A 57671-nucleotide genomic window follows, 5' to 3' on the forward strand; every position below is an offset into this window, starting at 1 on the left:
AAAGTAAGCAACACAGAGACCACCATTCGGCGCATCTGTTTCAATCCCGATAGAGTTAATCAAGCCATCAATCGAAAGATAGGTCAGACTATCTGCGCCAATGATTTGGCAGGTTTCTTCGACCGTATGATTGGCCGCAATCAGCTCCTGACGGGTCTGGATATCAATCCCATAGAAGCATGGATAAGCTAGCGCAGGACTACCAATAGCAACGTGAACCTCCGTCGCCCCTGCTTCTTTCAAAAGCTGAACGATACGGCGAGAGGTCGTCCCGCGGACAATGGAATCATCAATCATGACCACACGTTTGCCTTTGACAACACCCGAAACAGCAGACAGTTTCATCCGTACCCCTTGCTCCCGCAATTCTTGAGTCGGTTGGATAAAGGTGCGTTGCGTGTATTGGTTTTTGATCAGACCCATTTCATTTGGCAGACCAGATTCTTCTGCAAATCCCATGGCTGCGCTGAGCGAGGAATTCGGCACACCGACCACGATATCCGCCGCATGCTTAAATTCACGTGCCAATTGAGCTCCCATACGTTTCCGTGCCGTATGGACATTGACACCATGTATATTAGAGTCAGGACGGGCAAAGTAGATATACTCCATAGAGCAAATCGCGAGCTGAGTATCATTCGTATAACTATCATACTGGATACCCTTATCATCAATAATGACAATCTCTCCTGGTTTCACATCACGAATCCACTCGGCACCAATGACTTCAAAAGCGCAAGTTTCAGAGGAAACGACCACCGCTCCGTTTGCCATTTTTCCGATAGAAAGCGGCCGGAAGCCATTAGGGTCAAGCGCCGCAATCAACTTATCCTCAAACAGCAAGATATAAGCAAAGCCACCTTTGACGAGACTGAGTGCCTCCTTGATTTTGCCCATCAAACTTGGATTGTGACTACGACGAATGAGGTGAGCTAAGATTTCCGAGTCCGAAGTTGAACTGAAGATAGCACCTCTTTGTTCCAATTCTTTCTTGAGCGACGATGCGTTTGTCAGGTTCCCATTATGAGCCAGCCCGAACTGCATATCATGAAAGCGAAAAATGAAAGGCTGGATGTTGTCTACAGAAGCTTCTCCTGCGGTCGCATAGCGCACATGTCCAATCGCGCTAGTCCCCGTCAGTTTGTCCAATTTGGTAGGATTTTTGAAAACTTCTGATAGAAGCCCCATATCACGATGGCGCTTCAATTGCCCCTGATCATTGGAGAGGATTCCAGCCCCCTCCTGACCACGGTGCTGAAGACTGTGGAGCCCAAAATAGGTCATTTTAGCAGCATCTGGATGTCCCCAAATACCGAAAACACCACATTCTTCATTAAGAGATTTTACTTCGTATGTCATTTTATATACCTATATTATATTTATATTATAGCCCACTCTTCTAAAAGAAAATTAGGAATTTCGTCTGGCTCGACTCTCTTATAACTATCAACTCCTACATACTGGCCCAAAGTAGGTTTACCGAAAAGTTCTTGACTAAGTAACACCAGCTTCTCATTTGTTCTAATTTTTTCTTTAATTTTTGGGCTAAAGTAATAGTTTTCAGCATAAGCAAATATTAAATAATTAAGAAATTCCAGTTTCTTCAATCGAGGGGTACTATTAAATTGACTTTTTAGAGATTTATATTTCCTATCCCTTTTATGATAAAAAGCTAGCACCATTGTCTTTTCTTTTAATGGTAAAATAGCCAGATGCAACTTCTGAATACGATTATTTTTTGAATGGTTACTCGTATCATTCACTGGATATCCACACATATCTCTAATCAAAGTTAATGAACCTTGAAACGCTATCGGTGTCTTATATGGGAGTACCTCATGAAAAATAATTTGATACGCTCCCGTTCCTTTATGATTATCTTCAATAGCAGTTTTATGGAGTAAAATTTCATTTTGAAAATCTTCAATATCATAATCAAAAGAATTATGAAGATCCTTTATTTTTTGAGATGTATTTTCTAATGTTTTACTAGAAATCTCAGGTATTCTTAAGTATAAAGCTTTATTGCTCGTATTATCAGACATTAACTTTTCAAAATGATATTTTTCCTCCCTCCTTCTAACTAGTTCTAAAAGGAAATTTTTCAATGCAATTTGTGACAACATTTTATCGCTAGGATAAGACGTGAGATTCATTTCATTTTCATATTCCTGAAAATAGAATGAGTCGCATTTACGACAGATAATTTGTATCGTTCCCGAATTACTCACTCCCCTATCATTATCTGACAGATCGCTCCCTATTAAATAACCAGCTTGAGTCAACATGCCAGAATCAGAAATATTTTTTAACGATAACTGTGGAATGGTGTGAGAGTTGCAGAAACTTGTGGTATCTTTATCACAAAGCAAACACTTTCCTGGCTTTAAGTCCTCCTTCATTACTTTCATCTTTCTAGATAATGATTTTTTCAATTGAATCTTTTTTTCAACATCAGGAATATCAATTAATTTATTCAAATACTTCACTAACTTTCATTTTACTTCTCAAAGCATACCAATCGCCTCAGTCATCTCTAGTCTTACTTCCCAGTAAAGTATTGTACCGCTGACGCAAATAGGTGCTGGTCTTTATTTCCTGGGATGTTTTGGAAGAGACCGTCTTCATAACGTTCTGAGTGCCCCATTTTACCGATAATCTGGCCATTCTTGCTGGTAATTCCTTCGATGGCATGGACAGAACCGTTCGGATTGTATTTAGAATCCATGCTTGGTTTGCCGTCAAAGTCAACATATTGGCTAAAGATTTGACCATTGTCACGAAGCTGCGCAAATTCCTCAGCCGTCACAACAAACTTCCCTTCACCATGTGATACTGGAATGGCATGGATATCGCCCACTTGCACCCCAGCCAACCATGGCGAGTTGGTATTGGCAATCCGAGTTTCCACCATCTTGGCCACGTGCTGGTTGGCATCATTGTAGAAGAGGGTTGGGCTAGTACTGCTGGCATCCTCAAAGTTACCGTATGGAAGAAGACCTGATTTGACCAAGGCCTGGAATCCATTACAGATACCGATAATCAAGCCACCACGAGCGATAAAGCTATCAATGGCTGCACGCACTTTTTCATTAAGCAGGATGTTGACGATAAACTTAGCTGAACCATCTGGCTCGTCCGCAGCTGAGAATCCACCTGCGAAGAAAAGGATGTTAGCCTTACCAATGTTGTCAACCATGGTTTCAACTGACTTAACAATGGCTTCTTCATTCAAGGTCACAAATGGCACCAAGTTGACCTCTGCACCTTCTTTTTCGAAGGCCTTAGCTGAGTCATATTCTGAGTTGGTTCCTGGGAAGACCGGGATGTAAACCACAGGTTTTTCAATAGTTTCCTTCGCTTTGATGACTGCGTCAGAAGCGACAGCTGGCACTTCTGCCAGTTCTTTCGCTTGGGCAAATTCAGTTGGATAGACTTCTTCCAGTTTTCCTTGGAAAGCACTGTCAAGCTTGTGTCCATCTAGCTTCACGCCGTTGACAAGGAGAGCAAAGTCTGCGCTTGTTTGTCCAATCTTCTCCACTCCAACGATTTCTTCAGGAGATGTGAAGACAAATCCACCCAATTGTGCTGTCAAAGAACTTTCAAGTTCAGGCAAGGTCACCTCTACACCGATATGATTTCCAAAGGTAGCAAGAGCCAAGCTTTCAACCACACCACCGTATTTGACAGCTGAAGCCGCCGTCACCTTATGAGCTTTTTGAATGGCTTCAAACTGAGCAAAATTAGACTTAATAAGTTCAAAATTAATTTCTGCAGAGAGGGCTTGACCTGGAATGTAGTAGATGTTTTCACCAGCAGTCTTAAACTCAGGAGAGAGCACCTTACGGCTATCTGCCGTCGTCACCCCAAAGGCAACCAAGGTTGGTGGTACGGTTAATTCCTCAAAGGTACCAGACATAGAGTCTTTCCCACCGATCGATGGCAAGCCAAGTTGGATTTGTGCTTCGATAGAGCCTAGAAGAGCGGCTACTGGCCGACCGAAACGCTCAGCTTGTTTGTCCATACGCTCGAAATATTCTTGGTAAGAGAAGCGAGACTTGGACCAGTTGGCACCAGTAGCAACCAAACGAGCAGTTGCTTCGATAACCGCATAAGCAGCACCGTGGTATGGAGACCATTCTGCCACGTAAGGATTGAATCCTTGGGCCATGACTGACGCAGTGTGAGTCACACCGTGTTGAACTGGTAATTTCTGCACAGAAGCCTCAGTTAGTGTGAGTTGGTAGCGACCACCAAGTGGGTGATTGACCGTTGAACGACCAACAGAGCAATCAAAGATGGTTTGCAAGCCTTTTTGACTCGCATGGTTGAGGTCAGACAAGACCGCAAGGGTATCTGCTTCAAGTGTGTTAGCAGATGTTTGACGTTCTTCTGGAAGTTCGACATCCTTGTCTACAACCTTGGCATCAACGACCACACGCACACCGTTAGTATCAAGGAAACGGCGTTCCAAGTCGACAATCGTTTCACCATTCCAGTGCATGACTAGATTTGGTTTTTCAGTCACTGTTGCCACAACAACAGCATCAATATTTTCCTTGTTACATTCAGCAACGAAGACATCTACGTCCTCAGGACGAACCACGACTGCCATCCGTTCTTGCGATTCAGAGATGGCAATTTCTGTACCGTTCAATCCTCGGTATTTAAGAGGCACTTTGTTAAGGTCGATTTCAAGACCATCTGCCAATTCACCGATAGCCACACAAACACCACCAGCTCCAAAGTCATTGGACTTCTTGATGAGACGAGTGACAGCGCCATTACGGAAAAGACGTTGGATCTTACGCTCTTCGATGGCATTCCCTTTTTGAACCTCAGCACCAGCAGTCTCCACAGACTCAACCGTTTGAACCTTAGAAGACCCTGTCGCACCACCGACACCATCACGGCCTGTCTTACCACCAAGAAGAATGATCACATCGCCTGCTTCCGGTTTTTCACGGACAACGTTGCCCTTGGGAGCCGCACCAACAACGGCACCTAACTCCATGCGTTTAGCTACAAAGCCTGGGTGGAAATACTCACGAACGTAGGTCGTCGCAAGCCCAATCTGGTTTCCGTAGGAAGAATAACCATGAGCCGCTGTCTTAGAAATGACTTGTTGTGGCAATTTACCAGCGCGAGTTTCTGAAATCGGTGCTGTAATGTCACCAGCACCTGAGATACGCATAGCTTGGTAAACGTATGAACGGCCTGACAATGGGTCACGAATGGCACCACCAATACAAGTAGCCGCTCCACCAAATGGTTCGATTTCCGTTGGATGGTTGTGGGTTTCGTTCTTGAACATGAGGAGCCAAGGTTCCTTGACACCATCAACGTCTACTTCAATTTCGACCGAGCAGGCATTGATCTCGTCTGACACCTCCATATCATCCAAACGCCCATTGGCACGCTCATAACGACCAAAAATAGTTGCCATATCCATCAAGGTTTGCGGTTTCTCCGAACGCCCCAACTCTTCACGCATGGCAATATACTTGTCATAAGTCGCCTGCAATTGCTTTTGGAATTTAGAAGCTGAGAAATCAATCTGTTTCAACTCTGTCTCAAAAGTCGTGTGACGGCAGTGGTCAGACCAGTAAGTGTCCAAAACCTTGAGCTCAGTTTCCGTCGGCACGCGCCCAATTGACTTGAAATAGTCTTGGATAAAGAGCAAATCGTCCACTTCCATGGCCGTCCCTTGTTCGGCCTTGTAACGTGCAAAGTCTTCTGCCGTATAGCTTTCAAAGAAAGTCAATTTAGGAATGGTCTTGTCTGACTCTGAAAATTCCTGCTTGGCAATTCCAGTCGTGATATCCTTGAAACGAGAGTCCACTGGATTGAGCAAATAGTTTTTGACCGCTTCCAACTCAGTCGCATCAATATCTTTATTAACCAAGTAAAGTTGGGCTGTATTGACCATCACGTCACTAGAACTTCCTAGCAAAAGTAAGGCTTCCTGTGAAGAAGCTGCGCGCTGGTCAAACTGTCCTGGCAAACTTTCAATGGCAAAGAAAGCATAGTTGGCAAGATCCGCCTGCACAGCCGCTTCATCCAAGACATGGTCTGTCACCTGCTCAGAGAAGATGTGTTTCTCTGCAGGCGCAAACAAATCCTCTGCCAAATCAAAGACATCATACACTTGCACAATGCGAATACTTTTCAAAGTTGACAGTCCCAAGTTATGTTGGAGTTCTCTCACCAAACTCTCTGATTTGACCTGAAAATCAGCCTTTTTTTCAACAAAAATACGTTTATCCATTAATTCTTATCCCTTTATTTCAGCTCTTGCAATATTCCCAAACGAACTCATGGTTATTGCAAACAGATTATTTCAATCCTTGCAACTTTTCCCAGACAATCTCATAAACGTCTGTCAATTCACCCAAGCCACGGCGGAAAACATCCTTGTCCATGTGGTTGCCATCCGCATCCCACAAACGGCAGTTATCTGGTGAAAATTCGTCTGCCAAGATAATCTTGCCTTCCTTATCAAAACCGAATTCTAGCTTAAAATCAATCAACTTAAGACCAATCTCAGCAAACCAAGCTTTCAAGAACTCATTGATACGACGGGTTTCTTCCTTCAAGTAAGCAATCTGCTGGTCATCCGCAATCTGTAGGAATTTCACATGCTCGTCATTGATAAAGGGATCATCCAAATCATCGTTTTTATAGTAAAATTCGACGATCGGCGTTTCCAAGGCGATCCCTTCTTCCACACCAAAGCGTTTAGAGAAAGAGCCCGCCGTATAGTTGCGCAATACCACTTCCAAGGGAATAATATCAACTTTCTTATTAAGCTGATCTGTATCTGAGATTTTCTCGATAAAATGCGTTGCTACACCGGCAGCGTTCAACTTTTCAAAGATAAAGGCTGAAATCTGATTGTTTAAGACTCCCTTACCCGCAATCTGCTCCTTTTTGACACCATTAAAAGCAGTTGCTTGATCCTTGTAGCGGGACAAAATCACCTGCTCATCTTCTGTCGCAAAAATATCCTTTGCTTTTCCCGAATATAACAACTTGTTTGACATTTTATTATTCGCCTTTCGTGTTTTTATGCTTTAAGTGTATCACTTTTAAATATATTTTACAAGCTTTTCCCGTACATTATAGATGTAAAAACAGGAAAGGTATTGGAAAAATTAACAGTAAAAAGCTGAAAATATATTTTCCTCATACAAAAACAGGACTTTTTCAAGCCCTGTTCTAGAATTTATTAATATAAGTCCAAATAATTATCAATTTCCCATTGGGAAACGAAGGTCGCATAGCTAGCCCATTCAATCCGCTTGGCTTCAACAAAGCTAGTGTAGATATGATTCCCCAAGGCTGCTTTAACCACCTCGTCTTCGGTCAAGGCCTTAACAGCATTGTGGAGAGTAGACGGCAGGTCAGTGATACCCGCTTCCTTGCGCTCTTCAGCTGTCATCACATAGATATTTTCCTCGATTGGAGCTGGCGCTTCGATTTTATTTTCCACTCCATGCAGTCCCACTTCTAGGAGCACTGCCATAGCAATATAAGGATTAGCCATAGGGTCTACTGAACGCAATTCCAATCGCGTTCCCATACCGCGCGATGCTGGCACCCGAACCAAAGGCGAGCGATTTTGCCCAGCCCAAGCGATGTAAACTGGTGCTTCAAAGCCAGGCACCAAACGTTTATAAGAGTTGACAGTCGGATTCATGATAGCTGTATAGTTATAGGCATGCTTAATCAGACCGCCCAAGAAATAGTAGGCCGTTTCAGACAACTGCATTCCTTTTGGATCCTCTGGATCATAAAATGCATTATTTCCATCTTGGTCAAAGAGGGACATATTGCAGTGCATACCAGAACCAGCAATACCAAACTTCGGCTTAGCCATAAAGGTCGCATAGAGGCCGTGCTTACGAGCAATGGTTTTCACCACCAACTTGAAAATCTGAATCTTATCACAAGCGCGAAGCACTTCATCATACTTAAAGTCAATCTCGTGCTGACCGACTGCCACCTCATGGTGACTCGCTTCTACTTCAAATCCCATCTTAGTCAAAACATTGACAATTTCTCGACGGGTATTATCCGCCAAGTCTGTCGGCGCCAAGTCAAAGTATCCACCTTTGTCATTCACTTCCAGTGTCGGATCGCCATTCTCATCCAGTTTGAAAAGGAAAAATTCTGGCTCAGGACCAAGATTAAAAGACTTGAAGCCCAGTGCTTCCATATGTTTGAGAGCTCGCTTAAGGTTACTACGAGGATCTCCTGCAAAGGGAACATGTTCTGTCGTATAAACATCACAGATCAAGCCTGCTACACTGCCATTTTCATCTCCCCAAGGAAAAACTGTCCAAGTATCCAAATCAGGATAAAGATACATGTCAGATTCGTTGATCCGAACAAATCCCTCGATAGACGAACCGTCAAACATAGCCTTATTTGATAAGACCTTTTCAAGCTGCTCATCCGTTGCTGGAATTTCAACGTTTTTCATGGTTCCCAAAATATCAGAGAACATCAGACGGATGAAAGTGACGTTTTTTTCTTTTACTTCGCGACGAATATCAGCTGCTGTAATGGGCATGGGTAACTCCTTATAGTTTTAAAAAATAGTTTATGGCCGACGCATGTGACCAAAGGTTGGCAGAGAAGAGCCAAAACGACCTTGCTGTAAAATATCATTGTGGAGAGCCCGGCGGACTTCCTTTTCACTAATCGTTTTGTGGGATTTAGCTTCACGTTCAGCATATTTCTTTTTAATAGCAGCGATATTATATCCTTCAGAAATATAATCCTTAATTTCCAAAAGTCGGTCCATATCATTCAGAGAATACATTCGACGGTTGCCCTCATTCCGAACAGGAGTAATGAGGTTTTGCTCCTCATAATATCGAATCTGACGGGCAGATAAGTCCGTCAACTTCATAACGCTACCTATGGGAAAGACTGCCATATTTCGGCGAAACTCTTTTTCCTTCATTTTTTTCCTCTCTATGCACTATTATAACTAATTTTTTTTGTATGTCAACAATCAATGTGAGATTTTCTTACACATTTTAATTTATAGACTTAAAGAAATTCTTAATTCTATCTACATCGGAATTTACCACTATTGCAACAAAGACACCCATAAAGGTTTCAAAAACTCTAGCAAAAACGTATAAAATAGTATCTTCCGGACTAATCGAGAGAGTGATAATCAGCATAGCTGAAACACCACCAATCACTCCAGCCTTATTATTCATAGCGACATTGGTCATGATCGTCAGCATCGTACAGATTGGCACAAATACCAAAGTCACCCAAAACTGATCGTCCAATAAATTTCCTAACAAATAAAATAACAGGGCGTAGAAACCACCGACGCTATTTCCTAAAATACGAGAAGTCCCAAAATGAACACTTTTATCAAAATCTTCCCGCAGGCTAAACACCGCCGTCAAAGCCCCAATCTGGAGCCCCTTCCAGCCAAACATGCCAAAAATGAGTAGGACAATAAAGACTGCTATCCCCGTTTTCATCGTCCTCATACCCAAGCGGAATTTCGATTTATCAAATTTGTACTTACTAAAATAGCTCATGCCTTTTCCCTTTTAAAAGTAAACTATCTTTATTCTAACATATTTTCTAATAAAAATGCTCTGTCCATCCAGCTTATTGTTAACCGCCTAGCAAAAAGACATAGCTGCTCCCTCTCTTTTCTAGATACATTTCCCGTTGTCGATCAGTTAGTAAGAAAATATGACTAGATCTTACAAAGACAAGAGAAAAGAGGCTGGGACAAAAGTCCTAGCCTCTCAATTGTCTTTGGATTGTCGAGCAAGACGCAGTGGTTGAGTGGGCTCTACTACGCTGATTTCATCAGCTTTTACAGCCCTACTCAACTGTGCGGAGGTGGGACGACGAAATCGAATTCTAACGAATTACCGATTTCTGTCCTACTCTCTTCCATTACAAATATTATTTTTCAGTCAAAGCTGCAAGTCCTGGAAGAACTTTACCTTCAAGGAGTTCCATTGATGCTCCACCACCGCGTCACAAATACCTCCACTAACACAAAAAGGTGACATAGCCACCTTTTTGTTAACGTTTCAGTTTTGTTCCTTTTTCTACAAAATCAGGATTTTGTAGAGACTAACGGGCTGAAATTATTTTTCTGTAAGTGCAGCCAAACCTGGCAATACTTTACCTTCAAGAAGCTCCATAGAAGCGCCTCCGCCCGTACTAATCCATGAGAACTTGTCTGCGCGACCAAGGTTGATAGCTGCGGCAGCTGAGTCACCACCACCGATGATTGATTTCACGCCAGGTTGTTTCACGATAGCGTCCATGACACCGATTGTACCAGCTTGGAAGTCAGGGTTTTCAAATACACCCATTGGTCCGTTCCATACAACTGTTTTCGCACCAGTCAAGGCTTCGTCGAATTTAGCGATAGATTTTGGACCGATATCCAAACCAAGGAAACCTGGATCAACTGCTTCACCTTCAGTATCTTTTACTTCAGTGTAGTCCGCAAAAGCATTTGCTTCTTTTGAGTCAATTGGCAAGATCAATTTGCCGTTTGCCTTTTCAAGAAGAGCTTTCGCAACATCTAATTTGTCTTCTTCTACAAGTGAGTTACCGATTTCGATACCTTGTGCTTTGTAGAATGTGTAAGTCATCCCACCACCGATAAGAACTTTATCAGCTTTTTCAAGCAAGTTTTCGATAACACCGATCTTGTCTGAAACTTTTGAACCACCAAGGATAGCCACGAATGGACGTTCTGGGGCTTCAACTGCTTCTTGGATGTAGGCAATTTCGTTTTCAAGAAGGAATCCAGCAACTGCTTTTTCAACGTTTGCTGAGATACCAACGTTAGATGCGTGCGCACGGTGAGCTGTACCGAATGCATCGTTTACGAAGATACCATCTCCAAGTGATGCCCAGTATTTACCAAGTTCAGGATCGTTTTTAGATTCTTTCTTGCCGTCAACATCTTCAAAACGAGTGTTTTCAACCAAGAGAACTTGTCCATCTTCAAGAGCGTTAACAGCGGCTTCCAATTCAGCACCACGTGTAACACCTGGGATAAATTTAACTTCTTGTCCCAATTTAGCAGCCAAGTCAGCAGCTACAGGAGCAAGTGATTTACCTTCTTTATCTGCTTCTTCTTTTACACGTCCAAGGTGAGAGAAAAGGATAGCACGTCCACCTTGTTCAAGGATGTACTTGATAGTTGGAAGTGCTGCAGTGATACGGTTGTCATTTGTAATCACGCCATCTTTTACAGGAACGTTGAAGTCAACACGAACGAGAACTTTTTTCCCTTTCAAGTCAACGTCTTTAACAGTCAATTTTGCCATTAGATATGACTCCTTCTTTTTTTATACGTGTTAATTATATCACAAAATCTACAAAAGTGATAGCAAAAATTCATGGCTTTTCCTTTTCTCCAATCAAAGATAGATGAAAGACTACACGATTCACATTTTTCTGATAAATGCTAATACTGCTAGATGATCGAGTTGATTTCCAATAGCCATTCCTTTAAACCATTCTGCAAAACAAAAAAAGAGATCCATTCGGATCTCTTCTTCATACAATTGAATTATTTAGCGATTTTTGCGAAGTATTCAAGAGTACGTACAAGTTGTGCAGTGTAAGACATTTCGTTGTCGTACCATGATACAACTTTAACCAATTGTTTGCCGTCAACGTCAAGAACTTTAGTTTGAGTTGCGTCGAACAATGAACCGTAAGACATACCTACGATATCTGAAGATACGATTGGATCTTCTGTGTAACCGTATGATTCATTAGCTGCTGCTTTCATAGCTGCGTTTACTTCATCAACAGTAACGTTCTTTTCAAGAACTGCTACCAACTCAGTAACTGATCCAGTTGGAGTTGGAACGCGTTGTGCAGAACCATCAAGTTTACCGTTCAATTCTGGGATTACAAGACCGATAGCCTTAGCAGCACCAGTTGAGTTAGGAACGATGTTAGCAGCACCAGCGCGAGCACGACGAAGGTCACCACCACGGTGTGGTCCGTCAAGGATCATTTGGTCACCAGTGTAAGCGTGGATAGTAGTCATCAATCCTTCTACAACACCAAAGTTGTCTTGAAGTGCTTTAGCCATTGGAGCCAAACAGTTTGTAGTACATGAAGCACCTGAGATAACTGTTTCAGTACCATCAAGAACGTCGTGGTTAGTGTTAAATACGACTGTTTTAACATCGTTTCCACCAGGAGCAGTGATAACAACTTTCTTAGCTCCACCTTTAAGGTGTTTTTCAGCAGCGTCTTTCTTAGCAAAGAAACCAGTTGCTTCAAGAACGATTTCTACACCATCAGTAGCCCAATCAATTTGTTCTGGGTCACGTTCAGCAGAAACTTTAACGAATTTACCGTTAACTTCGAATCCACCTTCTTTAACTTCAACGGTACCATCGAAACGACCTTGAGTTGTGTCGTATTTCAACAAGTGTGCAAGCATAACTGGATCTGTAAGGTCGTTGATGCGAGTAACTTCAACACCTTCTACGTTTTGGATACGACGGAAAGCAAGACGACCGATACGACCGAAACCGTTAATACCAACTTTAACTACCATTAGTGATTTCCTCCTTATGAAAATCAAAAAAAATTTTATGTGAAAAGAGTAACTTGAATCACTACAAATCACCTTTCAACATATCTATTATATACCTTATTGAGCAAAATTGCAACTGATTTCATTATTATTAACAAGTAACAAATTTTCTTTCATGTATTTTCGATATTTTTCATAAATTCCATATTTCGATTCAAAAAGAAAAAACGCCCGCTAGAAGCGGGCGTCATGTAGTGAATTATTCACCACGGTGTTTCTTAATGATTTCTTCTTGTACTGACTTAGGTACATCTTCGTAGTGGTCAAATACCATCATGAAGGTACCACGTCCTTGAGATGCTGAACGAAGAACAGTTGCGTAACCGAACATTTCAGCAAGTGGAACGTAAGCACGAACGATTTGGCTGTTACCGTGTGCTTCCATACCATCTACACGTCCACGACGAGCAGTTACGTGACCCATAACATCACCAAGGTTTTCTTCTGGAACAGTGATTGTTACAAGCATCATTGGCTCAAGGATAGCTGGTTGTGCAGTCTTAGCAGCTTCTTTAAGGGCAAGTGAAGCCGCAACCTTGAAGGCTGTTTCAGATGAGTCGACATCGTGATATGAACCATCGTAAAGTTTAGCTTTCACGTCAACGATTGGGTATCCAGCAAGGACACCATTCGCCATTGACTCGATCAAACCTTTTTCAACCGCTGGGATGAATTCACGAGGAACCACACCACCGACGATTGCGTTTTCGAATTCGAATCCTTTACCTTCTTCGTTTGGACTAAACTCAATCCATACATCACCAAATTGACCTTTACCACCAGACTGACGTTTGAAGAATCCACGTGCTTGAGTAGAAGCGCGGAATGTTTCACGGTAAGATACTTGAGGAGCACCTACGTTCGCTTCAACTTTGAACTCACGACGCATGCGGTCAACAAGGACGTCAAGGTGAAGTTCACCCATACCAGAGATAACTGTTTCACCAGTTTCAACGTTTGTTTCAACGCGGAATGTTGGATCTTCTTCAGCCAATTTTTGAAGGGCAATACCCATCTTGTCTTGGTCTGCTTTAGATTTTGGCTCAACCATCAACTGGATAACTGGTTCTGGAACGTGGATTGACTCAAGGATGATTTTAGCTTTTTCATCTGTCAATGAATCACCAGTAGTTGTATCCTTCAAACCAATAGCAGCTGCAATATCACCAGCATAAACGGTTTCGATTTCTTGACGACTATTGGCATGCAATTGCACAAGACGTCCGATACGTTCACGTTTACCTTTAGAAGTGTTCATTACGTAAGAACCAGATTGAAGAACACCTGAGTATACACGGAAGAATGTCAAACGACCTACAAATGGGTCTGTTGCAATCTTGAAGGCAAGAGCTGCGAATGGCTCTTCGTCAGACGCTGGACGAGTTTCTTCTTCGTCTGTATCTGGGTTAATACCTTTGATCGCTGGGATGTCAAGTGGGCTTGGAAGGTAGTCGATAACCGCATCAAGCATCAATTGAACACCTTTGTTCTTGAAGGCAGAACCACACAATACTGGGAAGAATTCAACGTTGATAGTTGCTTTACGGATACCAGCTTTCAATTCTTCGTTAGTGATTTCTTCACCCTCAAGGTATTTCATCATCAAGTCTTCATCAGTTTCAGCAACAGCTTCCACCAATTTTTCACGGTATTCTTGTGCTTGTTCAAGGTATTCAGCTGGAATATCTTCTTCAAGGATATCTGTACCAAGGTCGTTGGTATAGATTTCAGCTTTCATCTTGATCAAGTCAATGATACCACGGAAATCATCTTCAGAACCGATTGGCAATTGAATTGGATGAGCATTTGCTTGAAGACGGTCGTGAAGTGTGCTTACTGAGTAAAGGAAGTCAGCACCGATTTTGTCCATTTTGTTGGCAAATACGATACGTGGAACTCCGTACTCAGTTGCTTGACGCCAAACTGTTTCAGTTTGAGGCTCAACACCTGATTGTGAGTCAAGAACGGTAACCGCACCATCCAATACACGAAGAGAGCGTTGTACTTCGATTGTGAAGTCCACGTGTCCTGGTGTGTCGATAATGTTTACGCGGTGGTTGTTCCATTGAGCTGTTGTCGCAGCAGATGTGATAGTGATACCACGTTCTTGCTCTTGCTCCATCCAGTCCATTTGTGACGCACCTTCGTGAGTTTCACCGATTTTGTGAATTTTACCAGTATAGTAAAGGATACGCTCAGTTGTAGTTGTCTTACCAGCATCGACGTGAGCCATGATACCGATATTACGAGTTTTTTCAAGTGAAAATTCGCGTGCCATGAGGTTAGTTTCTCCTATTTTTTTATTTTACAATCTATTATAACATTATTTAGAAAAAACGGATAGGCAGGACCTACCCGTTCTCAATCTTTTCATGTTAGAGTTGGTTCCAACTTACGAAATGGTAAGCTGAGTTGAACTCAAGCTAAAAGTCTGGAGAAAAAGATGAATCTCATTGGTTGCAATCGCAACCTGCTTCGATTCCCTATTTTCTCTGAGACTTTCTTAACGCTTTCGCTTCCTATATTACCAACGGAAGTGTGCGAAGGCACGGTTAGCTTCAGCCATACGGTGAGTATCTTCGCGTTTCTTAACTGCTGCACCAGTATTGTTAGCAGCATCCATGATTTCTTTTGCAAGACGATCTTGCATAGTGTGTTCACCACGACCACGTGAAATTGTTACCAACCAACGAAGTCCAAGTGTAGTACGACGTTCTGGACGAACTTCAACCGGTACTTGGTAGTTTGAACCACCGACACGGCGTGCACGTACTTCAAGAACAGGCATGATGTTTTCCATCGCTGTTTCAAATACTTCAAGTGCATCATTTCCAGTAGCTTCTTTGATTTGCTCAAAAGCTCCGTAAACGATAGAAGCTGCTGTACCACGCTTACCATCAAGCATAACGCGGTTGATAAGACGAGTAACTAATTGTGAATTGTAAAGCGGATCTGGCAATACTTCGCGCTTAGGCGCACGGTTTTTACGACTCATTTATCTTTATCCCCTTTCCTTATGCTTTTGGACGCTTAGTACCGTATTTAGAACGGCCTTGCTTACGGTCAGTAACACCTGCAGTATCAAGTGCACCACGGACGATATGGTAACGTACCCCTGGAAGGTCTTTTACACGTCCACCACGAAGAAGCACCACACTGTGCTCTTGCAGGTTGTGTCCGATACCTGGGATGTAAGCTGTAACTTCGATCAAGTTGCTCAAACGTACACGGGCAAATTTACGAAGGGCTGAGTTAGGCTTCTTAGGTGTCATAGTTCCGACACGAGTTGCAACACCACGTTTTTGTGGTGAAGATACGTTTGTTTGAACTTTTTTGTGGCTGTTGTAACCAACGTTCAAAGCTGGTGATTTAGATTTTTCTACTTTTGATTTACGCGGTTTGCGAACCAATTGATTAATTGTAGGCATCTACATTCTCCTGTATTTTTTTAATTTTGGTGATGATACACTTGGTGACAGCTACCATCTGTGTGTACTTTTGCAACATTTGTCAGCACGTCTCTGTACACTTTTGAGAGACCAAAAGTAAAAAGTACCGTTTATCATTGTAACACAGAAGCATATCCTCGTCAATAGGTTTTCTTAATTTTTTACTTATTCTGATAATCTTTAATAAGCGTTTAAAATAAAAATATTTTACTATTAACAAACTAAAAAAACTCTCAATCATGCTTCATATTGCATGATTGAGAGTTCTTATTATTTTTAGCATGATTCTTCTACTCGTAATCACTGTGTCGCTTAAGCTCCTGCGGGAGTTGAAGACGAGCTGGGAGTAGGCTCCGAGCTTGTAGAAGGGGCTGGATTCTGATTTTCCTTTGGTCGAGCTGGTACTTCATTTACAACAGCGGGAGCTACATAGGCTGGTGCAGGAGACGGAGCAGGCTGCTGGTCTGAATCAGGTTCAGAGGATTCCCCAGGTGTTTTCATTGCATCTTTCACTGCTTGAACCCTAGCTTGGAACTTAGCTTTAGCTTCCTCATCTTTTACCTTATCAACCGCTGCTTGTGCTTGAGCTAAACTTTCATCGGTACGCTCTTCTTCTAACTTTTTAACAGCAGCTTCCGCATCCTGAATCGTATTATCCTCTGAAGAAGCTTGATTTGTAGAACTAGCGTCGCTAGAGCTTGAACGTCTACTGTAACTAACGTTTTTAGTGGAGCCCGTATTATTCTGAGCTGGTTTTAAAAATAATAGACCAGAAATCAAGATAGCCGCTAAGACCAATATAATTCCAGAACGAACAAAAATAGAAATTCCCTCTAATTTATCAAAAATATTTCTCATAATTCTTTCCTAAAGTTAATCAAATATATTCCCAATCTCAACATCAATCGTATTTGATTTAACATCGATATTAGTCACCTTTAACAGTGATTTATATTCCAGATGATCGCGATTAGCTTGCGCATTGTCTGCAAAGACCGCTACTCCTGCTAATTCCGAATCAAACTCAGACAGAAGGCTAATCATCCCATTAACTGTTCCACCTCCCTTTAGAAAATCATCGACAATCAGCACCCGACTTCCAGCCTTTAGGCTACGTTTTGAGAGGAACATTTTCTCAATCCGATCTCCGCTAGAGCCCGAGACATAGTTAACACTGACCGTAGAGCCCTCGGTGATTTTCAAATCGCGGCGGACAATGACAAAGGGAACATTCAAAACATTAGCGACAGCATTGGCCAAGGGAACCCCCTTTGTCGCCACTGTCATAACGGCATCAATCTTTTGATCTTTAAAAGCTTTGGCAATGATGCGGCCAATATTATTGAGGATAGATGGCGTACTGAGCAAGTCTGATAAGTAGATATAGCCGCCAGGGAGGATTCGATTGCTCTCAGATAGTTGATCGCGGAGGTCTTGAACGATAGCCTTGGCCTCCTTTTCTGAAATGGAAGGGGTGAAGACGACACCTCCTCCAGCACCCGTAATTGTCTCAATCGTACCAATTTCGATTTCTTCAAAGGCACGTTTGATAATCACGATATCTTCTGAAATCGAAGACTTGGCAGATTCATATTTCTCTGCAAATGTGTTTAAACTTGTTAATTGGTAAGGATGGTTAATCAAGTAATTGGAAATAACCACCATGCGCTCACTTCTTCTTAATTTCATTTTTTCACCAATTCAACTCCATCAAAATCAGCCACAAACTAATCTATGAACTAGGATCTTCTCACACAGAACAACAAATCGGCTCTTCCGATTTCAAAGTTTGGAGTGATTTCTTTGAATATTTATTTTATTTTTTTCATTATATCATACTATATCAAAAAAACGAACATTATACTAAATATAATGTCCATTTTTCGTATTTTACTTGTCAATTTTTGGTTTATAGAAGGAACGATTTTCCAGCGCAAATATTTTATTGGTCATTTCTCCTGGAGCAACGAGAGACAGAGCCGTGGTCATCATCATCATTTCGGCATCCAGATTGTCAATCATGTGCAGGATTTCGGCCTCCATGATCTTTGGACGAACGGGACTGCCGTATTCAAGAAGGCCGTGGTGACTGAGAAGAACGTGGCGCAAAACGATGACATCTTCTTTGGTGTCGTCGATTTTCAGCTCCGCCAAGGTTTTAGTCAGTTCCTCATCAATCAGTGCGATATGCCCAATCAAATTGCCTCGGACGGTGTATTCCGTATTGTCCGGACCACTTAGTTCAATGACTTTGGCCAAGTCGTGCAGCATAATCCCTGCAAAAAGTAGGCTTTTATTGAGCTGAGGATAGATGTCACCAATCGCATCTGCTAGTTTGACCATGGTAGCTGTGTGAAAAGCCAGCCCTGACTCAAAAGCATGGTGATTGGTTTTAGCTGCTGGGTAGGAATAGAATTCCTTATCGTATTTGCTGTAAAGTGAACGGACCACGCGCTGCCAGACTTGATTTTCAATTTTGAAAATCATTTGCGCCAAGTATTCCCGCAGTTCTTTTTGATCAACCGGTGGTTTTTCTTTGAAATCAGCAGGATTGTTGGGCTCACCAGCTTTTGGCAGGCGCAGGGTCAACTGATTAACCTGAGGGGTGTTATTGTAGACTTCGCGACGACCTTGCATATGGACGACTTTCCCCGCTGTAAACTCTGCCACATTATGGGGCTGGGCATCCCACAATTTCCCCTCAATCACTCCAGTGTCATCTTGGAAAGTGAAGGCGAGGTAATTTTTCCCGGCTCTGGTCTGGCGGACTTCGGCTGACTTAATCAGATAAAATCCTTCAAACAATTCATCCTTTTTCATTTGATTAATTTTCATAGTCTTCCCTTTCATCTGGAATATCTAGCAAGTGTAAGTGAAGGTCTTGATCAGACAATTCAATATGCCGCAGCGTTCTTTCAATGGCATTGGTTCGGCGAGTCAGTAACTCATCGATGCTGCCAGAAGCGTTCTTCAGGTGCTTCTGGGCCTTGGCTAGAATGCCGCCAAATTTATTGAATTCCAGCTTGACACTGCCCAGAACCTTGCTGATGTCATCTGCGCTACGCTGGATGTTCAGGGTTTTAAAGCCAACTGAGAGAGAATTAAGCAGGGCTGACAAGGTAGATGGACCCGCCACGACAATCTGCTCATCTCGCCGCAGGCCGTCGAAAAACTCTGGATTGCGAACCACTTCGGAATAGAGACCTTCCGTTGGCAAAAACATAATCCCAAAATTAGTCGTAGCTGGCGGAGCTAGATATTTACTGTTGATATCCTTGGCAAAGCGCTTGACGCTAGCCAACAGCGACTTGCGATAAAGTTCAATCTCTTCCTTGTTGCCCGATTCATAAGCCTCTTCCAAGCGGTAGTAATCCGCCAGAGGAAACTTGGAATCGATGGGCAGGTAGACATAGTCCTGCTCTGTCTGCCCGGGCAATTTTATGGCATACTCCACGCGCTCACTAGAACCTGCCACTGTCGCAAATTCCCGCTCATACTGGCTAGGTGTCATGATGTCTTCGATAATTTGTCCCAGCTGGAGCTCGCCCATAATGCCACGGGTCTTGGTATTGGAAAGAACCTTATTGAGACTGCCCACATCCCGAGCCACTGTCTGCATCTCTCCTAAACCACGATTGACAGATTCTAGCTGCTTGGATACCGTCTCAAAGGAGGTCTGCAGGCGACTCTGCAAAGTCTTCTCCAATTTTTCCTCAACGGTCTGGCGCATCTGCTCCAGCCGCAGGTCATTGGACTCCTGAATCTGCCGCATCCGCTCATCAGTCTTGTCCCGATTTTTACTGAAACTATCCGCCATTTCGGTTCGCAAATCCGTCAAATGAAGGTGCAAATCCGTTCGAACTTCAGCTAGTCGATCTCCCAGAACAAGTTCCAGCTCTTTTTGCCGAAGAGCCTCCTGCTGCCTTTCCTGCTCAAAACGGTAATCCAGCTGGTCGGACAGATGATCTTCCTGCTCTTCTAACAAGACTTTGATTGCCTGCTCCTGCTGCCCCTGTCTCTGCCAGAAGAAATAGAGAAAGACCAGATTGATGATAAGCAGGATGATGATGATATATTCCATATCAACTCCTATCTTTACTGTAAATAACAACCGTATAACCCCTGTCAAAGGATAAAAATACAGGCCTATCTATAAATTCGTTAGAAGCATAGACTTTTTTAAAGAAAAAATTCTTTTCATTCAAAGGATATTTAGCTCCTTCAATGGTCAGAGCCACATCTTCTGTCGGCAGAAAGGCCAGATAGTCCATCCCTTCCACTGGCTTGATTTCATGACGACCAGAGGGCACATAGCGGATACAATTCTGGGCATCCACTAAGGTCAACCGCTCCATATAGGGGGCGATTTTGTCATTGCTAGGCAAGAAAACATTGGCCAGAGCATGGTCTAGACGACCGCCAAAGGCGCCGAAAATCGTCAGATAAGCATCTGGATAGCGCTCAAAGCAAGCCAGAACAGCCAATTCTAAGTCCGTATCATCCTTTTCAGGCTGAGCCTGAATGACTTCCTTGGCTCTATCTTTGATATGCAGCAATTCTTCGTCAGAGACAGAATCAAAATCACCAACCGCTAGATCTAGAGGCAAGCCCTGCTTTAGCAAATAAAAGGCACCACGATCCACTCCGACAAAAAGATCAAAATCCCGATTGACCGCAGTCAAATCACCGCCAGCAAACAGAGCAATTCTAGGCATCTAACGCATCCCTCAAGGTCTGAACTTGATGGCTGACATCACCTTTGAAGACATAGCTACCTGCTACGAAAATATTGGCGCCAGCTTCTCTAGCCATCTGAATCGTCTTATCATCAATCCCACCGTCAACTTCAATATCAAAGTTCAGCTGATTGGCCTCTCGCAAAGCGACCAGTTCACGAATTTTACCCATGGTTTCGGGCAGAAAAGCCTGACCGCCAAATCCTGGATTGACTGTCATCACTAAGACCTGGTCCACTAAATTCAAGACATTTTTAATCGCTTCGACTGGGGTTCCTGGATTGATAACCACACTAGGCTTGACGCCTGCCGCACGAATCTTCTGCAGAGCTCCATGAATATGCGGCGTCGCTTCCGCATGGATGCTGATAATATCTGCACCTGCTCGAGCAAATTCCTCAATATGGTGCTCAGGATTGGATACCATGAGATGGCAATCAAAGACCATCTTGCTGTGGGGACGCATACTTGCTACGACACCAGCACCAAAGCTGATATTAGGGACAAAATGGCCATCCATGACATCCAAATGGGCATACTCCGCCCCGCTGGCTTCTAGCTTTTTCAACTCAGTCTCAAAATTAGCATAATCCGCACTCAGAACAGAGGGAGCAATTTTAAATGTTTTCATGATAGTTCCTTTCTTTATTTAGGAAGTTTTTTAGCCGTCTTTTTATAAGTTTCACGACGATTTTCGATTTCACTGAGAAATTGCAGGTAGTTTTCAAAACGAAAAGCAGCAATTCGCTCGGTTTCTACGGCTGGTTTGACAGCACAAGCCGGCTCGTGCGTATGGGTACAAGTGCGGAATTTGCAGTCCCGACTGATTTCGGCAATTTCTGGAAAGGCGACGTTCAGATCTTCTACCTTGTCCACCTCATAATCCAGAGAAGAAAAGCCCGGAGTGTCCGCAATTTTTCCGCCATTCAGGTTATAAAAGCTAACCGCTCGTGTCGTATGACGCCCCCGCCCCAGACTTTCAGAAATATCTCCTGTTTCTAACTGCAAGTCTGGTGCAATTTTATTGAGCAGGGTGGACTTCCCAACACCAGTCTGACCCATGAAAACAGTGATTTTCCCTGTCAGCAGCGGCAGCAATTCCTCAGTCGTCTTAATGACCTCATAGCCGATGGCCTGATAGGCCTGTACATAGACATCCAAGCTCTGCTCATTTCCAAGCAGGTCTAACTTGCTGATGTAGATAATAGGATGGATCCGCTTGTGCTCCAAAAGCACCAGAAAACGATCCAAGAGATTGGCATTGAAGTCAGGCTCCTTGGCACTCATGATGACAACTGCCTGATCAATGTTGACAATGGGTGGCCGCACCAAACTATTTTTACGCTCGGCGATTTTTAAAATGTAGCCTTCGGAATCCTTGTCCGCTGAAAACTCAACATGGTCGCCAACATAAGGCGTTTGCCCTTTTTTTCGGAAATTCCCACGTGCTCTGGTCTGATACACCTGCCCATCTGACTCTACATAATAAAAGCCAGCCAAGGCTTTGATAATTATTCCTTGCAAGACTGCTCCTTTAAAGTTAATACAATTATTATATCAAAAAAACATATATTTGGCTTTTACTATTGGCATTTTCAAAAAATATGTTATAATAAAAAGCAAGCGGAGGTGGTGGAACGGCAGACACGCATGCTTCAGGCGCATGTGCCCGTACGGGTGTGAGGGTTCAAATCCCTTCCTCCGCATCGAACAAGAACTCTTGTCCAAGTTGACAAGAGTTTTTCTTTTGAAAAAATTATAAAAACATTTTGCAATTTATTTTAGAAAAACCAGCCTTTTTCAAAAAGGGCTGGTTTTCAAATCTTATAATCCTTGTTCCTTCAAAGCATTCGCCAGACGGGCAAAATCTGCCAAAGTCAAGGCTTCCCCCCGAACACTTGGAGACAATTCAGCTTGCTCTAAAGCGGCTGTTATCTTGGCTTTGGTCTCCTCTGACTTCCCGAAATGACTGGTCAGGTTATTCCAGAGAGTCTTGCGACGGTGAACAAAGCTGGCCTTGGAAACCTTGAAAAAGAATTTCTCGTCTTGAACTTCAACTGCTGGCTGCTCTCTGCGGACCATCTTGAGAATGGCCGAATCTACATTTGGTGCCGGCACAAAGACTGTCCGTGGCACGATAAAGGCAACCTTGGCCGTCATGTAATACTGCACCGCGATTGACAAACTGCCATAGGTCTTGGTATTCGGCTGAGCAGAAATACGATCTGCCACTTCCCTCTGCATCATAACGACAAACTCACTAAAAGGAATCCCGCTCTCAATCAAATGCATAAGAATCGGTGTCGTGATATAGTAAGGCAAGTTGGCCACTACCTTGATAGGCAGGTCAGGATTTTTAAACTCTTCCATATACTGGGCCAGATCAACCTTGAGAATATCCTGATTGACCACTGTCACATTGTCAAAATCGCGCAGAGTATCCGCCAAAATCGGCACCAGACGGTCATCAATCTCAAAGGCCATAACTTCAGCGGCACTTTCGGCCAAAAATTCCGTCAAAGCCCCTATACCAGGACCAATTTCAATGACATTGACCTTTTTGTCAATCTCGGCTGTGTCCACAATTTTCTGGAGGATATTAGTATCCGTCAGGAAATTCTGACCGAACGATTTTTTAAAGGTGAAACCGTGACACTCCAGAATGGCACGGGTCACACTATAATCTGCAATTCTCATTTTCTCTCTTTTCTAATTCGTTATCTTTTAAGGAGGTCATTTGCCCTAGCAAGGTGTAGAGTTTTTTCTGCTCTTCTTCCTCGTAAGCAAATGCATTGGCCTTAACTTCTTTGCATTTCTCGTCATACAAAAATCCCTCATAGCCATCTTCTATAGATAGTGCTGTATAGACTTTCGCCATTTCTTCAGGACTCATCGAAAATCTTGACTTAATTTTATACAGATTTTTCATAAAAACGCTGAGGCGATTATAGCGGCGCATATCTACTTTGACATTGGTCACACGGACCGCCTGAACCTTGATACCTTTCCAATGTTTCCGCATATAAAGCGACAGCATCAACAAGGCCAGCTTATTCTGATAATAGGTCTTAGCAGGACTGTAATGTTTTTGACCGGATAAATTTTCAAAATCAAGTTTCATGAAAGGATAAAGCACCAGCCCTTGGGAAGAAATATTAATAATCCGACCACTATCTGACTTTTCCAACAAGCCTTTAAATAAAGAAGAAAGTAAGTACGGAGCGCCCACATTGGTCGCAAATTGTTTTTCCAATCCGTCTTTGGTAAGAATCGGCTTTTTGACCGATAAATCAAAATCAGCCGCATTGTTAATTAAAACATCTAAATTCTCTTCTTTTTGGATATACTGTTCTACTGCTTTCCTGATGCTCCTCATCTCAGACAAATCAACCAAGATATAATCTATATGCGGATTTCCTGTTTGTTGACGGATTTTTTCACAGGCTTGCTCAGCCGCTTCTTTTCGCCGACAAAACAAAGTCACTGACCAATCCTTTTCAGCCAACTGTTTCGCAGCCTGATATCCAATCCCACTATTGCCGCCCGTAATAATTACTTTTTTCATTTCTTACTCCGTTAGACCGAATACTTGAGCATCACTTCTTCCACTTCCGCCAAGGTCACGCCAAACAGTTCCAGCCGCTTGAGTAGCTGCTTGCCGTTAGAATAACCGATACGAAGCTCTTCGCCTAGATACTCCCGGCGTTGACGGCTGTCGCTCCCCATGAGCAGGCCTAGCCGCATGAGGTCATTCTTTGTCACATCAAAATCACTGCTTGACTCAAAATGGCTGGTTACCCCAGCAAGGGCTGTTTTTAAGTCTTCAAAACTAGCGTGCTCAATACCTAGTGAGCGCCCTTTGGTCTTGGACTTAGGAGCCGCTTCGTCACGCTTGAGAAAGGCATGTTGGACAGCAGGAATTTCCGTCATAATCAGACGGCGAATCCGCTCACCATTGAAATCAGGGTCTGTAAAGACAATGACCCCATGTAAGTCCTGCAAGCGGCGAATCCGCTCGATATCTGCATCGCTAATGGCAGAACCTCTAGTTTCATAGGTCTCAACATCAAAATAGCGCTTGAGATTGGCTGTGTCATCACGCCCTTCCACAACGACCACTTGGGGGATTTTTATCTTTTCAGTCAAGCCCAAACACCTTCTTTGCATTGGCATAGGTTGCTTGCGCTACTTCTTCGACAGTCAGCCCGCGCAGTTCAGCAATTTTTTCCACAACATAGCGGGTATAGGCAGTTTTGTTTTCTCGGCCACGCTTGGGAACAGGTGCCAAGTAAGGTGCATCCGTCTCGACGAGGATTTTATCCAAAGGCAAGTTCTGCGCAGCTTCTTGAATATCCGTCGCTTTTTTAAAGGTGACGACTCCAGAAAAGGAAATCATCATCCCCAGCTCGATAAAGCGCTCTGCCATTTCCAAAGAACCCGAATAAGAGTGCATGATACCGCCCCGAGGGCCCACACCCTCACTCTTGATAATCTCATAGGTGTCTTCTAAAGCGTCGCGCGTGTGGACGACAAAGGGCAAGTCTAACTCTTTCGACAACTGGATTTGTCGCCGAAATACTCGCTCTTGCACTTCCTTGGGCGCTGTCATCCAGTGATAATCCAGACCAATCTCGCCCAAAGCCACTACTTTTGGATGAGCAAGCTTGTCCAGCAGATAGGCTTCCACCGCCTCATCATAAGTCCCAGCCTCAGTCGGATGCCAGCCAATCGTAGCGTAAATCTGCTCATAATTGTCGACCAACTCCAAGGCGCGCTTAATGGTCGGCCGGTCAAAACCGACAACATTCATATTGCTGACACCCATTTCTGCAGCTAGCTGGAGCTCCTCTTCCTCTCGCCCAGCAAATTCTTCCACATTTAAATGCGTGTGTGTATCAAAAATTTTCATGCTTCACTTCCTTGTATTTCCTGCCTTTCATTATACCAAAAAAGTCAGATAAAGGGGCAAGAGCTTTACTTTCTCTCCATCTATTCCAGCGGGTATTTATTATTTTTTCAGCGCCTATCAAAAATAATTTTACTGTTTCTTGATAATTTTTTATTATTTTTCGATATTTTGTTATTGATTATCGATATATTTTGTGATATAGTAAATAAAACTAGAAATTATTTGGAGGAATCCATGTCAAAGACAAGACAAAAAACAGCTGAAGATATAAGCATTGTGCTTACAAAAATCAGCCTCAGCATTTTATTTATTGCTTCCATTGTCCTGATAGCCATCGGACCTTGGGTAGTCAGCCTAGTCATTGAATTTCCCTCTCCTTTCTTTCAGGGAGAAAGTCGCTATTGGATATTGTTGCTACTAGGCTATGTCTTGGGCTGTCTGGCTCTGACCTGTATCGTACATCTCTATCGGCTCCTCAGCCGCATCGGGAAAAATCAGGTCTTTATCAGACAGAATGTACAGTATATGCGCTATCTGGGCTGGGAAGTCGGAATGGTCGCCCTCATTTCTTTCTTTATGGGCTTGACAGTCTATATGCCCATGCTCCTCGTAGCCGTTTCTTGCTGCATTTTAACCTTGATTATTCGGGTTATCCGCAATGCTTTTGGCAAGGCAATTGAGCTGCAAGAAGAAGTAGACTACACGATTTAGGAGGGACTATGATTCAGATAAATTTAGACCTTGTCATGGCTCAAAAACGGATTAGTGCTGGACGCTTAGCAGAATTGATTGACCTCACCCCTGCCAACTTGTCCATCTTGAAAAATAATCGAGCCAAGGCAATACGTTTTTCAACACTTAATGCCCTTTGTCGGGAATTGGACTGCCAGCCCGGCGATATTCTTGAATATATCACAGATGAAACCGAGGAGGAATAAACATGGAAACACCATCACAAGAACAGATGACGGGGCAACCCTATCTTCCTTTTGAAAAAGACCAAGAACGAAAAAGCATCTTCACAGCTTTAAACATAAAGGAACTGAAGAATTTTAGAATCAGCTCTCTCATTCTCTATTTCTTGGCCTACTTTTATACAGTTGCCATTGACGGCAACAAGACCATTTACTTTTTTCCTATTGCGATTGGTCTAATTAGCCTGACCGAGTGGTTAGTAAGAAAAACGCCGACAAGCTTGCCTCGAATCGAAAAGGATGCCTCTGCTGGGCTCGAGTCCAAGCTTTTCCTGATTCTCAGCCTGACTCAGGCACTGACTCTCAGTATCTGGGGCTTTCACCCGCAATTAGAGATTTTTCAAGCTTTGACTCTCCACATCTCCTTTTCTTTTTATATCCTGTCACGGACGGGTTGGCTCAATCAAGGTCGCTTGGGGATCATGGTTTGGTACGATAGCATTCAGGCCTTTGTAATTCTACCTTTTAAAAACTTTTTCGCTGGTCTTCAGGTCTTTGCTCGGACTGGCAAGACTTCAGATGCGACTCCTGAAGACATCGATTCTTCTAAAAAAGCAATCCAAAGTACGATGATCGCAAGTAGCCTTCTTATTGCTGGTATGCTTGTCTTCTTCGTTTGGTCACAACTTAGCCAAGTCTCTGATCGATTCGCTCTTTTCTTTAGTGATACAGCTGATGCCTTGCATCTTTTCTTTGACTTGATCTTTTCAAATCTTGATACAGATGCCATCGCTCTTCGTATCTTTTTGGCCCTACCTATCGGCCTTTATCTCTACAGTCTGATTGTTGGTGGCTTATTGAATCAAAAAAATATCAAAGTTACCTATCAAAGCTTCCAAAATAGCATTCAGCCACTGCGGATGTTTCCTGCTTTTACAGCCTATATCATCATCGGCAGCCTCTGCCTGACCTACGCTCTCTTTTTCCTCGTTGGTTTAGGAGAATTAAGCGAACTCCTTAGTGCTGGCACTAGCCTCCAAACCATTTCTCCACAAAATGCCTCAACCGTTGCTGTTGCTGGCTTCTGGCAACTCGTTCGTGTATCACTTCTAAATTTCGCTGTGCTAGCCGCCTTTTATTTGCTGGCTCAAAAACCTCTCTGGGACCAGAAAGGTACTCGTCTAGCCAGCACTGTCCTCTTTATTTTTGCCTTTTTACTGGCCTTGCTTGCCGGCTGGAAACTCTTTGGTATCTACATCTATCTTTACGGTCCAACACCATTGCGCCTGATTTCAGCTTGGTTTATCCTTGTTCTGCTGGTCTGGTGTATTCTGACCCTGATTCGTTTCTACAAGCCCATCCAAGCGATCCGAATCGGTATCTTCTACGCCCTTATTAGTTTCACGCTACTTTGCTATCTCTATCCCCTGCTCTTAGTTGCTTGATAGAAAGCGTACTTACATTCCAAATAATCATCAAAAAGAGGCTGGGACAAAAGTCCTAGCCTCTCAATTGTCTTTGGATTGTCGAGCAGGTTGAGTGGGCTCTATTACGCTGATTTCATCAGCTTTTACAGCCCTACTCAACTGTGCGGAGGTGGGACGACGAAATCGAATTCTAACGAATTACCGATTTCTGTCCCACTCTCTTTTCTTTTATTCAAACTAGCTAATAGACAAGCGAAAACCCCACCTAGACCATCCCGCTTGCTTCCCCTTTTACGTTAAGTTCCTATCCTGCACGGACTCTCTGAGTCGCATTTCTTCATAGCACTACTAGCCATATTTAAACTATACAAGCTCGTTTTACAAGAGCAATAGAAAAACCAGCGGTCTCGAGTCTCCACTGGTTTCTTTATGGTAATCGTTTGGATTATGCTGCCAAAACTTTGCGTCCTTTACGACGACGAGCTGCCAATACGCGACGACCGTTTTTAGTTGACATACGGTTACGGAATCCGTGTTTGCGCGCACGACGAAGTTTACTTGGTTGATAAGTACGTTTCACGATGAATACCTCCTCATAGATTTTGTATTCGTTTAGCCGGCTATAAAGTGATCAGTTACTAAACATACTTTACTATTCTATCTGATTCTCTCCTGTTTGTCAATAGTATTGGAAGAATTGTTTCTTTTTGGAAGCGAAATCATTCAAATCGTGTCGCCTCATAGAAGGGAATCAAAGCTGTCATAGCCTGCTCAAGCTCCGATAGAACTTGCTGCTTGCTCGTAGCCTCGGAAAGATTGACATCATATTTGATCAAAACCTTGCGGACTAATCCTGTAGCCACCTGCTGGCTTAGATGCTGCCTATTTTCCTCAGTAGCTTCGAAGCGTTGACTCGCACCATCTATCTGGGCAAAATAGTAAGCTGGCGGTTGAATGGGCAGATTCAGTACCCGATTTTGCTTGCTAAGGCTATGCTCATCTTTCTTGCGCTCCATGAAGCTCACCTCTAGCGAGACCCCAAAATCTTCTGCAGTTCCATATAAGCGCAGAGCGAACATGGGCTCTGTGATGTCCCCATAGCCTCTTAGATAATTCCAAAAATGTGGGCGTAAAATCTGAGCCTGATTCAGCCAATTGCTGGTCCGCTCCAGACTCAACTTAGGATAGAGTGCCTGAAAGTCTCGGACCAAGCTCGCAAACTCTTGCCGAGCAGCCTGACCTCTAGCTTTCAAATCCAACATTGTCTCTCGCAGTTCCCCTGCCTTATCTGGTGAAATGTATTTGCTTCCTTGAACAGCCAAGAATGACTCAATAGCTGGAAAAAGTGACATAGAATTTTCTCCTTTCTGTATCTAAAAACCAGCTGAGCAGCTGGTTAAGATTTATTCCGAATCAATATCTACAACAACGTAGCGGTTAGGCTCATCGCCTTCTGAATAGCTAGTCACACCATCAATTCTTGAGATAATCCGGTGGATGATTTTACGCTCACTATTGGACATAGGATCCGTATGCTGGCTGCGACGGTCTTCTAGGGCACGTTGAGCCAATTTTTGCGCATAACTTTGCAAAACTTCTGCCCGATGCTCCACATAGTCATTTACATTGATAGAAATGTAGAAGCTCTTGGAATATTGATTGTAAAGATAATTCTGAGCCAACAGCTGCAAGGCTTTCAAGACTTTACCGTGGTAACCAATCACGCGCCCTGGCTCATTGGTATCAATTTGCATATTGATTGTTCGGCGATTGTGGCTACTAGAAAGAGTCGCTTCAACATCCATTTCATCCACAATCTTTTGCACATATGTGGTCACACTTGCGACAACTTCTTCAATATTACAATCATCCTCAACCTGGATCCCCAAGTCAAAGAAGGACGACTCAGCTGTCTCTTGCTGACTAGGTGCCACTTCTGCTAAAGAGCTATCTTCCTCTGAGTCCTTCAGAGTTTGTGCTTCATCAATCACTTGACTGGTCTTTAAGAAATCAATTGCACCTGTTTCTTCCAGAATGGTACTGGCATCTTTATCATTTTTAAGAATTTCAGCCTTGATTTTTTCTGAAACAGCTTCACCTTCGCCTTCGGCCTTCTTGATAGCTGTCACCACTCGCCCTAAGTCGACTGTTGCTTCACTAACACTCTGTACCGGCTCGTTTTGTGCATTGATTTCCTCAGGAACTCCTTTTACCGCCTGTTGGTTGGCCTTGGCCACAGTCGTTTCAGCAATCGGCTCCACATCTACCTGCGCAGGCTTCTTGCCAAATAAACCGAGAAAACCTTTCTTTTCACGCGAAACAACGGTGATATGTGCTCTCATTCGTGGGATATCCAGCGTTTTTAGTCCATTTTGAATCGCTTCTTCAACACTTGCTCCTGTAAAAATAACCATCTGCAAGAGTCCTCCTTTTTACTTTTTCTTTTTCTGTGCTTTTTGAAGGGCACGTTTTTTCTTCATTTCCAATTGGCGCTCTGCCTTTGCCTTTGCTTCACGTTCAGCAATAATCTTAAAAGGATTGCTCAAAAGCAGGGTCTGACCGACTTGATAGGCGTTAGAAACTGTCCAGTAAAGAGCGACCCCGCTGGCTGCATACACCGCAAAGAAGAAAATCAATACCGGCATCAGGTAGGTCATCACTGCCGTCCCACCATTTTTCTCTGGCAAAGCCTTATTAGATAGCCAAGTGCTAAAGAAAGTAAAGAGAGCAGCGAGAATAGGTAGGATAAAGGTCGGATCTGTTGTTCCTAGATTAAGCCAGAGGAAGTGACCTGTTTTTAGAAATTCAACTCGTGTCAGAGCTTGGAAAAGTGCCACAAGCACTGGCATTTGGATAAAGAGCGGAAGGAATGCAGCATAGGGATTGACTCCCATTTCTTTATAAAGCTTGCTGGTTTCCTCTGCTAAAGCTGCTCTGCTATCCATATCTTTGCCCGGATATTTTTCCTGAAGCTTCTTGATATGAGGCTGAACTTCCTGCATCTTTCTAGATGAGGTCGTCTGAAATTGAAAGACTGGCAACAAGACTGTACGAATAATCAAGGTAAAAAGAATAATCCCGATTCCTGTACTTCCATTAAAGGACAAGAATTGAATCATCTCCGCAAAGAAATAGACTAATTTCTCCCAAAAATCACTTGAATTAGCGGTCACTTCGCTGGTGCCACAAGCTGTCAGAATGAGCAGCGAAGCCACTAAAAGAAATCCTATTTTACTCTTCTTTTTCACAAATAAATCCTTCCTGATAAATTCTTGCAACTTTCAAGACATGCAATAAATTTTGTTCCACTTGGTGGTAGTCCAAAGTTTCAACTCCCTTGCGAGCAATAACAACAAAGTCATCCTTGGTCAAATCCGCCCGATGCTGAACCAAGACATGACGAATCTTTCTTTTGATACTATTGCGGACAACTGCATTGCCTAGCTTTTTACTGACCGAAATCCCCACTCGAAAATGGCGCTGATCTTTTTCTAATTTATAAACGACAAACTTTCGATTGGCAAAATTCTGCCCATCTTTAAAAATCGCCTTGAAATCTTTTTCGCTCTTGACGCGATAGTTTTTTCTCAAAACTCAACTCCATCCACCAAAATTAACTCTATTATACCATATTTTCCCAAAAAGCCAATAAGGGCTAGGTGCGAGACGAGCCCTCTTTTTGAATAGTTTTACCGAATGAAAGAAGTAGTTTGGAGAGAAGAAACCAGCCGCTCAGCTCCAAAAAAGAGGCTGGGACAAAAGTCCTAGCCTCTCAATTGTCTTTGGATTGTCGAGCAAGACGCAGTGGTTGAGTGGACTCTATTACGCTGATTGCATCAGTTTTATATCCCTACTCAACTGTGCGGAGGTGGGACGACGAAATCGAATTCTAACGAATTACCGATTTCTGTCCCACTCTCATTTTACACGGTAAAAAACGTCTGGGTGCTCAGAGATACCTTGGGCAATGATGAAGCGATCTCGACTGCTATCAGTCGGATCCTGCCCGCTAACAGTCTCTCCTGCAGGCAACTTTTTCCCAGCTGGAATAATAGACAAGGCAGCACCTGTAAGATTATGCCAACGAATATTTGTGCGATAAATTCCATTTTCATCCAGACCAGCGTAAGTCAGCTCCAACTTGGCAACATCTGATACAAGTCCCTTGGCATCAAATGTATAAGCAACGCCATTGGCATCCTGCCAAGTACCAGCCATGCTAGAGAAGTCCCCAGAAGCAATGGCCTGCATATCTAAACTAGAGGTTGCGACAGGCTCTTTTTCCCCCTTGCTTTCTGACTTAGCAGAAGACTCCTTGGTTGCTGGCTCCGAAGGCTCCTGACTGCTAGAGATAGAAGTGTCCGAACTACTTGTTTCAGTAGAAAGCTCTGTCGAACTTTTACTCGTTTCCGACTTTTTGGAAGAAGCTGAGCTAGTCGAGCTAACTTTGGAACTGCTAGAAGACGAAGTCGGCTGGTCTTTCTTTTGACTGCAGGCCACTAACACAGACGATGTCACCAGAGTTCCAGCCAAGAGAATGATCCATTTTTTCATCTTTAGCACCTCGCAATATTTTCTTGCTCTTGTTCTTGTAACATTATTGTAACATAAATACAGCTTTTTAGAAAGCAAAAGGCTGGGACAAAAGTCCTAGCCTATCAATTGTCTTTGGATTGTCGAGTAAGACGTAGTGGTTGAGTGGGCTCTACTACGCTGATTTCATCAGCTTTTACAGCCCTACTCAACTGTGCGGAGGTGGGACGACGAAATCGAATTCTAACGAATTACCGATTTCTGTCCCACTCTCATCTTATTGAATTTTTTTCAACATATTGTCGATATGCTGGATCGATTTTTCTCGGCCTAATAGGTAAATGGTATCTGGCAATTCTGGGCCATGCATTTCACCTGAAACAGCGATACGGATTGGCATGAAGAGGTTCTTGCCCTTGATACCTGTTTCTTTTTGGACGGCTTTGATTTGTGGGAAGATGTTTTCTGTCACAAATTCATCGTCTGTCATTGCTTCCAGTTTTGCTTTGAAGGCTTCCAACACCACAGGAACAGTTTCACCAGCCATCACTTCTTTCTCTGCTTCCGTCAACTCTGGGAAGTCTGAGAAGAAGAGGTCTGTCAATGGAACGATTTCATCCACTGACTTCATTTGTGGTTTGTAGAGTTCAACCAATTTCTCAGCCTTGTCTGTCAAACGGCCCGCTTCTTCCAGGTACGGCTTAGCCAGAGCGAAGATTGTGTCAAAATCTGCATTCTTGATGTATTCGTTGTTCATCCAGTCCAGCTTCTTCTGGTCAAAGGCAGCTGGAGACTTGCTGAGACGTTTTTCATCAAAGAGCTCAATCAACTCTTGGCGAGAGAAGATCTCATGCTCGCCGCCAGGATTCCAGCCCAGCAGTGCAATAAAGTTAAAGACTGCTTCTGGCAAGTAACCTTTTTTACGATAATCTTCGATAAACTGTAGGGTATTGGTATCGCGTTTTGACAACTTTTTACCAGTCTCAGAGTTGATAATCAGGGTCATGTGAGCAAACTCTGGTGCTTCCCAACCAAGCGCTTCATAAACCATAAGCTGTTTTGGTGTATTAGCAATGTGGTCGTCTCCACGGATAACATGAGAGATCTGCATATCGTGGTCATCGATGACAACGGCAAAGTTGTAAGTTGGGTAACCGTCTTTCTTTTGAATCACCCAGTCACCACCGATATTGCCACCTTCAAACTCGATATCACCTTTGACCATATCATGCCATTTGTAGATACCTGACTCATTGACAGCCAAACGAACAGTGGGGATAATTCCTGCTGCTTCACGTTCTGCAATGTAAGCGACTTTTTCTTCCTCACTCATACCAAGATATTCGTTGATGTAGCGTGGTGTTTCACCTGCTGCTTCTTGGCGCTCGCGCTCAGCAGCCAACTCTTCTTCGGTAACGTAAGATTTGTAGGCCTTTCCTTCCGCTAGCAATTGGTCGATGTATTTCTGATACAATTCCAAACGCTCTGATTGGCGATAGTTCTCATGAGTTTCTGGACTTTCATCCCAGTCCATTCCCAACCAACGAAGGTTTTCAAGCTGTGAACGCTCACCATCTTCAACATGGCGCTTGCGGTCAGTATCTTCGATACGGATGATAAAAGTTCCGCCATGATGACGAGCATAGAGGTAGTTAAAGAGCGCCGTCCGCGCATTTCCGATGTGTAAAAGTCCAGTTGGACTTGGTGCATAACGCACCCGAATATCTTTTGTCAATTTTCGATCTCCTATTTGGGAATAGCAGGAATATCTCGCTCCTGCTTTCGTATTCAAACGTTATTATTATATCACATTCTCGACCCAGAATCCGCTGAATCGTATGATTTTTTAAGACAGTCTTTCTTCGAGGACAAAGTCAATTGGTAGCCAAGCTAAAACCTGCTCCATCTGCTTTTCCCAGTAGTACCACTCATGCGTACCTGGACTGTGGCTGTAAGTAATATCCAAGCCCAAGTCTTGCAGATTTTTCACAGCCACCTGATTGGCCTCGTAGAGAAAATCCTCTTCACCGCACCATGCCCAAAGCTTGGTCTTTTTATCAGATTGCTTGGCTATGCTCTCCAGCGAATGAGGACTGCTGGTCCAGTCTTTATAGTCTCCAAAAATCCCTCGCCAGTAGGCTGGTGTTGCTATTTCAACATCATCTGGATGACTATCAAGAAAACTCAAAGCCCCTGAAAGACTAGCTGCGCATGAAAAACGGTTAGACTTGAGAGCCAGCTTAAAGGCTCCGTATCCGCCCATGGAAAGACCAGCGATAAAATTCTTCTCCCGCTTGTCAGACATATTGGGGAAAAAGCGCTTGAGCACCCGTGGTAGCTCTTCAGCGATGGCTTCGTAATAGTTAAAACCGTATTGAGTATCGGTGTACCAGCCATTGCTGGTATTCGGCATGACAACAATCAGATTAGTCGAGCGAACCAGACGTTCGATATTTGAGCGCTTAAGCCAGCTATTGTGATTACCGTTCATACCATGAAGCAGATACAAAACAGGAATATCCTTATCATCTGGCTTGTCCACGCGCGACGCATCTGGATAGAGAACATTGACTCCCCACTCCATCTCCAAGGCTTCTGAATAATATTCTATCTGCATCACTGCCATCTTTTTTCTCCTCTTGTAAAAACTACTGTTCTTGACTAGGCAGCACAGCCAGCCACACTCTGAAAGCAAAGCCTGTTCTGCGACCGCCAAAAGATAAGAAAAAGCCGATATTCGACTTTCTCTCTGCAAAATACTGGGAAAGTTGCTCCCTCGAGTGACTCTAGCGAACTTCCATGACAACTGGAAGAATAGCCGGCCGTCGTTTGGTTTGTTCGAAGAGGAACTTGGCCAAACTATCACGAACTGCTCCCTTGAGCTCGCCCCAGTCAAAGCTTTCCTGAGCCAGATAGTCTTCCACTGTCTTATTGATCAGGTCAGTACTCTCCCGCAGGATGTCACGGCTCTTCTTGACATAGACAAATCCACGAGTATGAACCTTGGCTTTGGAAATGATTTTCTTCTCCTTACGATTGACCGTAAGTGCCACGATGAAGATCCCATCTTCAGACAAGACCTTGCGGTCACGCAGGACGATATTGCCCACATCACCGATAGCATTTCCATCAATCATGACATCCCCTGCTGACACTGCTCCAGCTGGCACAAAGTCGCCATTTTCGTAGGCCATGATGCTACCACGCTTTGGTATCAAGATATTTTCTGGTAAAATCCCGACTTCCATGGCTGCCTTGGCATGGGCATCCAGACCACGGTACTCTCCCTGAATCGGGAAGAGGTACTTGGGTTGCAATAAATTGAGCATGAGCTGCAAATCACGCGCATTGGCATGGCCAGATACACGCAAGTTTTGGGTGATCAGCTTAACCACGCCACCAGCTTGGTAAATCATATTTTCCACACGCGCCACAACTGCTTCCTTAGCAATAGATGGCGTTGTAACGATATAAACCAAGTCTCCGTCTTTGATTTCTACATAACGGTGACGACCAATGGACATCTTGCGCAGGCCATTGATAGGCTCACCCATTCGACCCGTCTCCAAGATAATCAGCTCATGGTCCTCAAACTTAGACATTTCCTTAGGCTTGATCAAAAGGCGTTCATCCGCTAAGGATAATTTCTTGAGGCGGATAGCCGTACGGACGATATTTTCAATATCAAAGCCTGTCAAAACGACGCGACGACCTGTTTCTGCCGCAGCTTCAAAGACCTGCTGGATCCGAGACAGGTTGCTGGCAACCGCTGCCACGATGACACGCCCATCCCAATCAGAAATCGTGTCCGTAATCTCACGTCCAACCTCGCTTTCACTAGCCACTTGCACGGTGCTGTCAGCGTTGGCTGAATCACTTAAGAGAGCTAGAACGCCCTCACGACCGATCTCAGCCAAACGGCCGAAATCTGTCGCATAAGATTCGCTGGCAGATTGGTCAAACTTGAAATCTCCCGTATAAACAATATTGCCTTCACGCGTCTTAACAACGATTCCCAGGCTCTCTGGAATCGAGTGGGTCGTCCGGAAGAAAGAGACAACCGTTTCGCCAAATTCAATTTCTGTATTTTCATCGATAACATGAAAATCATTAAACTTCTTAACAGCATCATTGTTTTTGACAAAGAGCTTAGCTAGCTCAATCGTCAACTCCGAACCAAAGACTGGTACCTTAGCTTCTGCCAAAAGATAGGGCAGTGCACCGATGGCATCCGCATGACCGTGAGTCAGAAAGACACCTGCAATCCGGTCTTTATTTTCAAACAAATAATCCATGTTGGGAATGACTACATCTACTCCCAACTGCTCATTTTCTGGGTACTTGAGCCCAGCATCCAGTACAAAAATGGAATCATCCACTTCGGCGACGTAGAGATTTTTCCCATTCTCGCGAACGCCGCCCAAAGTAATCAGCTTAATCGTGCTTTTACTCATTTTTACTCCTATCGATTTTAGAATCTCCTTTATCAAAGATTCCTTGATTTTATTACTAACGGTCCTTGGCAAGCCAAGTCGAATTACAGTTTTGCAAACAAAGTTTGCACATCTTAGTCATTATAGCATTTTTTCACGCTTTTTTCAAAACAAAGGAAACCTATAGAATGAGCAGCAAATCTAAGGATAGTAGTTTGATACAGCAAGTCTCTGGTCACTTCTTCCTTCATAATTCAAAATGCGAAGAAAGGCACCTCCCAGTTTCATTTTAGAAGACAGCTTTTATAAACTAGATCTACTCACAAGATAAAAAATAATAGAACCTAGTCTGAGACTAGATTCTATTATCCGAGCAGGATACCCTAAGCTGATCTCCTGAAATTGATCAGAAGATTAGTTGGGAAACCGCCCTATCTTATATAGGCTGAATGGATGAACAGACTTACTCAAAGCCATTGTTTTGGCTTAATTCTTTAAACCAGTGCCCTGATTTTTTGATCGTCCGTTCTTGGGTTTCTAGATTGAGCTCGATCAATCCGTAGCGGTTCTTATAGCTATTGAGCCAAGACCAACAATCGATAAAGGTCCACATGAGATAGCCTGTACAGTTGGCCCCGTCCTGGATGGCACGATGGAGCTGGCGCAGATGGCCTTTAACAAAGTCTATCCGGTAATCGTCTTGGATCATGCCATTTTCACGGAATTTCTCTTCACCTTCGACTCCCATGCCATTTTCCGTCAGCATCCACTCAATATTGCCATAGTTTTCCTTGATGTTTTGTGCAATATCGTAGATTCCTTGCTCATAGATTTCCCAGCCACGGTGAGGATTAATCTTGCGACCAAGCATGACATAAGGCTCATAGAAATGATCTGGCAGAAGCGGCGATTCTGGATGTTTCAAATACTTGGGCGCTGCAACCCGCAGAGGCTGATAGTAATTGACACCCAAAAAGTCGACCGTATTTTCCCGAATCGCTTGCAACTGCTCCTCAGTCGTAGCTGGTAAAAGATCATGCTCGCACAAAAGATCGACCAGCTCTGCTGGATAATGCCCCAAAACAGATGGATCCAAGAAAGACTTGGCTTGGAAAAGCTCGGCAATGCGAGCCGCCTTCAAGTCCGCTGGATGCTGACTGCGTGGATAAGCAGGTGTCAGATTTAGGATAATGCCGATTTTGTAGTCTGCTCCAACCTCATGACAGGCTTTCACTGCTAAAGAACTAGCTAGTTGGGTATGATAAGCCACCTTAACCGCAGCCCGAGCGTCCACTTTATTAGGATAATGTCCATCGTAGAAATAGCCAAACTCAACTGGTACGATAGGCTCGTTAAAGGTCACCCACTGATCCACCAAGTCACCGTAGCTTTCAAAGCAGAAACGAGCATAATCTACATAAGCATCAACTGTATCCAAGCTTTCCCAACCTTCTTGCGCTTCCTGCAAGGCAAAGGGCAGGTCAAAATGATACAGATTGACAATCAACCGAATGCCCTTGGACTTGATTCTTTCAAAGACCTTGCGGTAGAAGTCAACACCGACTTGATTAACCGGACCACGACCATCTGGAAAAATCCGTGACCATTGGATAGAGGTCCGAAAGGCCGTGTGGCCTGTTTCGACTAAAAGGTCGATATCTCGCTCCCAATTTTCATAAAAAGCGGATGCCTTGTCAGGGCCAATTTCGTTATAGAAACGATGAGGTTCTTGGCTAAACCAATAGTCCCAAATGTTGTCTCCCTTTCCATCTCCTGAAATTCGTCCCTCCGTTTGCGGACCCGATGTAGAAGATCCCCAGACGAAACCTTTTGGAAATTGAATCATATTTTATTTACCTCTCGATTTATCTTTACACCTCATTATATAAATACCTTCTGCAAAAGGAAAGCAACAGTCTATTCAAATTTCTCTACTGATTAAAGACATTTTTGATTTGGAAGACTAAAAGTTCATTCAAAAAGAGAGTGGGACAGAAATCGGTAATTCGTTAGAATTCGATTTCGTCGTCCCACCTCCGCACAGTTGAGTAGGGCTGTAAAAGCTGATGAAATCAGCGTAGTAGAGCCCACTCAACCACTGCGTCTTGCTCGACAATCCAAAGACAATTGAGAGGCTAGGACTTTTGTCCCAGCCTCTTCATCATTTTTACTGATTAATAAACTGTTTTCTCTGTTTCAAAATCAAAGAAATGCGCCTTGTTCAGGTCAAAACCAAGGTCAATTCCAGCACCTGTTTCTGAGTAGTCACGAGCATCTACACGTGCGATAAACTCGCTGTCACCAACTTGGCAGTAAAGGTGAGACTCAGAACCCAAAAGCTCAGAGACAGAGATGGTCGCATGAACCACAGAGTCTGGGAAGGTCTCTAAGAAGGCAGGCTCTGTATTGATGTCTTCTGGACGAATACCGAAGATCAATTTCTTACCGTCATAACCCTTCTCACGCAACACCTTCAGTGTTCCTTCTGGCACTGTCAAACGCAAGCCAGAAGCAACGATTTCATTCCCCTCAAGTGTCACAGTGATAAAGTTCATCGCTGGGCTACCAATGAAGCCCGCCACAAACTTGTTGACTGGATTTCTATAAACTTCCTGTGGACTACCGATTTGCTCCACTCGACCAATGGTTCCAGTTCCAGCAGGATTCTTGGTTGCTGACATGATAACAATGCGGTCTGCAAGTGTCATCGCTTCTGTCTGGTCATGGGTAACGTAAATGGTTGTTGCTCCGATACGGCGGTGGATTTTGGCAATCTCAGCACGCATGGACACCCGCAGCTTCGCATCTAAGTTTGACAAAGGCTCGTCCATCAGGAAAACCTTTGCATCACGCACGATAGCTCGCCCCATAGCAACACGCTGACGTTGACCACCTGACAAGTCCGCTGGCTTGCGATCCAAGAATTCTTTCAAACCAAGGATTTCAGCTGCTTCTTGCACCCGTTTGTCAATATCTTCCTTGCTGTACTTGCGCAGTTTCAATCCGAACGCCATGTTGTCGTAGACTGTCATGTGTGGGTAGAGGGCATAGTTCTGGAAGACCATAGCAATATCGCGGTCTTTTGGTGCCACGTCATTGACAACTTTACCATCAATTGACGCTGTTCCTTCTGTGATATCCTCAAGACCCGCAATCATACGCAGCGTTGTGGATTTACCGCATCCTGACGGACCAACGAAAACGATAAATTCCTTGTCCTTAATGTCCAAATTAAAGTCTTCAACAGAATAGTGCTCACTATTTGGATACTTCTTATAAATATTTTTCAGATTTAATTCAACCATAAGCTTCTCCTAACTCCTTTATCATATTGTAAGTTCTTTCTGCTTGATTATATCACGAATAGCAGGCCCTCACACTGACTCTTCTATATCTTTTTTTCTACTTTTTTTAGCATTCGATAAAAAAGAAATGGAGAGGCAATCGTCTCAGCGATTTTCATCAGTCTACTTGCTTCCGATAGGCCTTAGGAGATTTGCCACATAACTTCCGAAAGACTTTATAGAAATAACCAACATTGCTATATCCAACTGCATAACAAACATCTTCTATACTGTCATTTTTTGCGAGCAGAAGCTGCTGGGCAGCCTTGATGCGCTGCTTATTTAGCAATTCTGCAAAAGTGGAATTCGTCTCACGCTTGATCAGCTGCCCCAAATAAACTGGATTGATATAGAGTTCCTTGCTGATATCTTTTAGGGATAAATCTTTTTGATAATCACGACCAATCACTTCCAAAACGTTAGCAACATTCTCATTCATTCGATACTGGGCGAACAAATCTGAGAGCTGAGCCTTCAGATAATCCAACAAATCTTCGAAGGTATTCGTACTTTCAATCTTTTTGATAATGCTTGTCATATCGTCTGGTTTCAAATGCTGAAACAGATGGTAAACATCCATGATAAACTGAATGAACAACTGCTTGGTAATTGAAACTTCAGGCGTATTTTGCAGCACGACATCTTTAAGCAAGTCCAATTCATCCAAAATCTGACCAATGTTTCCTTGGATAATCACGCGATACATGGGCTCATAGTAGCTAAAAAGCGGATTGGTTTCTTGCAAGCTAACCGTTCCATAAAAAAGAGTTTTTTCTAGATTGAGCTTGAAATTCTGAAGTTGTCGTTTATAGGGAGCTGTGAATTCTTCCAGATAGAGCGCTTCTTCCTTTTGCGAAGCTAAAAACAAATAGCCTGTCTGCCCCAAAATATTATAAGGAACCGAAACTAGCCCTTTTTCTTGAGCAGCTGCTCCCAGCCAGACATTATCGAAGGATTTGAGATAGGTAGCTATCTCATCTTCACTTGTCTCTTCTTTAAAAATCAGCTCTAGTTGATTATTGGAAGAACGGTCAAATTCCTTTTCCAATTTTTCTAGGATTGCTGCCAGTTCGACCTTATCGACTGGCTTTACCAGATAATCTGCCACCTGCAAATTGAGGGCCGTTTTGACATATTCAAATTCCTGATAACCTGAGAGGATGATAAAAGCTGCATTAGGCAGGGAATTTTTCATCTGCTCAATCATCTGCAGGCCATTCATCCCTGGCATATTGACATCGGTGATGACCAAATCAACAGGATTGTCCGCAATATAGGCGAGGGCCGTCTCTGCATCATTTGCCGTAGCTACGACCTGCATCTTCCACTTTTCAAAAGGAATCAGCACCTTCAAGCCTTCTGTGATCATATATTCATCATCGACTAGTAATACTCTGTACATCGTTTTTCTATTCATCCTTAATTTCTATAATGTAGGTTACTCCCTGATCCGTTTGAGATTTCAGTTGGATACTGTAGCGGTCACCAAAAAAGAGCAAGAAGCGTTCATGAATATTCCGAATACCAATGGATGTCCGCTGCTCTCGGTTCTGGGCATCCATAAGCTCTCGGCTGGCTAGTATCTCTTGAATCTCAGCTAGACGTTCAGCTGGGATGCCTCGACCGTTGTCTTGGATCATCAGCCTTACAGCGCCGTCTATCTTTTGAGCTTTGACACTGATGACATTGTCCTGCCTGCGATAATCGATACCATGAGCAAAGTAATTTTCAATCAGCGGCTGAATACTGAACTTGGGAATCATCATTCCTTCTAAGCCTTCTTCAATTTTGAAACCATAGGCCACTGATTTAGGATGCCGAACCATGCAAAGATAGCTATATTTCCGGCAGAATTCCAATTCATTTTTCAAACTGCTTCTAGATTCATCTGAGATATTATTTCTCAGAAGACTGCTAAATTCATAGATAATATCCGCTAATTCTTCCTGCCTCTGCATGACCGCATACATCCTGATAAATTCCAAGGTATTGTACATAAAATGAGGATTGATTTGCGCCTGCAAGGCTCTCATATTGGCATCTTTTTGGCTAATCTCCAAACGATAAATATCCCGAATACTCTTGTCCAGACTGTCCAACATGGTATTGGTCGTTGTCGCAATCAGAAGCAACTCCTGCTCCTTGGTCTCTGTCGCAATACGTTTCTGATTATCACCATCTGTGATGAGATGGAGCGTATCCACAATATCAACAACCTGCCTTTGGTAATTGAGAAAAATCCTCTGCAAAGCAGCATATAAAACTCCAACCAAAATCAAACCAGAAAAAATGATCAAACCTGTGCTGAAAATCGTCTTCTCTATCACATAATGCGCAGGAACTGCTGTCTGGACAGTGTAATTGTAGATAGTTTCTTTTTTGATCCAATCATTTTGGCCAATTCCTTTTGTATCACCAAATGCAAGAATTTCTTTTTTGTAAGGCGAAATGACACTGAGAGCGAGTGGGACATCGCCCCGCGTATTATCGACAACCTTGTTGAAGACTTCCCCATTAATTCGAATGTAAATCGTTCCGATGACTTGATCGACTGCCTTATCATAAATCGCAATTGGAAAGGCATCGCGCGCAGGTCTAAATTCCTCAGCAGGAAGCTGTTTGCCACCTCTCGCTTGCCTTGTGGAAACAAAAACAGTTTTGTAATCATTTAAAGCAATATCAATGCCTGTAACAAATTCATTTTCAACATAAATATCATTGATATTTTGATGGAGGGATACTTGAACATAAGTAGGTACATCTGCCGATAAGCGCCAACTAGCGTACTCAGAGGGACTCATGATAAAGTAGTTATAAACCCCGTCCAATTTTGCTCGATTTTCAACCAGACTTTGAGCCAGTTGATTCGCTCGGCGGTTATAATAATCCACTTCATCAGCCAATCGAGTCACTGCTTGTTGCGCAATCTGCTCAGTTTCCTTATAACGACTGTGCCAATCAGAATAAGACAAAATGAGACCCAAACATCCCACAATAGCCACCATAATGACAGCATAGACTTTTAGTAACGAGTGGAGCCAAAATTTCTTCATAGTTTTTCTGTTATCAACTTAGACTGAATGGTTTGGTAAATTGGGTCTAGAACATCACTAACAAAAAAGTGCCAAAGCCCAATAAAAGCAAAGAAGAGTAAAGCCGGCATGAAGTAGCTGGCAATCAATAGCAAGATTGTTCCTAATAAGAGTTTCAACATGGCTGAAATATTAAGAAAAACGCCAATCAAAGATAATTTCAAGCTATTTTTATAAGAAAACTCAAAAAAGACCTGCAATTTCAGATAGACTGCGTATACTGCTGGTGCCAAAAGCAAAAAGAGCAGATTTGCTATCGTCAATAAAAGGTAGAAAATAGTTTGGTGAGGAAGCTGGATAAGTAGATAAATCCCATAAGATAAAAGAGCCTGCACTACAAGCAAAGTGAAAAATACTTTGTTTGTAGCAAGGAAATTTTCTTTAAACAGATCCCATGCTTCTTTCCAGTGATATTTTTTATAGTCATAGCGATATTGCTGAAACAAAGTCATGAGCACACAACCGGCTGGAGCAAGTCCAAAAACAAGACCTCCACACAGAGCCAATACCCAAAAAATTGCGGATGCAAGCATAGCCATATAAACTCGTTGAAAAATCCACTCAACTAATTTTCCCATCGTTCTTCCTTTCTGCTGGTCAAATTTCCACACATTATAGAATTATAACACATTTTAACCGTTTACAAAAATTCCTATCACTCCAAAAAAGAAAAATCCTCCCCAAAACGAGACGAGGAGGATTCATCATGTTGCTTATTTCTTAGAAGCAAGGAATTCGTCGTATTGTTTTTGCATTTCTTTCAATACTTTATCGTATGCTCCTTCAGATTTCAGTTTGTCCATCATCTTAGGAATTTCAACATCAGGATCAACTGTACCAGTGTTGATAGCAGTGTCGTATTCTTTCATTGTGTTCGTAATGCTAGATACTTCTGCTTTAACTGGGTCTACATTGAAGTTAAATCCAAGAGCAGGTGACTCTTGTGCTTCTGCAAGAATCTTCTTAGAATCTTCGATTTGTTGATCTGTTACGTTTTCATTGATGTAAAGAATCCAGTTGTTACCTGTGTTCCAGCCAGACATGTGGGTATTACCATTGTAGGCTTTCAAAGTACGAACGCGGTTTTCTTTACCTTCAACTTTTTCCCAGTTTTCGCCTTCTGGACCATATACAAGGCCGTTCAGCAATTCAGGATTTGTGTTAAGCAAAGTCAACAATTCCATTGATTTTTCTTTGTTCTTAGAGTTGTTTGAGATAACGAAGTTCGCTACTTGAGTAGTTTGGCTCTTCTTGTAGTTCTTAGTCAGTTGGCTGATTTCGATCTTACGGTTTGCTACACGAGAAAGCAAGCTGTTACCATAGTCAGCAGGTCCTACTGTTTCTTCACGAACGAACCAAGAATCTTCAGACAATTGATAAGCTGTATCGCTAGTTGCTACGTCTTTTGGAATATAGCCAGCCTGATAATATTTATGGATGGTTCTGAGGCTATCCAAGAAGCGTGGAACTTCATAACGGTTTACAATCTTAGTTGTATCGCCTTCCAGGTCAATAACGAAAGGAAGTCCGTTAGTTACAGGATAATCAAAGTTATCAGATGGGATGAAGTTCTTACCAATAGCAAAAGGAACAACTTTTGGATCTTTTTCTTTAGCAGCTTTCAAAACTGGTTCCAAATCTTGGTAAGAATGGATATTTGAAATATCGCTGATACCATATTTTTCAAGAAGTGGTCCGTTGAAGGCAAAATTTTGTGAAGAAGTTACATTGGCATTAACTGGAACAGCATAGATTTTACCGTTGACAGTGTTTCCTTTGATGTAAGCTGGGTCTAAAGAATCGTAAAGCTTTTTACCTTCTTTTTTGTAGAGCTCAGTCAAGTCAGCATAAGCACCTTTTTGGGCATTGATGACATAGTTTTGAGCGAAGGCGATATCGTAGTTTTCACCTGATGAAGTGATAACGTTCATTTTTTGTTCGTAGTCACCCCAACCGATGTATTCGATATCCAACTTAGCATTGATTTCTTTGCCGATAATCTTGTTAGCATTTTCGAGCAATTTGTCCAAATTATCTGGTTTGTCACCGATTTGGTACATTTTGATAACTGTCTTACCATCATCCGTTTTTGATGACTTTTGGTTGTTACCAGTAAGACTACCGCAGCCTGCTAGGAGGCCTGAGAAAGCCAAGAAGCTAGCAGAAGCTAGAGCATATTTTTTCCAATTTTTCATAGAAAAATCTCCTTTTAATTTTTTATATACAAATTTAATAATGTGAGTTTTTAATGCTACCAGTAAAAACTCTGAGACTAAAGTGGCAAGCTATTCTTTGACGCCTCCGATAGTCAATCCCTTAACAAAGTAACGTTGGAAGAATGGATAGACGCAAGCGATTGGCAAGGTTGCAATTACGACCATGGCCATACGACCAGACTCTTTAGGTAGAGATCCTGTCAAGCCTGCAAGCTGAGCACTCGCTCCCGCACTCTTAGACAAGTAGTCCATATTTTGCTGAATCTTCATCAGCAAATATTGAAGGGGAACTAAGTTGTCACTGCGAATGTAGAGCAGGGCGTTAAACCAATCGTTCCAATAAGCAAGGGCAGTGAAGAGTGTGATTGTAGCGATACCTGGAAGAGATAGTGGCAAGCAGATTTGGAAGAAAATCCGAGTCTCGCTGGCACCATCAATCTTAGCGGATTCAATAATCGCTTCTGGGATCGTTCTCTTGAAGAAAGTTCTCATCAGAATGATATTGAAAGGACTAAGCAGTAGCGGCAAAATCAAAGCCCACACTGTATCTCCTAAGCCAAGCAAGTTGGTCATAACGATGTAAGTTGGAATCATCCCTGCTTGAAAGAGCATACTTGCCATTGCAAACAAGGTAAAGAAGCGTTTGAATTTAAAGCTGCGACGTGAGATAGCATAGGCATAAGTTGTTGTGAAGAAAACATTCAAACTAGTACCTATTACCGTAATCACTACTGTCACAAAGAGTGACTGCAAGAGCTGATCTTTCAAGCCAAATAAGAATTCATAGCCCGCTAGACTAAACTGTGACGGCCAAAAGGCAAAACCATTATGAACCAAACTGCTTTCATCTGTCAGCGAGATGATGATGACAAAGAAGAAAGGTAGCACACAGGAAAGCGAGAAGATGGCAATCAAGATGTTAAAGAAAAAATCGGCTTTTTTGCTAAAGGAGTGAATTCCCACATTATCGACTTTTTCTTTTTGAATTTTTGGGGATTTCATAAGTTCCTCCTTCTAAAAGAGAGCAGATTCTTTATCAATTCTGCGGACAATCAGATTGCTGACGATAACAAGGATACAGCCCACAACTGATTGATAGAGACCCGCAGCTGAAGCCATCCCGATATCACCTGTACCGGTCAATCCACGATAGACATAGGTATCCAAGACATTGGTTACGCTAAAGAGTGATCCTGAATTATGCGGAACAGTATAGAACAAGCCGAAGTCCGCGCGGAAGATGTTTCCGACTGCTAGAATGGTCAATACTGTGATAAGAGAAGCCAAAGATGGCAATGTGATGTTCCGGATGCGCTGCCATTTTGTAGCACCGTCTACCGTTGCTGCCTCATAGTAAGTCGGATCAATTCCCATGATACTTGCATAGTACAAAATACTACTGTATCCTAAGCCCTTCCAGATACCAATGAAAAGGATGAAGGCTGGCCAGAAGGAGACCACTGTGTAAAAGTTGATATTCGGATTGTGCAATAAATTGTTCAGCAAGCCCTTGCCAGGGTTCAAGAAAGCATCTACGAAGAAACTAATGATAACCCAAGAAAGGAAATACGGAAACAACATGGTTGTCTGATAAATCTTTACCATCTTTTTCGAACGAAGTTCGCTAAAGATAATGGCAATTCCGACAGAGAAAATCAATCCTAAAATGATGAAACCACCATTATAAAGAATGGTATTTCGTGTAATCGTATAGGCATCCTTGGAATTAAACAAGAACTTGAAGTTATTGAATCCTACCCATTCACTGCTCATAAGGCTATGGATGAATCCTTCACCACTTAGTTTAAAATTCTTAAATGCAACGACGTTTCCTAAAACTGGTATATAGAAGAACAAAACAAACCAAACAACTCCTGGTAAGACCATGAGCAAGAAAATAAAGTTTTCTTTCAGTGTTTTGATAACCTTATTCATTCAAATCTCCCTTTCTATTGTTTTGATATCGTTTTCATGTTTCTATTATATGCCTTTTTCTATTCTCATTTAAACTCCTAATTATAGAAAAAACTATACAAATTATTTATCTAATATACAGATAAAAAATAGAACAGAGGCATGAAAACTATGATCAAACAAAATAATTACGTTGTGTAAATCGTTGACGCTGTGGCGATAGTATGCCATTGGTTGGCTGTTGTGGCTGCAAAGTTCTTGTCTCCATAAAAGTCATTGAAAGGCAAGATTTCTTGCTCTAATTCTTCTACAGAATCAAGCTGACCAGTCGTGTATTGCTGTAGGCGTTCCTGCGCCCGTTTGATCCGCTTGAGCAAGCCTCCAAAGCGGATATCAATAGTATCTAAACCGAAAATCTTGTTTTCTAGCTGCCATTGGCGACTGAATTGCTCGGCAAAGTCTTCCACTTTTTGATAGAGCAAAGGCAAGTCTTTTTCAGCTAGTTCTGCCAAGCGCTCCTTGTCTCCTGCGCCATAGGCTTCTTGAATGCCAGATGTGACGGCAATTTTCAAGGCCAAGAGCGCATTCAACTGAGCCTGAGTCTCAAAGAGATAGCTATATTCACCAGCTTTGCGGCTGACTTCTTGCAAGGACTGAGCGGCAGCTTCAAAATGCTGCTTGTCTTCTTCAGGTCGGATATGGCGTTCCAGCAAAGGACAGAGAATATCCTGATAGAGAATATAACGATTTGGATTGATACCGCTGAGGTTTTCTGGCAAGCCTGGCAATAGATTGGCCAAGTCTACCTTCATAAAATCATCAAAGGCAAGGCCTGTGCTCACCAAGAAATGCTCGGCTAATTTATCTAAATCATTTCGATAGGCTAGTTCTGCCCAAATCTGCAGGGCAGGAAGGATTGAGAATTGTGAGGTTTCTCCTCCATTATCCCCCCAGCCAGTCACAATCACTTCCTTGACATGATTTTGGCGGCAGGCTTTATTGGCTTCGAGAGCTACCAAGCGACTGAAATGATTGTGCGGTGTAAAGCCAATCCACTTCCAAGCACCGCCAGCAAAGGCAATGTCCTGACTGATTTTATGATGATTTTGGAAGTTACGGTTGTATTTTTCCTCGCTATCCTGATAGTAATCCCAGTAAACCAAGGTTACACGGTCTTTGAGACGGTCTAGATAAACGCGGGTCTCCTCTGGAATTTCCACATCACGGTCATACTGACCATCTGCTGACATGAGCTTGAAGAACATATCGCTCCACATTTGACAGTGGAAACCGTACTTATCAGCGATATCCAGCACGCGCTCAAGATGTTGACACATGAGGAGACTGCGGTTTTGGAAACCATGCTGAATCAAATAACGTCCGAGACCAACCAAGTGGGCTTCGTCCATCCCGATATTTATCTTACGTGTGCGAAGTTGGGACATCGTCTTAAACATGCCTTCGATAAGGTCGTAGACTTTTTCTTCCCCAATTAGTAAAATATCCTCAACATCTCGAAGTTCCTGCACTTCCTTGACACCCCATTTGACAAAAGCTGACAGATGGGCCAAGGTCTGAATGCAAGGCACGAAGGTCAAATCAAAATCTGCGGCATAGGCCTCAATCTCTTGCAATTCGGCAACAGTGTAGCGGCCTCTGAAGTAGCCAAAATAGGGCTGGTCTTCTATCTCATAGGTGTCTTCCATGTAAAGTTCAAAAGTGGAATACCCCATCAAGGCCAAGGCTTCAATCATTTTCTTAGCCGAAGTCAGATTCAAGACGGCGTTGCGAGAGCAGTCAGCCATATAGGCCAAGTCCTCATAAGCCGCTCTTTCCTCGATCTCCACCTCATCCTGCCCTTCTTTAAGGACGGCAGATAAGAGGGCTAAAGCTCGATAGAGCTGATGAGGCTTATGATAGCTGACCTGATAACGTCCCTGACAGCCTTCTACCTTGATTGATACGGCTGAGTTAGGGACAAGACTGACTTCAATCTCACCCAAGTTCAAATATTTTTCTAAGCGAGCAAGAGCCTTTTCTTGCTTGCTTGATAATCCTACAAATGTGGCCATTGGCCTTCCTCCTGTAACCAGTTTACTAAAGCGCCATAAAGATTGGCTTCCCCCTTATAGGTACACGCTAAAATTTCTGGCACCACCGAATACTCTTCATAGCGATCGACATAATAAGCAATCGCTGAGCGGACACCTTGGATGAAGTCTGGATTTTTGCTGATGGAACCGCCCAAGCTAATCACATCTGGATCAATGAGATACTGGATATTGAGCAAACCTTGTGCAAGATTGCGGTTCATCCTCTCGATGGCTTCTTGGCAAAGGACATTTCCTGCCGCAGCTTCTTGGTAAATCTTGCGTCCATCCCAGTCTGTCTGCCCTGATTTCTCAACCACGTAAGCTACCATGTTGCCAGTTGAGGCCAGTTGCGACCAGTTGTTGAGTTTTTCAGCGGGCGCTAGGGTTGTCATATAGCCAAACTCCCCACCCAAACTGTGGCGACCACGATGAAGCTTGCCATTGATAATCATAGCTCCGCCAATCCCAGTGCCAATAACCACACAGGCTGCATTTTCCAGCTCTGGATGGGCCAGAAGTTCACTCAAACCAACACAGTTGGCATCATTTTCTAAGTGAATCGGCAAACTATAAGAAGCCAGCTTATCATACCAAGAAAAACCGTGAATATAAGGAACAGCGCTAATCCCACCAATGACTCCTGTCTCTCGGTCAACCGCCCCAGGCACACTCATGGCAATGCCTTGGTAAGCCCTCTTAGAAAGACAAGCATCCAGCCAAGTCAGCAAGTCAGCTAAATTGTCTGGCGTAGCAATGTCTTGCTTTTCCAGTATCTCTCCTTCTTTGGACATAGCCGCAAACTTGATACCTGTGCCGCCTATGTCAATTGTTGCAATAAGCATTTTTTCTCCTTTCTCTGTTTTCTAGAACTTGCAAGGCAATAGGGCAAGGAACTAAATTTTCAAATATTTAGTCCATTGCCCTAGCCTCCTCTTTTTAATCTTTTTTCAAGAGCTCTGTGCGAATTTCCTGTGGTCCCAAGATTCCATCTTTTTCTGGAAGTACTTCTTCCAAAAGGTTGACTAGGGTTTGGAAAGCAGTTATCACTTCTTGCTCTTCTTGGGTCATATTGTAATAACGAAGTACGATACCTGACTCGTCTTCCGCCACTTTAAGAGCTGTCGGACAAATTTCTGCTAGGTTCAAAGCAGGGTGATCCAATCCTTGTCCAGCCGCTGCAACACTTCCTTCTTGTTTGGAAATTTGCAGAGCTGTCAACGGTGTTTGGAAGGCTTTGGCCCGACGGTAAGCAGCAAAACGCTCTTGTGGTTGGTGACATTCTACCGTGTACTCGACTTGGAAGTCACGCAAGCACTGCGCTTCTGGTGTAGGGAAGTAGCCCCAGTCGCCTAGCTCACCAGTTGCCCGCAGAATGGTTACTGCAATCGTATCATCGTCTAAAATCTCGTATTCATTTAGCCCTTTATTGGCTACTGTAACTGCTTTTTGATCATCATAAAGACTGACGAAGGCTTGTTGGTGCTGCGGATTTTCTGGATTTTCCCATGAAGCAGCTGGTTGGTTATTGCGGCGAACCACTTCGTAAATGCTGTCTGAATCGTTGGTTTTACTGCGGTTGTGAGTTTTGAAAAGAAGGCGGATGCGGTGATCCTTAGCAGTATTGGTAAAGCGAGTCTTAAAGCGCAATTGTGGGCTGTCCGCAAAGACCGTCAACTCAGTTGTCAAGGTCATAGTTGTCAATTCTGACGAACGACCTGCTGAGCGCGTCATAAACTCAACGATGCCCTTTTGTTCTTGATCCAGTAGTTCATCTGCACTTACTGGCAAGGTCAATTCATGGCTTAATTCCACCTTGGCATAGCGGGCATTGTTTTCCAACACCTTGACACCAGCCAGTTTAGCATAGATTGGCTCTGTATTTTTTGGCTGGAAGTAGATATACTCATTTCCAATATCGCCGCGATCTTCAAAGCGGAGGAAGTCTTCATAGGCTTCATGAGTTGTCTTATCATAGACGGTCAAATTTTCATCAAAGCTGATAGTCACAAATGGAGTGTCAATCACGCCATTGCGGTAGAGGCCTTCATGCTCTTCTTTTGCACCAGGAAGCAATTGGAAAGTTTTCCAAGCCAGAGGTGCTAGATGAATCGGCAATGTCACCCGCAACTGACGGGCAATATAAGCCTGACGGAAGCGGTCTTTTGGTAGGTCATATTGGAAATTAGCTCCCAAATCTTCGATTTTAGCTTCAACATAACGACCATCCAAATCCTTAACAATCAAGTCTGGAATCGTCAATTCTGCCATTCTCCGATAGGCTTCTGTCGGATGCGCTTCCTTAAAATCACAGATCGCAAATGTCACATCTACAGAAATGGTATCAATCTTATCATGGAGCCCAGTATTGACAACGGTGAAGAGCAGGTCACTCTCAGCTTGGCGGCTATCCAGCTTTTGCTTCCATTCTTCCAGCAGGTTGCCTTTGACAAATTCGCCCACTTGATTAACCTTGGCAAAGCGGATCTCCATTTCGCGGTGAACTTCGTCTACACTGCAACCGCAAATGCTATCGTGTGGAGCGTTTTGCAAGAGGGTCTTCCAAGCATAAGTCAGCTGGTCTTTGTGATTGTGACCGCCTGTGATAACAGTCAGCGGCTCAACCACCTGCTCTAGCAAGTTACTGTTTTCTTGGAAAGCTTGTTTCAGATAGATGCGGGCTGAAGAAGTGTTGGCTAAAGTGTACCAACCGTCCGTTTCTTGGCTGGTCAATTCACCTTGAACTGTCGACAGTTCCTCAGGCAGGGCCGCTTCCACAGCTTGCATATAGTCGTCAAAAGAGCTGTGGACAAAGTTGATTTCTGGATAAAGCTCATTGGCTACTCGGATGGCTTGGCTGAGGTCACGCTGAACTGGCTGGTGGTCACAGCCGTTCATCATCAGCCATTGATTGGTAGAGGCATAGCTCTTCACATCAGCTAGTTTTTGCTCCCAGAAAACTTTCGCTTCTTCTGGATCGACTGGGATTTCATTTCCATTGCTGTACCAGTTGGCAAAGAGGATGCCTAGAACTTTACTGCCATCGGCACCTTGCCAGTACATTTCAGAGTACTGAGAAGTGAACTGCTCGTCCTCCAAGACTTGGTTATCAAAGCCGATTGGCTTCACTCCTCGGCCGAAAGCAGCCACATGAATGCCGGATTGCTGCAAAAGCTGAGGCGCTTGTCCCATATTTCCAAAAGTATCTGGGAAATAACCAATCTGAGTGGACTTGCCCCATTTCTTGCACTCCTGCTGACCAATCAAGGTGTTGCGGACATTGGCTTCGCTGGAAATCAAATAATCATCCTGCAAAATATAGAAAGGCCCGATTTTCAGCTTGCCCTCGTCAATATAGCGCTGCAGTTTGTCGCGATTTTCCGGACGGATTTCCAGATAATCATCCAAGACAATGGTTTGCCCGTCTAGGTGGAAGCTCTTGAAATCTGGATCATTCTCAAAAAGATCAAAAAGATTGTCAAAAAGCTCGACCAGCTGCATACGGTGGGATTCAAAGGGGAGATACCATTCGCGATCCCAGTGACTGTGAGAAATGATATGTACAGTAATATTTTCCATTTTTGTTCCTCTACTTGTTAATTCTATACCTCAATTTTTAAATCATAATAATCTAATACTAGTTCGCAGAACATCATGTTGGCCCAGCTGAACCATTCGCGAGAATACTTATTCGGGTCGTCCACATGGAAGCTTTCGTGCATGACACCTGTGCCACCATCGCAGGCCACGAGCAAGTCCAGAATCCGACGTTTTTCTTCCTTATCGTGCGTGGTTAATCCTTGAATGGCTAGGGCAATTGGCCAGATATAGCGGTAGAAGGTGTGTGAGCTACCAAGACCCGCAGCATATTTACCCTCGTAATAGTAAGGATTCTCTGGGCTCAGGATGGTGCGGCGTGTCGCTTGGTAGACTTCGTCGTCAATTGAGCAAAAGCCTAGATATGGTGCTGCTAAAAGACTTGGCACATTCGGATCGTCCATGATGCTGGCATTCCCCAGACCATCTACTTCGAAAGCGTAAATCTTTTCGCCCTTGGCATTTTGGGTGTAGGCGTAGTTTTCAATTCCTTCCTTGATTTCCTTTTGCAGACGCTGCGCATGCGGAACGATCTCCTCAGCACCCTCTAAGTTTAATTTTTCAAAGATTTCTGCCACATATCCCAAGACAACCGTTGCAAACATATTAGACGGTACTAGATAGCTGTAAATACAAGCATCATCACTTGGGCGGAAGGCCGACCAAGTCATGCCTGTCACTGCAAAATCAGGTCCTTTACCATCATTGACTAAGGTATCTTCCTTGCGATCCGTATCACGGACAAAGCGATAAGAAGACTGGTTGTGGTCCTGCTCGATCGTCCAAACTCGTAGAATTTCTCTAACTCCAGCAATAAAGGTAGCGTCTAGATGACTCGTTTCCCCAGTTTCTTTCCACAAGAGATAAGCCAACTGCAGAGGATAGCAGAGAGAATCCACTTCGTACTTGCGTTCCCAAATCCAACCAGACAAGTCTGTATGATCTGTCTCATGGTGACCTTTCCAGTTGTCAGCGATATTAAAGGCATTGGCATAAGGATCTTTGAGAATCAGCGTCATCTGGCGTTTGACCAAGCCAGCAATCGTTTGACGGATTTTTGGATCTTGCTTGGCCACAAAGAGGTAGGGCTTGAGCTGAGCAGTCGAATCCCGTAGCCACATGGCTGGAATATCGCCTGTCAAGACAAAAGTAGACCCATCTTCCAATATTTCGACCGTGTTATCCAAGGTATCCGTATAGCAACGCTCAAAAACAGAGACCCAAGCTGGGTGATCCTGGGCTAACTGGGCGATAGACTCCAACCATTTCCCAACAATTTCTTTAGAATAAACCATATTCCTTCTCCTTTTTCATACTCGTTTACATTCTCTAGTATAGGCTAAACAGTTTTTAAAATATATACACAAACTAAAGGCCTTTCGATAATATATTTTTGCCTTGGTCACTGGTTCTCGATTCATGTTATAATCAAGACAAAGCAAGCTGAATCGAAGGAGATTTTCCATGAAAACAATACTAGAAACGATTGATACCCGCTATGGAACGGACAATTCCCATAGCTTTTCCCACGGCAATACCCTGCCCTATACAGGGGCACCATTCGGCATGAATTATTTCGTTCCTCAGAGCAGCCATACAGATGGCTCTTGGTTCTTTCAACCAGACTTACCCATCTTCCAAGGCATTCGTCTGACCCACCAGCCCAGTCCTTGGATTGGGGATTTCTCTTGGCTCTTGCTTACGCCTATCACCGAAAAGATCAGCAAGCCTGATATCTATCACCGCCAGTCGTCCTATAGACCAGACGAGAGCATTTTTCAGCCACATTATTTAAAAATTCACTCCAACCGTTATCAAGTCAGCACGGAACTGACTCCGACTACTTACGGATCCTGCTTCCGCCTCACAAGCTAAAGTGCTCAGCCTATCAGCCTTATCCTGCACAGTGGGGCTCAGACCCATTTTCGTATGCTGGACGCCTACACGCTTATAGGCAGTTTGAAAGAAGAAACCAATCCAGCCAAGCGACCTCTAACCATGCATGTCTGCCTGCGCTTTGACCAGCCCATTCAGGCCAGTCATGCCCTTGGAGAGGACTTGGTGCTAGACTTTGAACAAGGAAAACTGCAATTCGCCCTAGCAACGTCCTTTATCTCGGAAGAGCAAGCTGTGATGAATCTGCCTCAAGCTGACTTTGATAGGGTGAAAGAACAGACCAAGCAAACCTGGGAAAGCTATCTCCACCGCTTTGATGTTGTAGAGCAGGGGAAAGTTGACCGCCGCATATTCGATCAGACTCTTTACCGCCTCTTCCTCTTTCCTCAAACCTTTTATGAAATCACTCCTGAAGGACAAGAAATTCATTGGGACTTTACCCATCAGACTGTCCAGTCTGGCAAATTCTATACTAATATCGGTTTTTGGGATGGTTTTCGCACCAATTTTCCTCTGCTAGCTCTTATCGCACCCGACACCTATCACGACTTTCTAGAAGGATTTCTGAATTTCTACAAAGAAACGGGCTATCTACCCAAGTGGCTGGCTCCCGATGAACGGGGTATGATGCCAGGCACCTTGATTGACGGTGTAATTGCGGATGCCGCTGCGAAAGATCTCATTCCTGATCTAGAAGAGGAATTGTTCCAATCTATGCTGGACACAGCAGAAAAAGAAGACCCTTCCAAACGTTACGGCCGACACGGGGCTAGCGACTACCAAGCCTTGGGCTACCTGCCAACAGATTATCATGAAAGCGTCAGCCACACTCTGGACTATAGTTATAGCGACTTTTGCATTGCCAGCCTAGCCAGCAAACTCCAAAAGGAGCAAGTAGCCCAGCGATACAGCCAGCAGGCACACCATTATCGAAACCTTTTCGACTCAGAAACGGGCTATATGCGGGCCAAAGACCGACAAGGACAATTCCGAGCTGACTTTTCTCCTTACAGCTGGGGACGAGATTACGCAGAATGCTCTGCTATTCAAAATACGCTCAGCGTCTTCCACGATATCGAAGGCTTGGAAGAGCTCATGGGGGGCGAGCCAGCCTTTACAGATTATCTGACTAGGCTCTGTCAAGACCAGCCTTATTTTGATGTCAGAGGCTACGGCTACGAAATTCATGAAATGAGTGAGATGGCGAATGCTCACTTTGGCCAGCTAGCCATTTCCAATCAACCTAGTTTTCATATCCCTTATCTTTTCCGCTATAGTACCAAGCCAGAATATACTAGTCTCCTAATCAAAAGCTTGAGAGAAGAGGCTTTTCAGGCTAGTTGGCAGGCTTTTCCTGGTGACGAAGACAATGGCAGCCTCTCTGCTTGGTATATCTGGAGCGCCTTGGGGTTCTATCCGACTTGCCCCGGCAAGCCTCACTATGACTTAGGTATTCCTCTCTTTGACCATCTGCGCCTCTATCTGCCGCAAAGCAAAAAATGGCTTGATATTTACGCTCATGATAACTATCCCCACTTCCAGTTTGTGAAAAAGACAGAATTAGACGGACGAAGCCAGCAGCGAATTTCCCATGAGGACTTACTGGCTTCTGACAGACTGGACTTCTACCTGTCTTGGTTGCCAAATTCATCCTCTACGCACTCATAAAAACAGCAATGCGAAAAGCGAACAAAGCAGAATTCTGTTTACCAGAAAACTAGTTTTGTTCGCTTTTTATATTTGAGGTCGAACTTTTGTCCCAGCCTCCTCAATTGTCTTTGGATTGTCGAGCAAGACGCAGTGGTTGAGTAGGCTCTATTACGCTGATTTCATCAGCTTTTACAGCCCTACTCAACTGTGCGGAGATGGGACGACGAAATCGAATTCTAACCAATTACCGATTCCTGTCCCACTCTCTTTTCTCATTCTAACTCCCCTTGACCTCAATCTTGAGTCTGCTTTGACGACCATCCTCTCGGCTGGCACAAAGGTAAAAATTCAATTCTTGCTGACCCGTAAAAGCCAAGGTTGATAAGGTCAACTCTTTGTTGCTCTCGCCCGGAGCAAAGGTCACATCCCAGATTTGGTCCTCATAAGCCATTCCGTGCGTTCCTGTGCCAGGCTCCGTAACCAGTCGAATCTGCTCCGCCTGCTCCAGCCCGTCTAAACGACGCAGACTAATCTGGCTTGATTGGCCCCCAATTACTGTGTCCGCTGCTTGTGAAAGCACCAAACCAGAAGGCCTCTTCTCTTCCTCCATAATCGCTGGTGTCCTGTACACGGCCAGCTTACTCAACAGTGGCAAGGCTTGGAAATCCGTCAAAATCAAGCGCAAGTAACGAGCCTCGACCATTTTACCCAAAAGTAGACGCTTATAGCCAATCGTCTGACCACGAGCAAAAACAGTCCAGCCATCCTCTTTCTTCACCTCTATGATAAAACCTGCGATCCGTTGCCCTTTGGCAATCGGTTCTCTGATTTCTAACAGAT

General features: G+C 43.5%; 48 protein-coding genes, 1 tRNA gene and 1 pseudogene (2 of these 50 cut by a window edge). 5 read left to right on the plus strand and 45 right to left on the minus strand.

The window, feature by feature from the left end; all coding sequences use genetic code 11:
• The 19 genes from purF to rsgA form a co-directional block, all read right to left on the minus strand.
• Positions 1-1359, minus strand: the 5' portion of a protein-coding gene (purF, locus tag D8792_RS01235; RefSeq protein WP_125372564.1) for an amidophosphoribosyltransferase. The gene continues 84 nt to the left of window position 1, outside the view; the window shows 1359 of its 1443 coding nt (coding positions 1-1359); the start codon lies at positions 1357-1359; the stop codon falls past the left edge of the window.
• 20 nt (positions 1360-1379) lie between these two features.
• A complete protein-coding gene (locus D8792_RS01240) occupies positions 1380-2489 on the minus strand; it encodes a hypothetical protein (RefSeq protein WP_125372565.1) in 1110 nt (369 codons plus the stop codon).
• Positions 2490-2542: 53 nt separating this feature from the next.
• The gene (locus tag D8792_RS01245) at positions 2543-6268 is read right to left on the minus strand and encodes a phosphoribosylformylglycinamidine synthase (protein ID WP_125372566.1); all 3726 of its coding nucleotides are present in this window, start codon (positions 6266-6268) and stop codon (positions 2543-2545) included.
• 67 nt (positions 6269-6335) lie between these two features.
• The gene (purC, locus tag D8792_RS01250) at positions 6336-7043 is read right to left on the minus strand and encodes a phosphoribosylaminoimidazolesuccinocarboxamide synthase (protein ID WP_125372567.1); all 708 of its coding nucleotides are present in this window, start codon (positions 7041-7043) and stop codon (positions 6336-6338) included.
• Positions 7044-7228: 185 nt separating this feature from the next.
• Positions 7229-8575, minus strand: a complete 1347-nt coding sequence (glnA, locus tag D8792_RS01255; RefSeq protein ID WP_125372568.1) for a type I glutamate--ammonia ligase — start codon at positions 8573-8575, stop codon at positions 7229-7231.
• 30 nt (positions 8576-8605) lie between these two features.
• Positions 8606-8971, minus strand: coding sequence for a MerR family transcriptional regulator (locus D8792_RS01260; RefSeq protein ID WP_125372569.1), 366 nt, complete (start codon positions 8969-8971; stop codon positions 8606-8608).
• 76 nt (positions 8972-9047) lie between these two features.
• Positions 9048-9572 (minus strand): FUSC family protein, encoded by a 525-nt coding sequence (locus D8792_RS01265; protein WP_125372570.1) that lies wholly within the window; start codon positions 9570-9572, stop codon positions 9048-9050.
• A gap of 567 nt (positions 9573-10139) precedes the next feature.
• Positions 10140-11339 carry a phosphoglycerate kinase gene (locus D8792_RS01275; protein WP_125372571.1) on the minus strand — a complete coding sequence of 400 codons (1200 nt, stop codon included), beginning with the start codon at positions 11337-11339 and terminating at the stop codon, positions 10140-10142.
• Between the two features lie 245 nt (positions 11340-11584).
• Positions 11585-12592: a type I glyceraldehyde-3-phosphate dehydrogenase gene (gene gap / locus D8792_RS01280; protein WP_002893859.1), complete on the minus strand. Its 1008-nt coding sequence runs from the start codon at positions 12590-12592 to the stop codon at positions 11585-11587.
• Between the two features lie 238 nt (positions 12593-12830).
• A complete protein-coding gene (gene fusA, locus D8792_RS01285) occupies positions 12831-14909 on the minus strand; it encodes an elongation factor G (protein WP_125372572.1) in 2079 nt (692 codons plus the stop codon).
• A 246-nt stretch (positions 14910-15155) separates the two neighbouring features.
• Positions 15156-15626: a 30S ribosomal protein S7 gene (rpsG, locus tag D8792_RS01290; RefSeq protein WP_005591659.1), complete on the minus strand. Its 471-nt coding sequence runs from the start codon at positions 15624-15626 to the stop codon at positions 15156-15158.
• A 19-nt stretch (positions 15627-15645) separates the two neighbouring features.
• Complete coding sequence (gene rpsL / locus D8792_RS01295) at positions 15646-16059, minus strand: 30S ribosomal protein S12 (protein ID WP_005591658.1); 414 nt, start codon at positions 16057-16059, stop codon at positions 15646-15648.
• Positions 16060-16392: 333 nt separating this feature from the next.
• Positions 16393-16938: a hypothetical protein gene (locus D8792_RS01305; protein ID WP_125372573.1), complete on the minus strand. Its 546-nt coding sequence runs from the start codon at positions 16936-16938 to the stop codon at positions 16393-16395.
• Between the two features lie 15 nt (positions 16939-16953).
• Positions 16954-17769 carry a pur operon repressor gene (gene purR, locus D8792_RS01310; RefSeq protein ID WP_005591656.1) on the minus strand — a complete coding sequence of 272 codons (816 nt, stop codon included), beginning with the start codon at positions 17767-17769 and terminating at the stop codon, positions 16954-16956.
• Positions 17770-17970: 201 nt separating this feature from the next.
• Positions 17971-18915, minus strand: a complete 945-nt coding sequence (locus D8792_RS01315) for a 3'-5' exoribonuclease YhaM family protein (RefSeq protein ID WP_125372574.1) — start codon at positions 18913-18915, stop codon at positions 17971-17973.
• Positions 18905-20161, minus strand: a complete 1257-nt coding sequence (locus tag D8792_RS01320) for a DNA recombination protein RmuC (RefSeq protein WP_125372575.1) — start codon at positions 20159-20161, stop codon at positions 18905-18907. Before D8792_RS01320 ends, D8792_RS01315 begins: the two co-directional genes overlap by 11 nt.
• Position 20162: 1 nt before the next feature.
• A complete protein-coding gene (locus D8792_RS01325; protein WP_125372576.1) occupies positions 20163-20795 on the minus strand; it encodes a thiamine diphosphokinase in 633 nt (210 codons plus the stop codon).
• Positions 20788-21447 (minus strand): ribulose-phosphate 3-epimerase, encoded by a 660-nt coding sequence (gene rpe / locus D8792_RS01330; protein WP_125372577.1) that lies wholly within the window; start codon positions 21445-21447, stop codon positions 20788-20790. The genes D8792_RS01325 and rpe overlap by 8 nt, the downstream gene beginning before the upstream one ends.
• Positions 21448-21461: 14 nt before the next feature.
• Entirely contained in the window at positions 21462-22340 is an 879-nt protein-coding gene (rsgA, locus tag D8792_RS01335; RefSeq protein WP_125372578.1) for a ribosome small subunit-dependent GTPase A, read from the minus strand.
• Positions 22341-22439: 99 nt separating this feature from the next.
• Here rsgA and D8792_RS01340 point away from each other — a divergent pair.
• Positions 22440-22522: transfer RNA gene (locus tag D8792_RS01340), tRNA-Leu, on the plus strand.
• A 118-nt stretch (positions 22523-22640) separates the two neighbouring features.
• Here the strand turns inward: D8792_RS01340 and rsmA are convergent.
• From rsmA to D8792_RS01360, 4 genes are read right to left on the minus strand one after another with little or no spacing between them, the layout of a single operon-like run.
• A complete protein-coding gene (gene rsmA, locus D8792_RS01345) occupies positions 22641-23513 on the minus strand; it encodes a 16S rRNA (adenine(1518)-N(6)/adenine(1519)-N(6))-dimethyltransferase RsmA (RefSeq protein WP_125372579.1) in 873 nt (290 codons plus the stop codon).
• Positions 23494-24381 (minus strand): SDR family NAD(P)-dependent oxidoreductase, encoded by an 888-nt coding sequence (locus D8792_RS01350; RefSeq protein WP_125372580.1) that lies wholly within the window; start codon positions 24379-24381, stop codon positions 23494-23496. The genes rsmA and D8792_RS01350 overlap by 20 nt, the downstream gene beginning before the upstream one ends.
• Before the next feature lie 11 nt (positions 24382-24392).
• The gene (gene rnmV, locus D8792_RS01355) at positions 24393-24989 is read right to left on the minus strand and encodes a ribonuclease M5 (RefSeq protein ID WP_125372581.1); all 597 of its coding nucleotides are present in this window, start codon (positions 24987-24989) and stop codon (positions 24393-24395) included.
• A complete protein-coding gene (locus tag D8792_RS01360; protein WP_125372582.1) occupies positions 24955-25725 on the minus strand; it encodes a TatD family hydrolase in 771 nt (256 codons plus the stop codon). The genes rnmV and D8792_RS01360 overlap by 35 nt, the downstream gene beginning before the upstream one ends.
• Positions 25726-25959: 234 nt before the next feature.
• On the opposite strand from D8792_RS01360, the gene D8792_RS01365 reads away from it, so the two are divergent.
• From D8792_RS01365 to D8792_RS01375, 3 genes are read left to right on the plus strand one after another with little or no spacing between them, the layout of a single operon-like run.
• Positions 25960-26436, plus strand: coding sequence for a DUF2975 domain-containing protein (locus D8792_RS01365; protein ID WP_041826919.1), 477 nt, complete (start codon positions 25960-25962; stop codon positions 26434-26436).
• Between the two features lie 8 nt (positions 26437-26444).
• A complete protein-coding gene (locus D8792_RS01370) occupies positions 26445-26663 on the plus strand; it encodes a helix-turn-helix domain-containing protein (protein WP_005591644.1) in 219 nt (72 codons plus the stop codon).
• Positions 26664-26665: 2 nt separating this feature from the next.
• On the plus strand, positions 26666-28084 hold the full coding sequence (locus D8792_RS01375; RefSeq protein WP_125372583.1) for a DUF4153 domain-containing protein: 1419 nt from the start codon (positions 26666-26668) through the stop codon (positions 28082-28084).
• A gap of 427 nt (positions 28085-28511) precedes the next feature.
• Here D8792_RS01375 and rpmH read toward each other — a convergent pair whose 3' ends face one another.
• The 21 genes from rpmH to D8792_RS01500 form a co-directional block, all read right to left on the minus strand.
• Positions 28512-28646 (minus strand): 50S ribosomal protein L34, encoded by a 135-nt coding sequence (rpmH, locus tag D8792_RS01385; protein WP_000831905.1) that lies wholly within the window; start codon positions 28644-28646, stop codon positions 28512-28514.
• Positions 28647-28785: 139 nt separating this feature from the next.
• The gene (locus D8792_RS01390; protein ID WP_125372584.1) at positions 28786-29418 is read right to left on the minus strand and encodes a ribonuclease P; all 633 of its coding nucleotides are present in this window, start codon (positions 29416-29418) and stop codon (positions 28786-28788) included.
• A 51-nt stretch (positions 29419-29469) separates the two neighbouring features.
• Complete coding sequence (gene jag, locus D8792_RS01395) at positions 29470-30480, minus strand: RNA-binding cell elongation regulator Jag/EloR (protein WP_125372585.1); 1011 nt, start codon at positions 30478-30480, stop codon at positions 29470-29472.
• 18 nt (positions 30481-30498) lie between these two features.
• Entirely contained in the window at positions 30499-31314 is an 816-nt protein-coding gene (locus D8792_RS01400; protein WP_061422181.1) for a YidC/Oxa1 family membrane protein insertase, read from the minus strand.
• On the minus strand, positions 31298-31657 hold the full coding sequence (gene rnpA, locus D8792_RS01405; protein WP_125372586.1) for a ribonuclease P protein component: 360 nt from the start codon (positions 31655-31657) through the stop codon (positions 31298-31300). The genes D8792_RS01400 and rnpA overlap by 17 nt, the downstream gene beginning before the upstream one ends.
• Positions 31658-31984: 327 nt before the next feature.
• A complete protein-coding gene (locus D8792_RS01415; protein ID WP_125372587.1) occupies positions 31985-32620 on the minus strand; it encodes a DUF6287 domain-containing protein in 636 nt (211 codons plus the stop codon).
• Positions 32621-32876: 256 nt separating this feature from the next.
• On the minus strand, positions 32877-34334 hold the full coding sequence (gene gltX / locus D8792_RS01425) for a glutamate--tRNA ligase (protein WP_125372588.1): 1458 nt from the start codon (positions 34332-34334) through the stop codon (positions 32877-32879).
• A 111-nt stretch (positions 34335-34445) separates the two neighbouring features.
• A complete protein-coding gene (locus D8792_RS01430) occupies positions 34446-35225 on the minus strand; it encodes an alpha/beta hydrolase (protein WP_125372589.1) in 780 nt (259 codons plus the stop codon).
• 160 nt (positions 35226-35385) lie between these two features.
• Complete coding sequence (locus D8792_RS01435; RefSeq protein ID WP_125372590.1) at positions 35386-37053, minus strand: ribonuclease J; 1668 nt, start codon at positions 37051-37053, stop codon at positions 35386-35388.
• Positions 37054-37495: 442 nt separating this feature from the next.
• Positions 37496-38878 carry a 6-phospho-beta-glucosidase GmuD gene (gene gmuD, locus D8792_RS01440; RefSeq protein ID WP_125372591.1) on the minus strand — a complete coding sequence of 461 codons (1383 nt, stop codon included), beginning with the start codon at positions 38876-38878 and terminating at the stop codon, positions 37496-37498.
• A 328-nt stretch (positions 38879-39206) separates the two neighbouring features.
• Positions 39207-40337: an ABC transporter ATP-binding protein gene (locus D8792_RS01450; RefSeq protein ID WP_125372592.1), complete on the minus strand. Its 1131-nt coding sequence runs from the start codon at positions 40335-40337 to the stop codon at positions 39207-39209.
• A gap of 157 nt (positions 40338-40494) precedes the next feature.
• The gene (locus D8792_RS01455) at positions 40495-41778 is read right to left on the minus strand and encodes a response regulator transcription factor (RefSeq protein WP_125372593.1); all 1284 of its coding nucleotides are present in this window, start codon (positions 41776-41778) and stop codon (positions 40495-40497) included.
• A 7-nt stretch (positions 41779-41785) separates the two neighbouring features.
• Positions 41786-43429: a sensor histidine kinase gene (locus tag D8792_RS01460; RefSeq protein ID WP_125372594.1), complete on the minus strand. Its 1644-nt coding sequence runs from the start codon at positions 43427-43429 to the stop codon at positions 41786-41788.
• Positions 43426-44046, minus strand: coding sequence for a DUF624 domain-containing protein (locus D8792_RS01465; protein ID WP_125372595.1), 621 nt, complete (start codon positions 44044-44046; stop codon positions 43426-43428). The genes D8792_RS01460 and D8792_RS01465 overlap by 4 nt, the downstream gene beginning before the upstream one ends.
• A gap of 135 nt (positions 44047-44181) precedes the next feature.
• Positions 44182-45663: an ABC transporter substrate-binding protein gene (locus tag D8792_RS01470; protein ID WP_185758378.1), complete on the minus strand. Its 1482-nt coding sequence runs from the start codon at positions 45661-45663 to the stop codon at positions 44182-44184.
• 90 nt (positions 45664-45753) lie between these two features.
• Positions 45754-46686 (minus strand): carbohydrate ABC transporter permease, encoded by a 933-nt coding sequence (locus tag D8792_RS01475; protein ID WP_045500460.1) that lies wholly within the window; start codon positions 46684-46686, stop codon positions 45754-45756.
• Between the two features lie 12 nt (positions 46687-46698).
• A complete protein-coding gene (locus D8792_RS01480) occupies positions 46699-47619 on the minus strand; it encodes an ABC transporter permease (protein WP_045500458.1) in 921 nt (306 codons plus the stop codon).
• 167 nt (positions 47620-47786) lie between these two features.
• Positions 47787-49670 carry a beta-N-acetylhexosaminidase gene (locus tag D8792_RS01485; protein WP_125372597.1) on the minus strand — a complete coding sequence of 628 codons (1884 nt, stop codon included), beginning with the start codon at positions 49668-49670 and terminating at the stop codon, positions 47787-47789.
• On the minus strand, positions 49655-50533 hold the full coding sequence (locus D8792_RS01490) for an ROK family protein (RefSeq protein WP_125372598.1): 879 nt from the start codon (positions 50531-50533) through the stop codon (positions 49655-49657). The genes D8792_RS01485 and D8792_RS01490 overlap by 16 nt, the downstream gene beginning before the upstream one ends.
• Positions 50534-50627: 94 nt before the next feature.
• A complete protein-coding gene (locus tag D8792_RS01495; protein ID WP_125372599.1) occupies positions 50628-53267 on the minus strand; it encodes an alpha-mannosidase in 2640 nt (879 codons plus the stop codon).
• Between the two features lie 23 nt (positions 53268-53290).
• Positions 53291-54580, minus strand: a complete 1290-nt coding sequence (locus tag D8792_RS01500; protein WP_125372600.1) for a glycoside hydrolase family 125 protein — start codon at positions 54578-54580, stop codon at positions 53291-53293.
• 169 nt (positions 54581-54749) lie between these two features.
• Here D8792_RS01500 and D8792_RS01505 point away from each other — a divergent pair.
• Positions 54750-56849: pseudogene (locus D8792_RS01505) on the plus strand (GH92 family glycosyl hydrolase).
• 259 nt (positions 56850-57108) lie between these two features.
• On the opposite strand, the gene D8792_RS01515 reads toward D8792_RS01505, so the two are convergent.
• Positions 57109-57671, minus strand: partial view of an alpha-L-fucosidase gene (locus D8792_RS01515; protein WP_125372602.1) — the 3' portion only. It continues 1141 nt past the right edge of the window; 563 of the gene's 1704 nt are visible here — the last part of the coding sequence; its start codon lies off the right edge, out of view — the gene reads right to left on this strand; it ends in the stop codon at positions 57109-57111.

Origin of the sequence: Streptococcus cristatus, from assembly GCF_003943505.1 — a bacterium.
GTDB lineage: Bacteria > Bacillota > Bacilli > Lactobacillales > Streptococcaceae > Streptococcus > Streptococcus cristatus_E.

Excerpts from the sequence above, each read along its gene's own strand:
- D8792_RS01500 (WP_125372600.1), bottom strand. The coding sequence starts at position 54,580 with ATGGTTTATTCTAAAGAAATTGTTGGGAAATGGTTGGAGTCTATCGCC.
- D8792_RS01415 (WP_125372587.1), bottom strand. The coding sequence starts at position 32,620 with ATGAAAAAATGGATCATTCTCTTGGCTGGAACTCTGGTGACATCGTCT.
- rnmV (WP_125372581.1), bottom strand. The coding sequence starts at position 24,989 with ATGCCAATGCAAAGAAGGTGTTTGGGCTTGACTGAAAAGATAAAAATC.
- jag (WP_125372585.1), bottom strand. The coding sequence starts at position 30,480 with ATGGTTATTTTTACAGGAGCAAGTGTTGAAGAAGCGATTCAAAATGGA.
- D8792_RS01430 (WP_125372589.1), bottom strand. The coding sequence starts at position 35,225 with ATGGCAGTGATGCAGATAGAATATTATTCAGAAGCCTTGGAGATGGAG.
- D8792_RS01260 (WP_125372569.1), bottom strand. The coding sequence starts at position 8,971 with ATGAAGGAAAAAGAGTTTCGCCGAAATATGGCAGTCTTTCCCATAGGT.
- D8792_RS01305 (WP_125372573.1), bottom strand. The coding sequence starts at position 16,938 with ATGAGAAATATTTTTGATAAATTAGAGGGAATTTCTATTTTTGTTCGT.
- D8792_RS01390 (WP_125372584.1), bottom strand. The coding sequence starts at position 29,418 with ATGTCACTTTTTCCAGCTATTGAGTCATTCTTGGCTGTTCAAGGAAGC.
- D8792_RS01465 (WP_125372595.1), bottom strand. The coding sequence starts at position 44,046 with ATGGGAAAATTAGTTGAGTGGATTTTTCAACGAGTTTATATGGCTATG.
- D8792_RS01460 (WP_125372594.1), bottom strand. The coding sequence starts at position 43,429 with ATGAAGAAATTTTGGCTCCACTCGTTACTAAAAGTCTATGCTGTCATT.
- D8792_RS01370 (WP_005591644.1), top strand. The coding sequence starts at position 26,445 with ATGATTCAGATAAATTTAGACCTTGTCATGGCTCAAAAACGGATTAGT.
- D8792_RS01450 (WP_125372592.1), bottom strand. The coding sequence starts at position 40,337 with ATGGTTGAATTAAATCTGAAAAATATTTATAAGAAGTATCCAAATAGT.
- D8792_RS01320 (WP_125372575.1), bottom strand. The coding sequence starts at position 20,161 with ATGGAATATATCATCATCATCCTGCTTATCATCAATCTGGTCTTTCTC.
- gap (WP_002893859.1), bottom strand. The coding sequence starts at position 12,592 with ATGGTAGTTAAAGTTGGTATTAACGGTTTCGGTCGTATCGGTCGTCTT.
- rpe (WP_125372577.1), bottom strand. The coding sequence starts at position 21,447 with ATGAAAACATTTAAAATTGCTCCCTCTGTTCTGAGTGCGGATTATGCT.
- rpsG (WP_005591659.1), bottom strand. The coding sequence starts at position 15,626 with ATGAGTCGTAAAAACCGTGCGCCTAAGCGCGAAGTATTGCCAGATCCG.
- D8792_RS01375 (WP_125372583.1), top strand. The coding sequence starts at position 26,666 with ATGGAAACACCATCACAAGAACAGATGACGGGGCAACCCTATCTTCCT.
- D8792_RS01495 (WP_125372599.1), bottom strand. The coding sequence starts at position 53,267 with ATGGAAAATATTACTGTACATATCATTTCTCACAGTCACTGGGATCGC.
- D8792_RS01475 (WP_045500460.1), bottom strand. The coding sequence starts at position 46,686 with ATGAAATCCCCAAAAATTCAAAAAGAAAAAGTCGATAATGTGGGAATT.
- D8792_RS01245 (WP_125372566.1), bottom strand. The coding sequence starts at position 6,268 with ATGGATAAACGTATTTTTGTTGAAAAAAAGGCTGATTTTCAGGTCAAA.
- D8792_RS01325 (WP_125372576.1), bottom strand. The coding sequence starts at position 20,795 with ATGCCTAGAATTGCTCTGTTTGCTGGCGGTGATTTGACTGCGGTCAAT.
- D8792_RS01275 (WP_125372571.1), bottom strand. The coding sequence starts at position 11,339 with ATGGCAAAATTGACTGTTAAAGACGTTGACTTGAAAGGGAAAAAAGTT.
- purR (WP_005591656.1), bottom strand. The coding sequence starts at position 17,769 with ATGAAATTAAGAAGAAGTGAGCGCATGGTGGTTATTTCCAATTACTTG.
- D8792_RS01490 (WP_125372598.1), bottom strand. The coding sequence starts at position 50,533 with ATGCTTATTGCAACAATTGACATAGGCGGCACAGGTATCAAGTTTGCG.
- fusA (WP_125372572.1), bottom strand. The coding sequence starts at position 14,909 with ATGGCACGCGAATTTTCACTTGAAAAAACTCGTAATATCGGTATCATG.
- D8792_RS01455 (WP_125372593.1), bottom strand. The coding sequence starts at position 41,778 with ATGTACAGAGTATTACTAGTCGATGATGAATATATGATCACAGAAGGC.
- gmuD (WP_125372591.1), bottom strand. The coding sequence starts at position 38,878 with ATGATTCAATTTCCAAAAGGTTTCGTCTGGGGATCTTCTACATCGGGT.
- D8792_RS01265 (WP_125372570.1), bottom strand. The coding sequence starts at position 9,572 with ATGAGCTATTTTAGTAAGTACAAATTTGATAAATCGAAATTCCGCTTG.
- D8792_RS01480 (WP_045500458.1), bottom strand. The coding sequence starts at position 47,619 with ATGAATAAGGTTATCAAAACACTGAAAGAAAACTTTATTTTCTTGCTC.
- glnA (WP_125372568.1), bottom strand. The coding sequence starts at position 8,575 with ATGCCCATTACAGCAGCTGATATTCGTCGCGAAGTAAAAGAAAAAAAC.
- D8792_RS01360 (WP_125372582.1), bottom strand. The coding sequence starts at position 25,725 with ATGAAAATTTTTGATACACACACGCATTTAAATGTGGAAGAATTTGCT.
- D8792_RS01435 (WP_125372590.1), bottom strand. The coding sequence starts at position 37,053 with ATGAGTAAAAGCACGATTAAGCTGATTACTTTGGGCGGCGTTCGCGAG.
- D8792_RS01485 (WP_125372597.1), bottom strand. The coding sequence starts at position 49,670 with ATGGCCACATTTGTAGGATTATCAAGCAAGCAAGAAAAGGCTCTTGCT.
- D8792_RS01470 (WP_185758378.1), bottom strand. The coding sequence starts at position 45,663 with ATGAAAAATTGGAAAAAATATGCTCTAGCTTCTGCTAGCTTCTTGGCT.
- rsmA (WP_125372579.1), bottom strand. The coding sequence starts at position 23,513 with ATGAGAATTGCAGATTATAGTGTGACCCGTGCCATTCTGGAGTGTCAC.
- purC (WP_125372567.1), bottom strand. The coding sequence starts at position 7,043 with ATGTCAAACAAGTTGTTATATTCGGGAAAAGCAAAGGATATTTTTGCG.
- D8792_RS01365 (WP_041826919.1), top strand. The coding sequence starts at position 25,960 with ATGTCAAAGACAAGACAAAAAACAGCTGAAGATATAAGCATTGTGCTT.
- D8792_RS01315 (WP_125372574.1), bottom strand. The coding sequence starts at position 18,915 with ATGAAAATTAATCAAATGAAAAAGGATGAATTGTTTGAAGGATTTTAT.
- rpsL (WP_005591658.1), bottom strand. The coding sequence starts at position 16,059 with ATGCCTACAATTAATCAATTGGTTCGCAAACCGCGTAAATCAAAAGTA.
- D8792_RS01350 (WP_125372580.1), bottom strand. The coding sequence starts at position 24,381 with ATGAAAAAAGTAATTATTACGGGCGGCAATAGTGGGATTGGATATCAG.